We start from the raw sequence: 54763 nt of genomic DNA, 5'->3' as shown, positions 1-54763 counted from the left end.
GCCGATGCGCAGATCCGAGGTAAAAAATTCTCCGAAAAAGTAATTCCTGTACAAATCGGTCATTTCCATTCTATCATTTACGCCTTTCCTTGACGAGTATTGCGATTAAATCGACAATTCGTGATGGAAATACAGAACAAGCCTGCCCTTTACAGCCTGGCATCTTTAACCAAATACTTTCTTAAACTCGGCACATTTGGCTTTGGAGGCCCCGTTGCGCTGATCGGCTACATGCACCGCGATCTGGTGGAAGACAAAAAGTGGATTTCTGAGGATGAATATCGGGAAGGACTTGCGCTCGCACAGCTGGCGCCCGGTCCGCTCGCTGCCCAGCTCGGCATTTATCTTGGTTATGTGCATTATGGCGTCTCGGGTGCTACGTTGACAGGTCTGGCATTTGTGCTGCCCTCCTTTTTGATGGTTGTGCTGCTCGGCATGGCTTACAAATTATATGGCGGACTGCCTTGGATGCAATCTGTATTTTATGGAGTTGGCGCCGCTGTGATCGGCATTATCACATTGAGCTGTTATAAGCTTACGCTGAAATCAATCAGTAAAATTGAATGGCAGGCGATCAAAAGCAGGTGGATATTATGGCTGTTTTTCTTGTTAATGGCCATTGTAACCGCCATCACGCAAAGAGAAGAAGTGTGGCTTTTTATTTTGCTTGGGTTTATTTATATGGTCGTAAAAGCACCGCCGAAGTGGTTACAGAAACGGAACACATCATTATCTGTCTTACTTTTAACCGGAACGGGCTTTTGGCAATATGAGCCGGGAGAGCTTGTCAAACTAGGACTTTTTTTCACGGAGGCGGGTGCATTTGTATTCGGGAGCGGACTGGCGATCATTCCGTTTTTGCAGGCTGGTGTGGTTGGCGAAATGGGCTGGCTCAATGAGCAGCAATTCCTCGATTCTGTCGCTGTGGCCATGATTACGCCCGGACCTGTGGTGATTACAGTCGGCTTTATCGGGTTCCTGGTTTCCGGATTTGCGGGAGCGGCTGTGGCGGCGCTGGGCGTTTTTCTTCCCTGTTTTGTTTTTACGGTTTTGCCAGCGCCTTACTTCAAGAAAATCGCTAAAAACGCGAGCATTAAAGCATTTGTAGATGGCATTACGGCTGCGGTGATTGGCGCGCTCGTCGGGTCGGTTTTCGTCATTGCAACCCGCTCGATTGTCGACATTGCTTCTGCGCTCATTGCTGTAATCACGATCCTGTCATTGATTTACATTAAGAAACTGCAAGAGCCTTATATCATCCTGGCAGCCGCTATTGCAGGATTTTGTATCAAAAGTTTTTTGTAAAAACATTGCATTGATAAGCAAACGGCGATCTCAAAGGTCATCCGTAAAATGCCTTCGTGACTTTTCCTGATCAAATTTTCTTGCATTGTAATCGCCTGATTTGTTTTTTGGAATTGAAAGGCTTTGCCAATTTTCCTGCGCAGCCATCTTTTCCTGGTGCGCGAGCGTATGCTCCCTTATCATTTTGGCTACAAGATGCGCTGATTTTGCTACAATTCGCGGGGTTAATGATCGGAGATTTGTATCGGAAATTCAAATAACAAAAAAATGACTAAGACGATTTTTATAACCGGTGCTTCTGCGGGCATCGGCAAGGCAACTGCAAAACTGTTTGCGGAAAAAGGATGGCATGTTATCGCCACGATGCGTAAGCCAGAAAATGAAAAAGAACTGAACCTCCTGAACAATGTAACATTGCTGCCGCTGGACGTTAACAACCCTGCGCAAATTAAGGAAACGACCGAAAAAGCGCTTGCATTGGGCGAAATTGATGTCGTTTTCAACAACGCAGGTTACGCATTACTGGGCGTGCTGGAAGCGATGACGGACGAACAGCTCGTTGCACAAATGGACACCAATTTCTTCGGCGTGGTTCGTGTTACACAAGCTTTTATCCCCTATTTCAGAAAAAAAGGCTCGGGACTTTTCATTACCACAGGCTCCTCAGCCGGACTGATGGCATTCCCGGTCAGTTCCATGTATGATGCCAGCAAATGGGCTCTTGAAGGATGGAGCGAAAGTCTTTCCTATGAACTCAGTGAGGTGGGCATTCGCATTAAAACGATCGAACCGGGCTTGGTTGCCACCGAAATCGGCGACCGTTCTGTGATGGTTTCTCATCCGGATTATGAATCGTTAATGAATAAATTTGCGGCCCTTTTAACGCCTTCAGATAAAACGACAACCGCGGAACAGATTGCAGAAGTTGTGTATGAAGCCGCCACTGATGGCACCAATACATTGCGTTATGTGTGCGGGGAAGATGCAAAGGCGTGGTATGCGCAGCGCCTGGAAAATGGCGACGAAGCTTTCATGAATGGAATTAAGCAAATGCTTTCTGCTGTTTAATGCTCGAAGCAGCAATTACATTGCCGGTAAATATGTTCACCGTATTTACCGGCTTTAATGCGTAAAAAGTTAATTATGGATCAAAAAACAAAAATCCGGGTCTTTCAATCGATCGCGGATATGCAGCGTGTTTTCGGATTACCGCAGCCATTGCACCCGCTGATCAGCATGCTGGATTATAGTAAAGTAGAGATCACGGCCGAGATGCTGGCAGATCCGTTTGTAATGAATTTTTATAACATTACTTACAATGAATCAGCCGGTTGCAAAATGAAATACGGGCAAACGACCTACGACTTTCAGGCGGGCGGCATGTTTTTCACTTCACCCGGGCAGCCCTTAACAGGCATCCAGACGAGTGCATCAAGCGAAGGATTTACATTGCTGCTGCACCCTGATTTTTTACGGAATTACCCGCTCGACAGCCGGATGAAAAGTTATGGTTTCTTCGGTTATTCTGTAAATGAATCGCTTCATTTGTCCGTAAAAGAGCAAACGATCATCAGCACCATTGCAAAAAATATCGGCGACGAACTTGAAACGGCTATCGATGATGTGAGCCAGGATGTGCTCATTTCGCAGGTTGAGCTGCTGCTGAATTACAGCCACCGCTTTTATAAACGACAATTTATAACGCGCAAACCATTGAATAATGCATTGCTGGAAAAACTGGACGGCATACTGGACAACTATTTCAAGGACCAGACCGCATTGATAAAAGGTTTGCCGACGGTGCAGTTTCTTGCGGACCAGCTGAACATTTCACCCAAATATCTGGGCGATATGCTGCGGTCGTTAACGGGGCACAACACGCAACAGCATATCCATCTCAGAATGATCGAAAAAGCCAAAGAAGTGCTGACCATAAGCGACCTTACCGTGGGTGAAATCGCTTTTCAGCTGGGTTTCGAGCATCCGCAATCTTTCAGCAAATTTTTTAAATCAAAAACCAACTATTCTCCCCTCGAATTCAGAGCAAGCTATAACTGATGGTTTGGGTTTAATGTGAAGGAATTAAAAAACTATTTCGTCACGATCTCAATTTCACCGCCTGTTTTAAACAGCTCATGCGGGATGAAATAGCCTTTATTTTCATTTCCGTTCACTTTAATTGCAGATAATGTTCTCCCGCTGCCAGGCTTCTTAATGGTGAGCGTTTTCCCGTTGCTAGTGCGCCATTTTACTTCATCAAATAAGGGCGCTGTCACGAGATATTCTGGGTCCGTTGCCGAAAACGGATACAATCCGAGTGCCGTGAAAACATACCAGGCCGACATTTCGCCAGCATCATCCATGCCGCATAATGCGAGGCCATTGTCTCCGATTCCATACAGATTGTCGAGAATGTTATCAAGCTGTTTCTGCGATTTTTCAGGCTTATTGATAAAATAATAAGAAAACGGCGCTTCATGATCCGGCTGGTTTCCGTGGCAATATTGCCCGACCATTGTTTCAATGTTCCGGGCAATGTGGTTAGGGTTCCAGGGCACTGTAAATAAAGAATCAAGTTTGGATTCAAAACCTTTGGCGCCGCCATACAAAGCAATCAGCCCAGGCATATCGTGCGGTGCATAGAACGAAACCTGCCACGCGTTTGCCTCGCGATACATGTATTCATAATAAGGATATTGCGGGTCAAACGGCTTGATCCAATCACCATTGGCCAATCTTCCGCGCATAAATCTTGTCGTCGGGTCAAACATATTTTTGTAATTGCCTGACCGCTTCATGAGCAATTTGTAGTTCGCCGTGTCGCCCAGACTTTTCGCCATTTGTGCCAAAGAATAGTCGTCATAAGCATATTCCAATGTTTTGGAAACGCCCGCAGCCGCTTTGGTTTCTACTTCCGGATTTTTAATATCGGAATCCGGAATAAAGCCCAGCTCCTTATATTCCTTAATGTAAGGACGCGCCCCGCCTTCAACATTAGCGTTTTTCAGCAAGATCTGATAGGTGCCTTTTACATCAAAATCATCAATGCCGCGGAGGTAAGCTCCGGCAATCGACGACGCGCCATGATCGCCATGAAAGAATGTCGGAATAAAGCCTTTTTTGTCGCCCACATCTTTCATAGACTTTATCACATCGAGCGTCACCTGCGGCGAAATTAGCCCGAGCAGCACATCTTTGTTGCGGTAAGTGTCCCATAATGAAGGTTCTGTGTAATATGCAAAACCTGTTTTTGCGACTTGCTTCTTGGCATCTGTAAATTCTCCGTTCACGTCACTGCGCAATGCGGGCCATAGAAACGAGCGATACAAACACGAATAAAGCATTTGTTTTTGCTTGTCCGTTCCGCCTTTGACCTCCACCGAGGATAGCAGCGTTTCCCATTTTTCCGTTGCTTCTTTTCTGATCTGGTCAAAGGTTTTTGTGCCAATCTCCTTTTCAAGATTTTCCTTCGCATTCTCGGCGCTCACAAACGAAATGCCGATTTTTAGCTCCACAGGGCCTTTGCTATCCGCTAAATGAACGATTGCGTAACCGGATTTTGCGCCTTCCTCGTTTTCTTCCAGCTTTTCAATGTTGGTGTTCAGGCTTGCATAGAAGTAGATTTTCTCACCCGTTTGCTGAAAACCCTGCACAGCATTGTTACCGATCTTTTCAATGTTCCAGTTGGAGATATTATTGTTGGCTTTGGCAAGATCAAAAAGTATTTGTCTTTGCTTCGGATTTTTAAACTCATATTGGTGAAAACCAGCCCGCAATGTCGACGTCAGTTTAACATTAACCTGATAATCATCGAGATACACTTGATAAAATCCGGGCGCTGCGCTTTCGTTCTTATGACTGAAACGCGAACCGAACTTTGCGCCCGGATTAGACATCGGTAAAATTGGAATGTTACAGAGGTTCCAATGTCCCTTATTCGTGTGCGTGAAAGCCAATATCAGCGAATCTTCATACTCATAACCCGCTCCCGACCCGTATTCCGTCATCGGGCTGAGCTGGACCATTGCATTTGGAAGCGAACTCCCCGGAAATGTCAGTCCAGCCCATGAACGCCAGCCTTCCGGGAGCTTATAACCCAATATTTTCGGGTTGGTCAGCGGGGCGGTTCCGATGAAAGTGTTGACGTATTTTGTGTAAACAGGTTTGTTCTGCGCCTGAATGATGCTGGACGCAATCAGGGAAATAAGGGCAATGTTGACGATGCTTGTGATGTGCTTGCTTTTCATTGTGGACTAAAATTTGGCCGGGAAATATACCGGCCTTTTGTTTTCGATCAAAATTTCATCCGATCGCTTTTACCACAAATCGCACTGCCCCCTATCTCGCCCGACGACGCTGCGGCTTCTTTTCAGCCACAAGGACGTCAACCAATGTTTTCGAGCTGACCATCGGGACTCTCACCTTGCTTCTCGTAACGGTCAAAGTTTTCAGGATATCCTTCCTTTTGAGCCATCGCTTTTCGATCAGATTAATATCACCCGTAGCCAGCACATTTCTAACTGGTTTTGAGAAAATAAGGACATCGTAAACATACTTTTTGAAATAATCGAATGCTATGTAACGATAACCTTTGTCGCCCGCTTCCGGGCCCCCCGAATCACGAATGATGAAATAGCCGCCGCCCAAAACCTGCTTGTCAACCTTATAACCAACAATGGGCACCGTGTGCGCGTAATCCAGGGATTCAACATTGCTTTTTTCAGAGAATCGGCGCCGCCAGGCCTGGTAATTCTTTCATTGTGTAATCCGTGCTGCTTGCCCCGTATCCCACTGCAACGGGACTTTGCGCATCCAAAGTTGTCATGATCCGGCGGAACTGATCGTCCGATAATCCAGGTTTTCCAGCGGAATTGTTCGGGCCCAGCAGCACTTCCGATTCCAGCATTTTATTCTTTTTCCCTTTTTCCAGCAATGCCAATGTCGCGTCCGAATCGTCTTGTAACAATGCCGTATTAATGGGATTTACTGTCAGATAAGGCATATCCTTTTCATCCACGATCCCAAATTCCTCATAACCCATTGCCGCCTCGCTGAAAAAATAGTTATCGGCTTTGTCCGTAGAAGCGCGGCGGGCAGCAGCGGCCAGATATTCCTCAGAGAAGTCTGTGTTTTTCAGCCCTTTCGCACGCGCCGTCCAGAATTCAATTAAAAAGGTGGTGGCGAAAATGGTGCACGTCCCGCGCGGCGCCTGGTTCCTTACAGCCATGCCCATTTGGTCAATCTGCGGACGCAAATCAACAGATGCATTTTTGAGATACGAAAAGTCCTGCGCCTGCAAATGTGTGACAGAAAGCGCGGTGGCAGCCATTGTTGACATCAATACATTTTTCATGATCATTGGAGTTTTAAAATTGATATGATCAAATGTATGTTGCGGTTGCGCCAGCGATCATTTTAATCGATGAAGGGCATGCTAAAATCGATAAACGAATGTGCCTGGCGGGGACAAGTGATTAGTTTCGGTTAACAGCTGGCTTTCCTTGTCAAATGATTGAGTGAAGCGGGTAGCAAGGGTGATAAGCAATTAAACGTGGTTTCAACATTTAGCTAAAAACAATGAAAAAACTCATTACAATGTGTTTTTTGAGCATTCTGCTTTTTCCAAAACATGTTACAGGTCAGAAAAATGAGTCGGTAGTTTGGGAGATTTCGGGAAATGGTTTGCCTAAGAAATCCTACATGTTTGGTACGGTGCACATTGCTTCGGCCAATTTGCTGCAACGCTTTCCCAAGATCATGAACCTGGCAAAATCGGCTGATTTTGGGTTGTTTGAAAAAGGTGGAGATGCGATTGGGAATGTGGAGCAAGCGGATGTTTACTCGCCGCCGCTGGATTCGATTTTTACACCAAGCGAGTATGCCCTTGTAGACAGCTTTTTTACAGCGTCAACTTACGGAAGCATTAAACCGCATAATAACGATGCATCATTGCAGGCAATGGCGCAAGCAGTTATGATGATTAAGAATAAAGAGACGAATAAGCAGGATATGACATTCGATGATTTCCTGCATTTCGAAATGGAGCGCATGAACAAGCCGACTTTTCAACTCGACGAAACGGGTCAAATGGCGCGGCAGGCAACGAAGACTGATCATCGGCAGGTTGCACAGGCAATCGTTCTGTTAATTCAGCATGATCTTTAAGGAAGAAGAAATTACAACCCCGGATCTTTATGATCCGAAAAGCTTCCACGACTCGCTGCGAAATGATTTGATGCTAAATCAGGAAGCCAGCGCACATCTTAAAGATAATACGGTCGAAAGACACGGCTTATGGTTACCCAAAATCATAACCAAAATGAATGAAGGCTCATGCATGATCGTAGTCGGACTCGCACATTTGAAGTTCAAAACCGGCCTCATCCAGCTGCTTCGGGATAAAGGATTTGTTGTGCAGGAAGTCGCCGGTCTGGAAGAATGCAAATTAGCATGAGGGATCGATAAGCGTGAAAGGAAAACCATTCCTGCGACGCTATTCTGACCAAACTTTCAATTCTCTTGTTTGACTTGGTTCAAATCAGGACCAATGCGGGTGGATACATTCAGAAGCATTAGTTTTCAACGGTTATATAACTCCATTTTTGCAAAGAAATCATTGAACATCAACTGAATATCGAGACTGTCGTAAACACGGATATTGCGGCCGGCTGCATTGTATTGATATAATCCCTGATCCGTAATCACAGGCGCAGGAAGCAACGCATAACGGCTCGATGAAGGATCTGCTTCGAAAGACGATTGGAGCGCAGTCAGCAAAACAAGCGGGCTGTCACCCAGAATGTAAGTTTCGCCCACATTGACATATTTCACGATCCGCTCCATGAGCACTTCGAGCGATTTCGTCAGATATTCCCCCAATGCACCCTTTGTTTTCACTTTCACCAACAATTCCGAATAGGGCAAAAGCGCTTGCCGGTAGGCATTCCTGGGAACCTGCCAAACCGCGACTGTGGACTTATTGAACACAACTTTTGCGGCATGGATGTCGATGCCCAGATTGTATTCAAGCGGCGTGAAATGCGGCGGCGGCACAGCCAGCGTGGAATGCTCAGGTCCGCCAATCCATATCAATGTGAGTCGGGATGCAATCGCTGGCTCAGTTAGTAATGCACTTGCAATTTCGGTCAGTCCGGCGCCGCAGACCACATATAGCGGCAATTTTGTATCCGTGCGCATGGCCTCCCGGATGATGAATTCAACCGCCTTGCTTTTGACTGGTGTGCTGTCATTGACCATGCCTGTATTTGAGCCCGCTATGACCGGAATTTTCCCATCCATTTTCAAAACTTTGAGCAGCTCTATCACTTTTGCAGCAGCATTATCGGCCTGGGTTTTGGAGTTATCAAACCCATCGCCGGGTTTCAGATGTGAGCCTATAATGCCCCTTACCTCGGCAGAAGGCGAAAGCAGCTGATGCACAATTTGAAAAAGACCATCCGGATCGCCGCTGAAATCGTTATCAACGATGACCCGCATCCTCGGCTGCACGTAATTATTTTTGAAAACATTACTTTGCTGTGCCCGCAGCTGCACCGCTGCTGCACATAAGAAAAGGATTGCAAACGTCAGATGAGCAAGTGTAGATTTGGGCATATCTTGAATGTTTCTGTTCATTCCAAATGTCCGAAATCTCCCATGGCATTCCATACATTCGGCATTGTATTTCAACAAAAAAAGCCGGCTCTTGCGAACCGGCTTTCCTAAAAGATCGAAAAATCAATTATGCTTTCGAGATATCCCGAAGCGCTTTGATTTTATCATGAGCAGCATTGATATCACTTGCCTGGCTGCTAACGATTTGTTGCGCATCCAAAGTAAGTCCTTCGCTGGTCAAAGCATCTTTGTATGCTTTTTTGATTGCGTCCTCGCCGCGTTCTGCTTCTGACAAAATGCTCGCACGGTCACTTCCACCAAACAATGATTTTACGTCAATCCATGCACGGTGCAATGTTCCGCTTACGCTTTTATCGCCTTCCAAATGTGGTGCTGTTCCTGCGATTGCAGACAATTCCTGTACATTTTTACGGCTTTGCTGCGCATATCCTTCGAACAGCGCCTTCAAATCTATATTCTCATCATTAATGTCCTCGATAGCTTTTTCAAATCCAGCTACGCGGTCATTGTTAATTTCAATCAAATCATTAATTACATCTGTTGTGTTTTCGATAGTTGACATGTTGTTTTCAAGTTTGTTTGTTTCAAATGCTACGAATACCGTGCCATGACGTGTGGAATGGACGAAGACATTCTGAATTTTGTGTTTAATTTGTCGCTTCTTGTTTGAAATCAAATCGACTGCATGTCCATCAGCGCCACTATGCCAACAGCTCTAAAACTTCTGCTTACAGCGATTTTAATTACCCACCTTTTCAGCTGTAAAAGCCAGAAAGACAGCCCCAAATTCAATTTTGCCGATGGGATTTACCATACTAAACTGAAAGGGCAGAAGCAGCAGGTTTATGTTGAGAATTCAGAAGATTCCATTTCCATATATGCATTGCAGCGCGGCTGGCGCAATGCGGCGATCAAGCCATCTGAGCTGACCAGGAAAACTTTTGCCCAAAACAAATCGAACAAAGACCTGGAAAACAGTAAATACTGGCAAAATGGTTTTGACGTCGACATCCTCACGATTCCCATCAAGTTCCGGCCAAGTACGAAGTCGTTTCCAAGCCAGTATAGCAACCATTTGAACGGTGCGGTCTATCTTGGTTATAGGACGGACGTTTACAGAATGTCGTTTAAGAAGGACCCGATCGGTGGAATTCATGAAAAGGTGAAACATTACGGGATTTCCGGCGGCTTCATCACGGGTTTCGGCGTAACGCCAATGAATCCGTGGGTAACAAATAATGCGCTTGCCATTGAATATGACGGACTGGCGTGGTCCAAAGGAGCCGCCGTGGTCATGGGTGTTGAAAATTTTACTTTTGGATTAATTGCTGCGATAGACCATCTGCTGGACGGGAACCGGCGCTTATGGATTTATCAGGGCAAACCCTACTTTGGCGTGGCCGTAGGGCTTAACCTGAATTAGTATTGATTTATAAATCAAAATGTTACACGTTCTTTTCCCGGATATAATCAGCCATTGAAGACACCGATTTAAATGCTTTTCTGCTTTCTTCGGGTTCAAGCACTTCAATCCCGTAATGCTGCTCAAACATCACGATCAATTCCAGCGCGTCGATGGAATCCAGGCCGAGGCCGGAGCTGTGAAAAAGGGGCTTGTCGTCATCAATGTCGGCGGGAGAAACGTCTTCCAGGTTGAGTTGTTGAATAATGTGTTTTTTAAGATCTTCTTTAAGGCTGTCCGGCATCGCAGTAATAAGTTGAACTGAGTATATAGGTTAAAAGTGGCTTCTCATCACCCGGGAAGCCGTCGGCGAGTTGGTCATATAAAAATCATTCCGCTTACTGGGCAATAATATAAGGTGATGATTGCGAAAATGCGACGCCGCTGTTGGTGATCACATCCATCATTTTCAGGAGCAATTCTTCCTGAATTTCCAGAAACACATCCATCTCCGCCGTATCAATGTAAGCGAAAACCTCAATTTTAATTCCATTCAGCCCGACGCCGATCATCCTTACCCGGGCCGGGGCGGGATTTACCCGCGGGTGTGTCAGCAATACGTGGCGCAGATCGGGAATCAATTGCCGGATGCGATCAGGAGGTGTTTCCATGCTCAGCAAAAAGATCGGGTGATACCAGAAACGTTCGCGATGCGCATAGTTTTCAATTTTCAATGATGAAAGCTCGCCATTTGGAATTGTAACAACCGTGCGGTCATTTGTCCGGACTTGCGTGGCACGCATCCCGATGCGTTCAATCGTTCCGGTAATGTCGCCGACTTTGCAAAAATCACCAACCCGGATCGGCTGGTCGGCGATAATGGTGACGCTGCCGACAAAGTTTTCGACCGTTTTTTGCGTGCCGAGTGCCAAAGCAATCCCACCAATTCCTAATGCAGCAATCCCCGTCGTCACATCAAATCCGAGTGTATCCAGAATCATGATCGCGCCCACAACGACCAAAGCGATTTTCAAAACCCGCCGCAAAAACAGGATAGCAGAAACGGCTGACTGGTTTTGATAACGTTTCATGCGACGCTCCGTAACCCTGCCGATCACATCCAGCAATTGCCAGATGAGGAGGATTACCGCAACCATGCCCACAATTAATGTTAGATTACTGAACCGCTGCCGCACCACAAGCGAAATGCCGGCTTCACGACTAAAGAAGATAAAAAGCCAGATCGCCAGATATAGCTGAGCCGGAAGTGAAAATGCCTCAATTACGCCAAAGTAAGGGTCAGTGCCTGCTTTTTTATAAATTTTTGGAAAAATAAAAAGGAAAGAACGCGCAATGCCCAGCGCAAGCAAATACGACGCGATCAACAGCAAAACCGTGGCGATCCAATGTGCAATGGGCACGCCTCCCCACTTGTATTTGAGCATGAATGCAGGAGAAATATCGCTGATCAGCGTGCTTGCCGCAGCATCTTCCATACGAACCGGCAGACGTTCCAGGGTTTGGGTTGAAAACAGCCATATCGGATTGCCTTGCTTATCCTGAAAACTTTCCAGTATCAGGTCAAAGGATTCATTCTCAAAGGTTATGGCGCCAATACGGTCCAGATTAGGACCCAGATTATCGTCTGTTTTTCCTTCGGGCTCATTGCTGATCCAGGAATAAGGATAAATACGGCCGTTCACTTCTAGCAGTGCCTGCAAGCCCTTTGCCTGAGCGATGGTGCTTTGGCGTTTGCGCAGTGCCGGATCGTGCCGGATGTATAATGCTGCTTTGCGGTAATCGTTTTGGAAACTTGCTTTTAAAAAACCATCAATCGTGCCGCGGGGCGAACGCCGGCCCAGCGAATCGGGCGGATACACGGTTTTTGCCGGACGCGCAGAATCGGCGGGCATCATCGGAAGCTGCGCAAAGGCAATGGAAAAAGTGGTAATAAACAGCAGAAATGCAAATAGCAGACCTTTACGGGAGGCAATATTGACTTGTAATTTTAGCATCGTCGGGTAACATTGATATTACCAAGACGTAAATTTTGTGCCAAAGGTGCCTGCCGATCATTTAAACACATTAACCCGGAGAAAAACCTGTCCATTGAGCGCTTTGAGCGGATATGCATCCAGTTTGGAAACACTCGTGACGGGCATCAGCACATTTAGACCAACCTGGAAACGACCGGGCGTAAGAAGGAGTCCGGCTTTTATGGCGAACAAATTGGGATTGATATGATCATTCAATCCGGCTGACCTGGTTAAAGTGGCAAGCTCGCCGGGCAATATCTTTCCTTGGTAATTCTCAAATTCCTTCCTTACCAAAGCATTCGACCAAATGCTGTAAGATGCACCGGCGCTGAACGCGAAAATTTTGGTGGCCTGAAAGTGATAATACAGGCTAAAATTAAGCCCTGTTGCTTTTATAAGCCGTACATTATTGTAACTCGTCACCGAGTCGTTGCTTAATGTGGAATCTATGGCGTGCACCACCATTTTGCCATTGCCAAAATAATTATGACGCGGTGAGAAAGTAAATGACAACATATGCCGGTGCCATCTTTTCGAGACAAAGATGCCCGGTATGGCCAGCATTGCCGGTTTGTTCACGCTGTCTTTTCCGGCAAAAATATAATCCGTCTGCGCAAGTGAACTGCTTATCCCCCACTCCGGACCGATTTGCAGCCGTCCATTTTCCATACGTTCGCTTTGCTTTCTTGCCGGCTCGATCCGCTTACGCTCAAATGTTGGGATAGCGATGGAATGTCTTGTTGGATATTTAGAACTGATATTTTTGATTGAAGTCAAAAGTTTTAGCGGGGCAATGCTAATGCGCGGGCTTATACTTTTGGCAATAACTTCACTTTTATCAACACTTGTGGTTTTGCCAAAATCAGAATTAAACGGTTCTGTATCAACATTTTTCGAAAGATTTCCAGCTTTTTGCGTGATTCCTTTATTCTCAGTTTTAGCCCTACTAAATGGCTCATTACTTGTCCTATTTGGAGATGATTGCTTTTTTGAGACCAAGCTTTTTTCCCTGATTGGGCTAACCGGTTGCGCTGCTACACGCTTATTTTCAACTGATTTCTCTGATCTAGATTCCGGAATGTCACGCTTAACTTTCTCATTTGCCGAAGCGATCTTATTTTGATGCGCTATATAAAGGCTGGAATCTGCTTTTCCCGAAGGCACAGCTTGCAATTGCCCCGTGTCCGCAGATGCCGAAGATTTTGGAATGTCTTCTGACTTAATGTCTTTTTCAATGTTTAAAGGATCAGCCGAATCAATATTTTTTACATTAGGCGAAGTTATAACGGACTTTGAATCCAATGTTTTCACCAAAATAACAGCCAAAGCAACGGTCGCGGCACCGGCAGAAATCAGCGCCCATTTGTATTGCACCAGTTTCGCCATAATGCCAGGATCGCCGGCAGGCGGTGGCGTGATGCCGAGCAGACTGTCCATTTGCGTCCACGCGTCGTCTGCCGGAATTTCTGGATCCGGCAGCCGTTCGTGGCTATACTTGTTGATATGTTCGTTTTTCTTTTTCACATTCAACGAAGTGACTTTTCAAAAATGGATTTCAATCTGCTCCTGCTTTCACTCAAATGCCATTTAACGGTGCCTTCGCTAATTTCCAGCGCCTCGGCTATTTCCCTGATTGAGAATCCATCCAGATAAAATAATCCGCAGATCCTTCTTGTTGCCACGGGCAATTGCAGCAGATAAATGTGAATGTCTCCGGCAGTGAGCGCATCCAGCGGATTTTCACTGGAAACGAAACCCATTTCGTCATCAATTTCCTGGTAATCGAAATATTGGTTTTTTTGATCGCGCAGCAATGTCAGCGCTGCATTTCGCACCGTTGTGTACATCCAGTTGAAAAACGCACCGTTTTCGGGATTGTATTGATCGATGTTCTTAAATACTTTCAGCATTCCATTGTTCAATGCCGTGAGCACATCGTGTTTTTCTTCAAAAAAATTCTTGCATAAGGCAAACAGCGCAGGGTAAAATCGCCGGTACAGCTGTTCCTGACTCTGACGTTCCCTGCGCCGGCATCCGGCCAATATAGATTCGAGGCTCTCCAAATGTTTTTTATTAGAACCTTGCTAATGCGTTTAAGCTTATTGCGCGGATATGGAATGCTTTAAATAGACTTGGTCGTGAAAGTAACACCCTGATTATGTGGCCAGTCGAAGGTGTAACCCTTGCCATTTCGTTTGAAAGTGCCTTCGTAAGTCTTGCCTTTAAACTTAATGCTGAGCTTGCCCGACGCGCCATCCTTAATGTCCCGGTCGACCACCAAAACGCGCTTCGACGGAGCCTCGCCGGTTGTGCAATCCCAAATTACATTAACATTTGTAACTTCACACGCATAATTGTCACCGGTTTTCGCACCCGAAACGCCGAGCTCATTTTCAAGACATTTGTAAGCATTTCTGGTGGTCAGTTTCAAGTCCAGATAATTGGCAGAATCGGCAAAAGTGCGCGGCGTCACGATGAGCTCATCATCCGCCTGGATCTGCTGCGTGTAATCGGGCCTGATGTACATTTCATTGATCACTTCCACACTAATGTAAGCTGTGTCGGCACCGAGGCTGTCAATGGCAGCAATCGTATATTTCCCCGGCTCCTGGAAGTAAATTAATCCCTGCGTCCCATTTGTTTCAACGACTTGCTTGGGTGTAACGCGCCACATGACATTAGGTGTTTTCCCATCGACTTTGGTAAAAAGCGTTGGTTCCTTCAACTTGATCCCGGTCGTTTTGGCGGTTTCGATCCGCGACCCGCCATTCGCATCTCGCAACGACTTCTCGGTCACGGGAGCAGGCGATTCACGCTCCATTTTGCTCCGCTCGCAAGCAACAAGCTGCACAAAAAACAAGGCGATCAGCAACACAAATGTTTCTTTTTTCATGGCTATAAGATTAAAGTTTAAACAAATCGACCAGGTGAATCCCGTCAATAAAATAAACTGCAACAGGCATGCAGAAGGTTGGGTGGGTTTTGAAATTAATTTCTCTAATTAGCATCTATGAAAATCAAATACACCCTCCTCCTCGCCCTTCTTCCATTTCAAACCTTTGCGCAGCAGAAATTAGCCGTCGCTGAAAAATCTCCTGTGCAAGAGGTTGCAGCTAATGCAGCGGTGCAGGCGGATAGTTTGGATATTTTTATTTTGTCTTTAATGCAGAAAAGGCAGGTTCCTGGGTTGTCGCTGGGGGTTATTGAGGGTGGGAAGATTGTTAAGGCTAAGGGTTACGGATTTATTGACAAAACGGGCGCTGTGCCGGTGACCGAGTCGACATTGTTTCAGGCGGGCTCGATTAGTAAATCCGTTGCCGCTGCCGGGGCTTTGTATTTGGTTGAGCAAAATAAATTGTCCCTTGATGAAGACGTTAATGCTAAGCTGCGCACCTGGAAAGTGCCTGAAAATGAATTTACCAAAGACAAAAAAGTAACATTGCGCGGTTTGCTTAGCCACACGGCGGGACTGACGGTTCAAGGATTTCCGGGTTACAATGCGAGCGGTCCCATCCCTTCCGTTCCTCAGGTTCTTGACGGAATTACGCCTGCTAACACAGGTGCAGTTCGGGTCGATTTCGTTCCCGGAAGCCAATGGCGCTATTCGGGTGGCGGATACACGGTTATGCAGCAGCTTGTGATCGATGTAACTGGTAAAACATATCCGGACTATATGCAGGAGGCTGTATTGAGGCCATTAAACATGCGCGAAAGCACTTTTGAGCAACCACTTTCTACCGACAAGGCAAAGCTGACAGCGACTGCACATTCCAGCGATAAGAAACTGGTTAACGGCCGCTGGCACATTTATCCCGAAATGGCGGCAGCCGGATTGTGGACGACGCCTTCTGACCTCGCCAGGTTTGCAATCAGCATTCAAAACGGCTTCACAGGTAAGCCAGGTTCGGTCTTATCGCAATCCATGACGGAACAAATGTTGACAGACCAGAAGAATAATGACGGATTGGGACTGTTCCTCGAAGGCGAAGGTTCGACCAGGCGCTTTGGACATGGAGGCCGGGATGAAGGTTTTGATGCTTTGATGACGGCTGGTGTTGAAACCGGTCAGGGCGTTGTGATCATGATCAACACCAATGACAATGCCCGGATGCTGAACAAGATTTTTGAAGCCGTTGCCGTTCATTACCAATGGAAAGGTTTTGCTTCCCGCAAGCCGATCAACCGGATCGCTGCCAAGGTCAGCCCGGCGAAGCTTGCCGCTTTTGAAGGAAGATATGAGCTTGAAAACAACTGGATGCTGACCCTCCAATCCGAAAACAACCGCCTCTTTTCATTGGCTGACGGCTTGCCGGACGAAGAATTTGTGCCCGTATCGGCAACGCAGTTTGCTTCCACAGAACGTGATGCTTCCTTCACTTTTAGCCCGGATGCAAAGGGAAAAGTGACCGAATTTATCTGGAAAACAGGCAATGAGGAGCGGAAAGTGCCGCGCATAGGGCCGCTGTTTTCAAATGCAAAACCAGCCACAGATCCCGATCCGGCCCGCACAAAACGCATGGGACCAGCCCTGAACGCCTTAGCCAAAGGTGGTAAAATGTTAGAAAATGCTCCCGGGATCGCGAGCGGCACCCGCAGCGCTTTTGTACAAGGCACACGCGGCCTGAACGGCATTAAGTCCATCCGATTTGTTCACACTGAGCAAGTTGCCGGCAGAAAAATCCAGCGCCACGGCAGCGACATTGCCGAAATCACAACTTACCTCATCAGCGGAGACGACCCGGACCGGTTTGTGCTCGTTCACCTCACCGCAGAAGGGCTCATTGCCGATTGCGACGTGGTTAATAAGTAAAAAGTTTTTAACGCCAGGCAACCATTTGCCGGGTGAGATTCTTCTTACCAACAGAACATTCGCAAGCGACATTGATTACGCTATCCACCATTCACAAGGCTCAGCAAAAGGACGTCTGTTCGCAGCGGAAACTTTTCGATGCCTATGGTAAAATCCTGCACCGGATAGCGCGAAGATATTTGTCGGATAGGCAGAAAGTGGAAGATGCCGTTGCGAACTCCATTTTCATCATGCTGGAAAAAATCGGCCCTTGCAGCTTCGAGACTGTCGGCGCGTTTGAGAGCTGGATCAAAAGGCCAAATGGAAACCACCCGCACGCAGCTGGAAAAAGCAATCGATGAAGCCATTAAAGAGTTTCAGGCCAAGGCCGATATTTATCAAAAAACCGCCGGGCAAATGACTGAAATCATCCGCGCCGACAAGGAAAAAGAACTGGCCAACTTACAAACCCGGATCCAGGATATGCGGAACAAAGCACAGTTGTCGTTGCAAAACAAGCAGCAGCAGCTTATGGAGCCTATTTTCAACAAGGTTAACACCGCAATTCAGCAGGTGGGGAAAAAGAACGGTTATTTTTACATCTTCAACATGGATGGCGGCGAAGGCACAGTCCCATTTATTCTGTTTGCAGGCGCGGAAGAAAACAATGTAACCAATCTGATCCTGAAAGAGCTCGGTATTAATCCGGATCAACCCTCAGCACCTTCGAAATAAAAATCTGGCTGGCGATGCGCTGGAACAGTTTTACAGTGGTTTTTGGCAAAGCACTAAAATATGCACAATCCTGAAACTAGTCCGGAAAAACCGCCACTCGTTGCCACACTTATAATGGCTGCGCCGGCCCAGGAATATTTCAATGCGCTTCGAAAAAAGCATTTTCCGCCGGAGCGAAATTATTTAAATGCACATTTGACGCTTTTTCACGCATTGCCCGACGAGCCCTGGGTTGTGGCGGATCTGACGGAACTTGCCCAGGATCAAATGCAGTTTCAGGTTACTTGTCAAAATATCGTTTCCCTTGGCAGAGGCACGGCTCTTAAAATTGTGTCGCCGCAACTTCCGGCATTGCATGAAAAGTTGCGAAAACGCTGGTCTGAATCGCTCACTGCGCAAGACAGACAAAAGCGAAACTTTCATGTGACGATACAAAATAAAGTAGAGCCGCAATCCGCGAAAGAACTGCAAGCGGCGCTTGTGCAGCAATTCGAACCATTTGAGTTTGCCATAAGCGGAATTCAGTTATGGCGTTATCTCGGCGGTCCCTGGGAATACGTCCGCGACGTGCATTTTCCTCACTGATTCCTGGCAAGATTTTTATAATCCCGATGCGATTTTTAAATCCATCAAACAACTAAAACTATGTCAGATCAAAAATATGCCTTGATTACCGGCGCGACGAGCGGGATCGGGCTTGAACTTGCGCGGTGTTTTGCACAGGATAAATACAACCTCGTGATCGTGGCGCGCAGCCAGGAGGAGCTGGAACGCACGGCTTCCGAGTTTACACAGCAATATGGCATCGAAGTGGTGCCGATCGCGAGCGACCTTTTCAGGCGGGAAGCGCCATTTGAAGTGTATGAAGAAGTGACGCGGCGCGGAATTACGATCAATGCATTGGTGAATGATGCCGGCCAGGGTCAGTATGGCGAGTTTGTGGAAACAGACATTAACCGCGAGCTCGACATCATTCAGCTGAACATTGGGGCTTATGTGTCTTTTACCAAATGTTTTTTGAAAGAAATGGTTGCGCGGAATGAGGGAAAAATACTGAATGTGTCCTCCATCGGCGGCGAAATGCCCGGTCCGTTACAATCCGTTTACCACGCTACAAAAGCATTTGTGACTTCATTCACCGAGGCAATCCGAGACGAAGTGAAAGATACGAATGTTACCATAACCGCATTGCTCCCAGGCGTAACTGACACGGATTTCTTCCGGAAAGCCGACCAGGAAGATGCTAAAATGGTGAAAGAAGGCTCGCCCGCAGATCCTGCAAAAGTGGCCCGGGACGGTTACGAAGCATTAATGTCTGGTCAGGACAAGATCGTTTCGGGGCTCAAAAACAAAGCAATGGTTGCATCCAGCCACATAATGCCTGACACGGCGGTGGCAGCAAATATGCATAAGATGATGGAGCCTGTGAAAGATGAGGAGAAATAAGGTTTTGGGTGTCGAAAAAGCAAAAAACCGGACAGCAATGCCCGGTTTTTTGATATAATATTAAGATCAGATCAGCTTATCCGGCGTGATCGGCAGTTCCCGGATCCGCTTCCCGGTCGCATTAAAAATAGCATTCGCAATTGCAGGCGCGACGCCGATAATGGCAATTTCACCCAAACCTTTACTACCAACCGGATCGGCCAGCAAATCGGGTTTGTTTACGAAATATACATCAATGTCCGGCACATCGGCGTGAACCGGCACGTGGTAATCGGCCAGGTCTTTGGTCACATATCGGCCAAACCGGTGATCAATTACCGCATCTTCGGTTAATGCCATTCCAATGCCGCCCGTTGCGCCGCCGATCATTTGACTAGCCGCGGTTTTCGGACTTACAATGGTGCCCGCGTCCGCGCAGCAAACAATTTTCTTCACCCTAACCTGCCCTGTCGCCGGATGCACATGGACTTTGGCAAAGTGCATCGAGAATGCATTCATCGAATATTTATTCCGGTTTTCGTCGGGTTTGGATTCGTTGGTGGTCTCTATTTTTTCAATGTTATTTTGTTTGAATAAATCGGCAAGCGTCGTTTTAGCGGACTTACCACCGAGCTGTAAATCGTTTTTGTCAAACATTAAATCATCCGGTTTTGCAGAAGTAAAAGCCGTATTCCCTTTGGCAGCTGCCATGGTGATAAGCTGTTCTTTCAATGCATTGCAAGCCGCCAGCACCGCAGGGCCAACGCTATTCACGGTCGACGAGCCTCCCTGCAAACCTGCATTGGGAAACTCCGAGTTACCGAGGTGGAATGTGATTTTTTCAGTCGGGATACCCGTTGTGTTGGATGCAATCTGCACCATTGCCGTTCCAGTTCCGGGGCCAATGTCGGTGATCGCGCAATGCATCACGAGGTTACCATTCTTGTAGAGTTCTGCATGGACCGTTGCCGGACTGCGATTTGCACCGAATGTGCCCGTTCCCATTCCGTAACCCACCAGCCAATCGCCTTCCCGAGCTTCGCCTGGTTTCAGTTTCCGGTTGTCCCAGCCAATGCGCTTTTTGCCTTCTTCATAGCATTCCCGCATGTATTTGGTCGACCACGGCATATTCTTGTCTGGGTCGGATTCGGTGTAATTCGCAAGCCGGAAATCGATCGGATCCATGCCGATTGCATGCGCCATCTCGTCCATGGCTGATTCCAGTCCAAAAGCACCGGTTGCCTCACCCGGCCCGCGCATCCAGATCGGCGTGGCGACATTGAGCGGCAGAATCCGGTAACGCGTGCTCTACACTCGGCGACGCATACATCATCCGCGTTTGCTGCAATGTGGATTCGGTAAATTCTTCGTAGCTGGAAGTCTGTCCTATGGATTCGTGATTGATCGCCACCAATTTTCCATCTTTTGTCGCTCCCATTTGTATTCTCTGCCAGGTGCGTGGGCGGTAACCCACCATCGTGAACATTTGTTCGCGCGTCAAAACCAGCTTAACCGGTCGCTTAACCTGTTTTGCAGCAATAATAGCAGCCGTTTCGTGCGGCCAATTATGTAATCCATTTCCAAATGCGCCGCCTACAAATGTGGTAATGCACTTCACATTCTCCTCCGGCAAATTCCACTCCTTGGCAAAATTCTTCTGCGTCATTTTGGTGCCCTGCACCTTGTCGTAAACCGTCAGCTTATCGTCGGCTTCCCAATGCGCGATGATCGCCTGCAATTCCATCGGGTTATGCACCTCGGTCGGCAACACATATTCCGCCTCGATTTTCACGGGTGCAGTTTCAAATGCATCCTTCTGTCCGCGGTCGTAATCTGCTGTGGGTGATTTCGGGTTTTTCTTGGCAGCATTCGGAAGCTTTGCATTCTTCGCATTCGCTTCCAGGTCGGTCTGATGCTGCTCTTTGTTATACTGGATTTTTACCAAAGAAGCGCCATACTGCGCCTTTTCCAGACTCGTCGCCACGACTGCCACAATCGGCTGATCATTGGAAACGACTTTATTATCGAAAAACACGCGCAGCGGCTGACCATTCGTCGGCGGCTCCGAAGGGTGCTCGCCTTTCGGCTGGTAACCCGGCACTTTGATCGCATTCACATGCGAAATCACTGCCAGCACACCCGGCGCGCGTTCGGCGGCTTTGGAATCAATGCTTTTGATGGTGCCCTTCGCAATCCGGCTTCCCACCAGCACAGCGTAAGCCATGTTAGCCAACGGATATTCGGCCGAGTATTTGGCTGCGCCGGTTACTTTCAGGCGGCCGTCCACCCGGTCGAGCGGCTTGTAATCTTTTTTATCAAAAAATGCTTCGTTCATGATCTGTCAATTTCGGGGTTAGGATTACACCAGGCCAGCGGCATTTTTCAGGGCTTCCACAATCACATTCGGGCCGAGTTTCAGTTTGAATGCATTGTATTTGTAAGCCTTCGCACCTTGCATGGCGATCTCCGCAGCTTGTCTGAACGTTTCCTCCGTAGCCGGTTTGCCTACCAATGCTTTTTCCGCCTCTTTCAATCGCCACGGCTTGTGCGCCACGCCGCCCATCGCCAATCTCGCATCCTTGATCACTTTCCCGTCCATGTTCAAAGCCGCCGCCACCGATAGCAATGCAAATGCATAAGAAGCACGGTCGCGGATTTTCATATAATGGCTGTTTTTGCTGAATGCATTGTCCGGGATCTCCACCGAAATGATCATTTCATTGTTTTGGAGCGTGTTATCCTTGTCGGGTTGATTGCCCGGAAGCCGGTGAAATTCCTCAAACGGAATGCGTCTTTCACCTTTCGGGCCTGCTACCAAAACCGTCGCGTCCAATGCGACCAGCGCGATGCACATATCGCTCGGGTGCACAGCAATGCACTGCTCGCTTGTGCCGAACACGGCATGCATCCGGTTCAAACCTTCCAATGCGCCGCATCCGGAACCCGGTTCGCGTTTGTTGCAAGGCAAAGCCGTGTCGTAAAAATAGTGGCAACGCGTGCGCTGCATCATGTTTCCGCCAACTGTTGCCATGTTCCGGATCTGCGCCGACGCGCCTGCGTTCAATGCCTGGGAAAGCAGCGGATGTTTCTCAATGATCAGTTTGTGATCGGCTACCTGGCTGTTCAATGCCAATGCACCGATGACGGTTCTGCCGTTTTGCTGCTGAATGTCTTTGAGCGGGACTTTGTTAATGTCCACCAGTTTGGTGGGCGCGGTAATGTTCCGCTTCATTAAGTCGACCAGGTTGGTGCCGCCGGCGATGAACTTCGCATTGCTGCTATTTGCCAGACCGGTGATGGCCGCTTTCGTGGTCGTTGCGCGTTCGTATTGGAATTGTATCATGATTTCTGCCCCCCGTTTTTAACTTCCTGAATTGCCTTCACAATGTTGGGATAAGCTCCGCAACGGCAAATATTCCCGCTCATGAATTCCCTGATATCGTCCTCATTATTGGCATGACCTTCGTTAATGCAGGCAATACCGGACATGATCTGTCCGGGCGTGCAGTAACCGCATTGAAAACCGTCGTGTTTGATAAAAGCCTGCTGCATCGGATGCAGCTCTTCGCCTTTTGCCAGCCCTTCAATGGTCGTAATCTCCTCACCCTCATGCATAATGGCCAGGCTCAGGCAGGATAGCACGCGCTGCCCATTCACATGAACCGTACACGCGCCGCATTGACCATAATCACACCCTTTTTTGGTCCCGGTCAAATCCAGCTGCTCGCGGAGCACATCCAGAAGCGTCGAGCGCGGTTCGAGATTAAGCTGCTTTTTCACACCATTTACCGTCAGGTTTACGGGCGTGGTTTCGAATGCAGTATGGATCTTCTCCTCCACCTCCAACTGCGCTGCTTTCGAGACCGTCGCGGGCGCAACGGCAATGGCGGTTAAGATGGAAGTCGTTTTTAAGAAATCGCGCCTGGAATCGCTGCTATGCGGATTTTCAGGCTTATCGGGTGCGTGGTTTTTGTTCATGGTGAGTGTTGATTAGTGCAAATCCTTACTTCTTGATGGAAGCCAGATCGATCACGAAACGGTATTTTACATCGCCCTTGATCATCCGTTCGTAAGCCTCGTTGATCTCCTGAATGTCGATCATTTCAATGTCCGCGACAATGTTATGCTCGCCGCAGAAATCCAGCATTTCCTGTGTTTCCGCAATGCCGCCGATCATGGAACCTGCAAAACTTTTGCGTCCCTGGATCACGCTGAAAGCAGCAACCGGCAGCGGATTTTCAGGTGCGCCAACCAATGCCAGCGAACCATCCACGCGAAGCAAACTCAGGAATGCATTGATATCATGCTCCGCCGAAACAGCGTCGAGAATGAAGTTGAGCTTGCCCGTGTAAGCAGCCATTTGATCCTTATCTTTTGACAAAACCACCTCATCCGCACCTAATCGTTTTGCCTCACCAAATTTTGATTCCGAAGTCGTGAATGCAACCACGTGCGCGCCCATTGCTTTCGCGATCTTGATCCCCATGTGGCCCAAACCGCCGATTCCTACGATCCCTACCTTTTGACCCGGTCCTACATTCCAATGTCTCAATGGAGAATATGTGGTAATTCCAGCGCATAATAACGGAGCCGTAGCCGCCAGATCAAGGTTTTCAGGAATGCGTAAAACGTAATTTTCATCCACCACCACGCTTTCAGAATAACCGCCGAAAGTAGGCGTGTCCAGGTATTTGTCCGGCGAATTATAAGTCCCCGTCATGCCTGGCTCGCAATATTGTTCCAGACCTTCCTGGCAATACTGGCACTCGCGACATGAATCCACAATGCAACCCACACCCACCGTGTCGCCTACTTTGAACTTGGTTACATGATCACCGACGCGGATGATTTTTCCCACGATTTCATGACCCGGAACACAGGGATAGATCGTGCCGCGCCATTCGTTTTTAGCCGTGTGAATGTCGGAGTGGCAAACACCGCAATATTGAATTTCAATTTGAACGTCATGCGGAGTTGGCACTCTGCGGTTGATGTCCATTTCATTTAAAGGTGCGTCGGCTGCTGTTGTGCCGTAGGCTTTGATGTTTGTTGTTTCAGTCATTTTATTAGTTACTTATAGTTAAATCTGTTTTTACAACTTTTGCAGGAATGCCTGCCACAACCGTATTCGCAGGAACATCGCGGCTTACAACCGCACCTGCCGCCACAATGGCATTCTCGCCAATCGTCACGCCGGGCAGGATGGTTGCGCCAGCGCCTATCCATGCATTTTGTTTTATAATCACCGGTTTGGGAATTAATGTGGTGCGGTCGCCGGGATCAAGCGGATGATTTTCGGAGGTAATATTAACCCGCGGGCCGATCTGCACATGGTCTTCAATAATAATCCCGCCAATGTCTAGAAATGAGCAGGCGTGATTGATAAAAACGTTTTTACCCAAACTAATGGACTGGCCGAAATTGGTGTAGAACGGCGGAAAGATCGTAGTTGATGTGTCGATTTTCGTGCCAATAATTTCACTCAATTGTGCCCGCACCTGATCCAGCTCGGTGGCGTTCGCATTCATTTGCACACATAACCGGATCGTCCGGGCAACTACTTCCGCGAATTTCCCATATTCAGGATCATCCTTCCGAAGCAGTTCGCCAGCCTTTAACCGGGCGAAAATGTCTTTTTCTGTACTCATTAACCGTTATTTCAATTTTTTAAAGATTTCCAGCATGGTCTGTGAATCGATTGTATTCATATCTATCAATTTCAATGCCTTCACCATTTTCAAGGTCGTCGTTTTGTAATGCTGAAAATGCGGCGTCTTCAAATGCGACTGGTAAGCGGCGCTATCGGCATAGATCTCCACGATCCGAATCTGATTCGGCTGCTCTTTCATATACATTGGAAAAATAGTCACCACACCCGGCTCCTTCTCAACCGACGCCGACGATTCTTCCTTCAAAATCGCATTATATTCTTCCAAAAATTCAGGCACAATCTCAATCTCCGAAATCCGCACCATCATATCCTTTTCAATAACCGGTGCCAATGGTTTTGAAATGATCGTCCGCAATGTATTCGCCTGCGTTTTGCTGACGTGCTTTTCAACCAGGTCTGCAATCCCGGCGAGCTGGTTCTCAGTTACCCCTATATTCATTCCCATTTTCACATGCGCCTGCAACTGCGATGTGACGCCCGGCATAGCAGCCAATGCAGAAATGGTCACAATCTCGCGCTGCTGCATCGTGAGCACTTCGCTTTCAAAAATATCCGCAAACAAATGTTCTTTCAGAAAAGCATCAATGCGCGGTGCAAATTCACCAAAGCCGGGAGCAGGTTTGGTCTGGGTTGTTTTGGTTAAAGTTTCGAGCACTTTCCGGCCCTGCTCGTATTTATCCGACTGTTTTTTATTGGGGACAAAGACTTTTCCCTGTTTATCATTCTTCCCGCTCGCCTTCCGTTTTTCCACCACCTCCATTAATGCATTAATCGCATTCAAACTTCTTGGAAAACCGCAGTACGCGTAAAGCTGAACCAGTATTTCTTTGGTTTCCTCAACAGTTAATCCAGCGTCCAAACCAGCATTGAGCTGTGTGGTCAGTCCGTCCATATCGCCTGCTGCGGTCAATGCGGAAATGATGGAAATACTCTGTTCTTGCGGGTTTAGCGATTGCGTTTTACTTGTTTGCGCCTGCATGTTGGTAGCAATGAAAATAAGAAATAGGATAATTTTGTATGGGTTCATGCTGATCGTTGGCAATGTGCACCATCTGGGTTTTGGCGGCGTATCGTGCACTGGTGTCATGGTTATTATCATGTAAGTTATTGATTTATTGAGGCGTAACATTTTGTAACAATTGTATGCCATTGTGTAAGGCAAAGGTCGCCCAAGCTGGCTGCACCGGTTTTATACAGGTTACAGGTTTATTTACCACTTTTACTGATTGCGCCTTTCATATAAAATCAATCTTTCGGCCGGTGTTATATTTGGTCTTGCAAATTTCGAAATGATGGAACAGGTAGAAAGAATTGATACGGTAAAGCAGTATAACAACTGGATCGGTGCGGAAACGCTGCATCCGCTTGTGAGTGTGGTCAATTTCAATGAAATGCCTTCCGCGCAATATTTCCGGCGCTATATGGGGATTTATGCCGTTTTTTTCAAAAACATCAAGTGCGGCGACATGATCTACGGCTGCCAGCCTTACGATTACGAAGACGGAACATTGGTTTTTGTAGCTCCCGGACAGGTTTACGGCATTGATAGCAAAGGTGTTGTGACCAAGCCATCGGGTTATGCACTGGTTTTTCATCCCGATCTGATCGCTGGAACGCATTTGGGTCGTGTGATCAAGGATTATTCGTTCTTTTCTTATGAGGTAAATGAAGCATTGCATTTGTCCAAAAAAGAAAAGGAAACCATTGTCGATTGCCTGGAAAAGATCAATGCAGAGATTGATCAGAACATTGATAAGCACAGCAAGACGCTGATCGTTTCCAATATTGAGTTGTTTTTAAACTACTGCATGCGGTTTTACGACCGGCAGTTTATCACCCGCACCCATGTTAATAAGGACATTCTCGTGCGGTTTGAAGAATTGCTTAATGATTATTTCAAATCAGGAAAGTCACAGACCATTGGCTTGCCTAGCGTAGGTTACTGCGCTGAGAAGCTGAATTTGTCACCCAACTATTTCGGAGATTTAATTAAAAAAGAAACGGGACACACTGCATTGGATTTCATTCAAACGCGACTGATCGACGAAGCAAAAGTCAAGGTTTTCGAAGCCAATCATTCGCTCAGCGAAATTGCTTACCAGCTTGGATTTAAGTATCAGCAGCATTTTACAAGGCTTTTCAAACAAAAAACCGGCGTGACACCAAATGAATACCGGAATTTGAATTGATATTGTTTTGGCAAAATGTTAGGCATCCGCATCATTAAAAAAAGCAACCAGCATTGCGCTGATTGCTTTTTTTAATTGCCTTAATGCTCTGGAGGAGCCTCTGCGGCGGCGCTTTTAATCAATATTCTATTCTTGCGGGAATTTAATCGGGAGTTTATAATGGAAACCTACCGATCTGTTGGCTTGTTTGGCGGGGATCCAGGGGGGCATGTTTTTGAGGACGCGGATGACTTCGGCGGTTATTAGTTCATTGTCGGGCTTCACCACTTGCACATCGACCAGCGCACCTGTTTCAGTGACGATGAATTCGGTAAACACAGTTTTTTTTCGCAATTTATCCGGTGCCTTTTCCGGGAATTTGAGGTTTTCTGACAAATATTTTTCAATCGCTTCGTTCCCTCCCGGAAACTCGGGCGAATGCTCTGCCACGGTGAAGACTTTTTCCTTATATACCGGCGTGGGGGCGGTTGCGGTTCCCTGGGCTGAGGCTGCTACGGTGGAGATGAGCAGGCAGCTTGCCGAGCACCACAATGTCAGCGCTGATCTGGTTGGTTTTCTTAATGTTAACATGGCGTGTTAGTTTTTGTTTCTACAATTATAGATTTTTCCAAACGATTATCAACCCGTCAACACCATCTTCATATTAAGCGTAAAAGCACCTGTCCGGATATGATTATCAGCGCCATTTAAAATAGCAAAACCCGGCTCAATGAACCGGGTTTTATTATTTTGAAAAATCTTAAAGACTAGCGATCTGACTTTGGTTTCTGACTTTGCTGGGCGTCATTATTTCGGTAATTGCCCGTTTTCCCCGTCAGGTTTTTCGCGTTTCTCTGAACCTGATCCGCTTCCTTTTTTAACAACCGTATCTGCTTCTGTTAAATTTTTCTTACGTTCTGCCAACGCCTTTTTTGAATGCGTCATTGACTTTTCGTTGTCCGCGTCGGAATATCGGCCTACGTCATTCGCATTTTTGTTAGAAGCGCCGCCTGGGCGTGTGCTGCCATCATTTACTGTGCTTTTCTGCGCTTGTCTGCTGCGTGTATCCGTGGCTCCTTCTCCGCCGTTTGCCGTTGTGCCGCTAGGACTTTTTTGTGCGGTCTGAGCCTTGGTTTGCGTTTCTTTTGACGAATTGGCTGTTTCCTCGCGGGTCTTCGCAACGGATGATTTTTGTGCATATGTTGCCGTTGCAGCACCGCAGAGGATGGCAAAAGCTAATATTACTGACTTTTTCATATCGATGAATTTTAATGTAATCGTTTGTTGTATGAATGTGCCGCTAGCCGTCTAAAATTGTGCCAGATGGTTTCGTTAACCAGGAATAATCCGGCGAATGTATTGAAGGGTGAGCAAATAAATTGTAAATTGATGGTGACTTTCTATCCAGCATCAGCTCATGAAATATCTGTCGCTTTTCATCATTCTCCTGATTTTGCAAGGGCATTGCTTTGCGCAAAAAACTGCAATCATGTACGACAGCGAACGGCCGGTGACGGAAGATTCCGTTGGCATTGTCAAAAATCAATATAATCTGCCGGGCAGTGACCTGTACAAATGGCGTTACAGTGCTGACCTGAACGCGCCGTTGGTTATGACGAAGCGGAAGGCGAGAAAGTAGGCAGATTAGCAGGACGTGCGTATGGAAACTCAGCAATCTTTTCGAGCTTATAATAACTGTTAAGCCCGGAAATCCCGACATCATTTACCTTACTGAGATCAAGCTGGCCGTTTTCATCCATCGAATCGTCGGGAATGATGGCGTGCTCCACTTCGCCGATAACCAGCACAGTTCCGTTGACTTCAATGGGGATCAGTTGCAGAAACTTCATTCCGAGCTTCAATGTGCTTTCCTTTACAAATGGCGCTGAAAAATCGGCAATGTATTCTTCCGTCAATGCACATTTATCAAATTCCGATTCTTCCCTGGCAAACTTCGCTGACGTGTAATGCGCTTGTTCAATGAACGACTCGTGGATGTGGTTGATCGTGTAAAATCCTACTTCCTTAATGTTGTCAAAAGTATGCTGTCCGGCTTCGCGGTCTGGCCTGATAATGAAGCCGATCAGTGCCGGATTGCTGCCCAAATGGATCACAGAGCTAAAAATGGCCAGATTGGTTTTTCCATCGGGTGAAATTGTCCCAATCAAATTCGCAGGTTTTATTCCGGTAATTGAGTTGATGATATTTAAACGTTTGATACGTTCTGTATCTTGAATTGCCTGCTTATTAAGGTGCATGATTGCGGGTTAAGCGTTTAAAAAAGAAATTTTTGCATGTAAGAAATCATCAGTTTCCAGTCTTCGGGCAGCACGGTGTGGCCGCCTTCGTGCATGTAATATCCGAGATCTTTCATAAGTAATGAGGTGTCGCCGGCAGCTGGAAAAGCCACATTTTCAGGTGCGGTTTTATTAAAAAGCTTGTAAACAGGCGCTGCTGCCAGGGCGGACAAAAATTCACCTTTGGGATCAGACCAGTAATCGGTGCTGCCTGTTTGCAAGAGCAGCGGCCGTGGCGCCATTAATGCAACAAGTGCGTGTGCGTCGAACGGCATTTCCTGAACCTTATCTGCATAATCGTGATAATTGGTCGCAAATTGATATAAATAGCGGGACGGATCAGAAATATGGGCGATCGTTTCTCCGTAATTTCTTCTCGCCAATGCCGCACCGCCTTCACCGGAAATACTCGCAATCACCATTTTGAATCTTGGATCACGGATTCCAGCCCACAGCACGGTTTTTCCCAAACGCGAAGCACCTTGCAAAGCCACGCGTTTTGCGTCCACTTTCTCATCCGTTTCCAGATAATCCAATGCACGGCTCAGCCCCCACCCCCACGCCGCAATGGCGCCCCATTCGTCGGGTGCGGGCTTGTCGCCGGGTGATTTTAGATATTGCTGTCTGATTCCATACGGAAGACCATCTTTAAAATCGGGCTCAATGTCTCCGTAATAAACGGTTGCGAAACCCATTCCGGCATCGATAAATTGCGCCACATTCATTTTTCCAAACGGACTTGGCTGGTCTGCGCGGATCTTTTTCCCATCTTTCCAAATGTTGCCCACCAGCAAGCCTGTGTCATCAATAACCTGGTTATAAGCAGAGAATGAAATGTTTAAAAGCAGTGGAACCGCTTTTTTGGCGGATGCGGGCGTGTAAACCAGCAGATCCATATAATGATCAGCAGTGTCAGCGGTCAGATAAATTCGCACTTGCTTGCGCAATGCAGTGCCGTTCAATGCGCTGGTTTCTTTTTCCAGCATTTTGGTGCGAAGCTTTCCAGGCGCAGGCGGCATTTTGCCAAACTGGATTTCTTCAACCATTTTCAGAAGCTCAGGACGGCGCTTTTCTGTCCAGATCTTCGCGCTGGTGACAGCTTGGCCATCATTGCATTTCAAAAGATCCGGAAGCTGATAAGTTCCGGTTGAATCCTCGCTGTAATTGACCGGAATGCCAGCAACGACGGTGGGGCGGTTGGGTGCTTGCCGCACAGGCGGCGTGTTGGAAGACTGGGCGAATGTTGCGGCCGTTTTGCAAAGCAGCAGCGAAACGAGCATGGTGTAATGAAGGCGCATAAAGTCTATTTATAGGTCAGCTCAGCAAGCTGATCAATGAGCTCGTCGGTTTGATCGAGATAGGTTACTTCATCCAGCAACCCCTTTTGGTAAGATTGGTAAAGCACGTCGAGATTGGCCTTAATTTCGCTTTTACGTTTGCGTCTCGGCGGCTTTTGTTTGGCAGGAAATTGCGCTTCAAACCAGCAAACGATTTCACTCACGATGAAAACAAATGTCCCGACAAAAATGAAAAGAAGAAGTTCAAATAGCAGCACGGCAACAGATCATTTACTACTTTTTAACACGGAATAAGCAAGGTTATAAACTTAACGAAAACGATGTTAGGAGACAACAATCAGGAGGTGAAAAACTACTTCGCCTTAATAAGATCCCAATCCACAACGTTTACTCGATCAGCCCATTCAAGATATTGCTTTTCCAGCGCGCGGACTTTATCCGGAAATTGCGCAGCGACATTGTTTGTTTCCGTCCGGTCCGCTTGCAAATCGTACAATTCCCACGGCTGATGAATCTCCGCAACCAGCTTCCAACGTCCGCTACGCACGGCCCTGCTGCCCTCATGCTCCCAGAAAACCGTTCGGTCGGTTGCCGTTTGATTTTTTGTTAATGTTGGTTTAAGGCTTTTTCCGGGCAATGTTGTGAGCTTTTTGCCATTCAGCTCTGCCGGATATTGCACGCCCGCCCAGTCCAGGCAAGTCGGCAGTAAATCGATCAAATGTCCAACCTGATCGCTCGCAATGCCCGATTTGATCTGACCCGGAAACCATGCGATGAATGGTGAAGCAATGCCGCCTTCATGCGTATTTTTCTTAAAAAGGCTGAAAGGCGTGTTGCTTGCATTGCCCCACTCGGGATAATAACTGTCAATGGAGGCCACGGATCCTGCTGAGCCATTTTTCTGGGTCACATAATTCCAGTCTTTCACCGTATCGCCGCTGCCACCATTATCAGAAACAAAAACAATGAGCGTGTTTTTGTCCTTTTGAATGTCTTTCAGCTTGGCCAGAATTTCGCCGATGCCCAGATCCATCCGGTCGATCATTGCTGCGTATATAGCCATCCGCATATCCCAACTTTCCCGTTCCTGCGCATTAAGTTTTTCCCAGTCATTCCCACCATTGTAACGAGGCGACAATTGCCAGTTTTTATTGATTATTCCCAGCTCATTTTGGCGGGCAAAGCGTTGATCGCGGAGCGCATTCCAGCCTTTCATGTATTTGCCTTTATACTTTGCAATGTCTTCGGACAAAGCCTGGATAGGCCAATGCGGTGCGGTGTAGGCCACATATAAGAAGAAAGGTTTTGAACTGGCTTTTAACTCGTCCAATGACTTTACGGCGAAATCGGTGATCGCCTGTGTCAGGTAACGGGATGTGTCGCTGCGAGTTATCTTTTGCTCGTTCAGAAGAAATGTTACAGTTCGCCCATCATTATAAATGGGCTCGGAATTGAAATAACTGCTGCCATTGTTCAGCATGGTGAAAGATTTGTCAAAGCCCCGATTGTGCGCCAGCGCAGACGGCACCAGCCCAACATGCCATTTGCCGGAGACAATCGTATTATAGTCTTTCATTTTGAGCAATTGCGCAATTGTCGCGCTGTTTTCACTCAGGTAACCCTGGTAAGCCGGCGATCCTTTGTCTTGCACCATATCGCCAATCCCTGCCTGATGCGGATACAAACCGGTGAGCAATGCTGCGCGCGACGGACAGCAACGGCCGCTATTGTAAAATGAAGTGAGCTTAATTCCCTCGCTGGCAAGCCTGTCCAGATTAGGCGTCCGGATTTCCGATCCAAACGCACCAATGTCCGAAAAACCCAGGTCATCAGCCATAATGATGATGATGTTTGGCTTCGGTTGCTGCGCAAAAGCGTTAGAAATCCCGTGCAGCAATAGAAACATTTTTACAGGCCAGAACTTAAAAATCTTATGCATTATCAACTCGTATTTTTACAGAATGAAGAAATTTTTGAAGCCATCTTTATTTTTGGAACGGGTGTTCTAAAAATAAAAGTTAGAATAACCTGGCTCGTTTTAAAGTGGTGGTGGTTGCTCCGCAAAATTAGGCGAACTATTTAGTCTACAAAGTAGATAGGCTTATTTAATTCAGGAGATTGTAAATGTGTTGCAAAAATTATCTTCATATCTTGCCGAAAATAAGACTTTACGAATTAGCGCTATGAAAAAATTGATATGCTTTGCTGCAATGCTCCTTGTCTTTGGTTGTGATAAAAAAGACAAACCCGATCCGCAACCCACTGAGGAAGTGACACAACAAGCTCCATTTGGAAGCGGTGAGGTGGATGTTAAGATGAGTAAAGTACGATTCAATGGACTCTTAGAAGCAGAATACATTTACGAAGGCAATATTTTTACCGAGGAAAGGCGTTTTGTCGCTTCTCCTTTGCCGAAATTTTCACAGAAAGGTGTTTATAAAAGAGAAAACGGCGTGCCGCAGAAGTTTGAGGTTATGCTCCGCTCCCAGACTCCGGAAGGGCAAAATCCTGCTGACACGCTTCGCCCCTATTTTTCACTGACTTATGCGCCGGCTTCCAATGATTCGATCCGCGAGGTGACGCGCGAAGACGTGCAAACGGGCTCGAAAGTGCTCCGCGTTTTTGCTTTTGACAAAAGTGGCTACATTACCAGACAGGAGATATGGAACGACGCCAAGACGGACAAAGCAACGTACACTTACGCGCGTAATGAGCAGCATAATGTAACAAAGAGCACCACAAAAGCCCTGAATTCCACCGAAACAAGCGAAACACAATACACTTATGATGACCGCCCAAATCCTTTTTTGAAACTGGGATTGGATGCATACGGCGAGATTTCCATTCGCTCATTGAGCCCGAATAATCCAATCAAGGAAACGCATATGCGTAACAATGTGGTTATTTCAAACACCATTTACACCTACGAATATTTGCCAAACGGCTATCCCAAAAAGATTACAGTTCGTGTGGAAAGCACCAGTTTTCCACCTTATTCCTACACCATGGATTTCGATTATTGATGCTGTGCAGCAAGCTGGAATTGCGGATTAACCTGACAAAAATAGCCAGCCGCCTTCTCAGCCGTTTTCCTGTTCGAAGTCAGTTTTGACTCGTTGATGAAAAGCTGTGTCTGCCTGAAAAAGCTGTTGTCGTCACGCCAGTCCGACGGATTGGTGAGGAAGGGTTTCAAGGGCCTGAAAAAATACTCGTACACCACCCAATCCACGTAAACTTCGTTGTTGTAACGGATGTAGTATACCGGTTCAAACTTGTCCAGTTTGTCGAAAACGACCTGCGATGGAGTTTTGTTGGGCTTGTGATTTTTGCGTTGCTGCGGCAGAATGGGCTGCAAAGCGCGTGTTGCGAGCAGAAAATTGATATAATCGTTCAGATTATACCAAACTGTATCGCGGTGTACAATGTATTGAATCGGTTTCATAGTGAGCGTAATCGTGGAGATTTTAAAAGTCAAAAATATCGTAACGATCTCACTTCACCCACACCTGAGGCTAATTTAGAGTCTTTAAAAAGACGGGACTTTTGGCCAAAACATCCTCATAATCAATCAGTAGGGATTTTGTGTTTTTTGAAAACAGACGCATGCAATTTGAATAAAAAAATTCTATATTGTCAGTCGAACAAAACAACAAACTACTTATGAAACAGGTTAGACTAATTACTACGATGCTGCTCTTTTCGCTGGTGCTTGCTACAAGCTGTCAGGACAATCTTGAAAAAAGCAATGCTGTTAATCCGCAGGAAACTTCGCTTGCGGCACTACGGGAAAAGATCAGTAAAGTTCATGCTTCATTGCCAGTGGATGTTCGCAAAAACATGCGCCAGACAACTGAGCTGACGCTGAAAATGCACCCGGAGTATCGCAACATTGTCTTGAAAGCACTTGGCGCGATTGAGCCGACGCCTTGCGACGGTAACACGCCGATCAATGCCTGGCTCGATCAGGAACTGGCTGATTGGAACAACGAACTGATCGGATATGTGCTGGATTTTGCGATGCTTGACTTACCGACTTACGACGCGTTGGTGTTTGAAAACAGTTCTTCCAACCAATATTATGGCTCGGACGGACAGTTTACCCAGAAAATCACGAAGGCATTCAAGGATTTGAAACGGTTCTGGAATATTGATTCGGACGGGATCGTTCTTGCGGCAATGCATGGAAATATGCTGCTGAACCGTGACCGCATCATTCGGACTTATGTCGCGGTTTTCGGCCTTGATGAAGCCACGGCTGGCATTTTTGCCGACATTGTTGTCGAACTTGCTAATGAGGTTCCGCAATATGAAAAAGGGGATCATCCGATTTTTACATTCAATGCTTTCGCGCAATCAGGTTTCAATTTCCCTCCCTATGGCGTTATCCCGGACAAGATCATTATGGGGGACGGAATTATGGAAGGTTTTGCAGCCATCGGATATGGGGATGTTGCGCCCCAGGCAATTCTTGCGCATGAATTCGGACACCATATCCAGTTTCAATTAGACTTGTTCCCTGATGAGCAAACGCCGGAAGGCACGCGCAGAACGGAGTTAATGGCAGACGCATATGCTGCATATTATTTGTCGCACGCGAGAGGTGCTTCTATGCAATGGAAAAGGGTTAAGCAGTTTTTAAGCGTCTTTTTCAACATTGGCGACTGCTCATTTACCAGCGATGGCCATCACGGAACACCTACGCAAAGACTTGCTGCTGCGGAGTGGGCTTATAATCTCGCAAACAATGCGCAGAAACAAGGTCATATCCTTACGGTTGAACAGTTTACAGCCCTTTTTGAAGCGCAGCTGCCAGTTTTGATCACGAAATAATTTTGCTTTTTGGCAACAAAAAAATAGCGGATGAACCAATGTTCATCCGCTATTTTTTATTCCAAGTTTTGGTCAAATCATTATTTAACCAATGGGATAGCCCAGAAAAGGCTGGCTTGGATTACGCTGTTTTTGAAGTCAGGATCGATATTCTGACCTGAAAAGTCGCCTACTTTCGAAAGTCCGGCTACATATCTTACGCCAACTCCCAATCCGATCGGTGATTGGTAACCAATGCCTCCTGCTGCTGCAAGATCAAGGTTTTTAGCAAAGTTATTGATCGTTTGATCAGGAATATCAGTCGAAGTTCTGAAACCAACCTGCGGTCCGAATTCAACATAGAAACCACCGTTAGTTTTAAATTTCAACATTACCGGAACAGTCACATAACTAATCTTGAAATCAGATTTTGTGCCCGCGTTGTTCACCTTTGCACCCTGCGTTGAGAAAAGCACCTCTGGCTGGATCGAGAACACTTTCCCAAATCCGTAATTGATTATACCACCCAGGTGATAACCTACCAAAGCATCCGATTCGATATCACCGCCAGTATAGTTACTAAAATTGAGACCAGCTTTCGGTCCGATGCTAAACGATTGAGCAGAAGCCGATTGAACAGCGACAAAAAAGGCAATTACAAATAACAATTTTTTCATGATTGACATTAAAGTTTAAATGATTACAAATCCGTGCGGACAAGCCAACACGATTTGCCTTCGCAGCTCCGGCACCAACCGAAGCTCAACCGGTTACATCCAAATGTTGTGCCATGGTCTGTTTATCATGGAAAAATCCTGTTAAAGCCAAATTATTCCTGGTAAAAGATATAAAAACGACGCGTCTGGTTTGCGTCTTTCGGGCACGGAAAACCTTGCCAAACCGATCTTTAAAATTTGCCCTTGTATTTCCACACTTCCCTCGATGACAGCATAAAAAAAGGGTTGGCGAACGAATCCACCAACCCTTTGTCCGAAACAATGCCTTTATTACTTGATCGCAACAGGCACTTCTGTATTTTCCCAACGCAATGTGAAACCTTTCGGCGTAACCTCGTAAGCCATTACTTCCGTCATAGAAGCGCTTTTTGCTGGTTTCGCTTTCACGGTCAGCACGTCTTTGGAAGCGTCTTTGGAAGTCTCGCCGCCGCGCTTAATGCCCCATTGACCGGTTTGCGAATTGAAGATAAACGACCATTCATTTGCGCCCGGAAGTGCGTAAAGGCTATATTTCCCAGCCGGAAGTTTCTGGCCTTCCACCATAATGTCTTTATCCGTTTCAAAAATCGTTGCCTCATTGGCTCCTGCGCGCCACACTTTATCGAATGGAACCAGGTCACCGAAGATTTTCCGTCCCTTAACAGATGGCGCAGAATAACTGATTGTAATGTTAGCGCTGCCCGCTTTCCCAGTTGCCGTTTTAGCTGGACTCGGTTTCGCACCATCTTGTGCCTGGCTTACCGTAGCCGCCAAAACGCAGGCCAGCATCATGGCAAAGCCTTTCAAAATCAATGTCTTTTTCATGTAACTGCTTTTTTGATTAACGATATCATTAAAATTTTCACTCAATATCGTCAATTTGTACTAATAATTTCATTGTGGTAAATCGGCGCTGATATTTACCATTCAGCCGATCCTGCATTTCTTTTGCAAAGCTCCGAACAGTTCGCCCTATATCAGGTGAGGTCGAGACAAGAATATTTTCACAAAGCGGAATTTTCACCTTAAAATAATTGACAGCCACCGCTGGAAAGAGGGAGCCATATCGGATGCCAAAAGCTCCGTGTTGAAAAGTTAGTTTGCATTGCATTTCAACGACAAAGTTGAAAACGAGAGATATTAATGCAGATAACTAAACTTTGGCAACGTAAACTCGCATGTGATCTGCATCTCATTCCACATTGCCGAACACCCTATGACATATCCTTACAAATAGCTATGAAAAGTCCCATAACCGGAAATGAAGCGACGTTGCATCGTGAGTTGTCTGTCTTGACATTCAGGAAAGAACAATTCGAATTTTACTGGCATTACTATCGGTGCGAGGATTCGGGAGAAAAGTTTACAACGGATGAGCTGGACGATTTAGGCATTTCGCAAGTGTATAATCAATACAGAGAAAAATACAGAATTCCGTTTCCCGAGGAGATTAGGGAAATCAGGCAGAGGTATGATGTTTCGGCTAATAAGATGTCGGAAATTCTTGGCCTTGGCACGAATGCTTACCGGTTGTACGAATCGGGTGAGATTCCTTCTGTCTCCAATGGTCGGTTGATTTTATCGGTAAAGGATCCGGCGACTTTTATCAGGCAGGTGCAGGCCAGCTCCCATATTTTGAGCGCGAAAGATGTTGGTAAGCTCGTTGCCAAAGCTGAGCAGATTATGGCTGCTGATGCGCGGCGGGCCTGGACCTGGCATTTTTGGATCAGATTTTCGAAAATCAGGAGCCGTCGACGTTCAATGGTTATCGGAAGCCGGATATGGAGAAGATTTCGCAGATGATCGCCTATTTCGATTCCAAAATCAAGGGGCTTTATAAGACAAAATTAAATAAACTGCTTTTCTACGCTGATTTCACTTCGTATGCGCGAACTGGTTACGCGATTTCCGGGATTTCTTATCGCGCCATTCAGTTTGGCCCGGTGCCGTCGCAGTACCAGAAAATGTATGTCAAACTTTGTGATGACTCGAAACTATCGATTGACCAGGTGGAGGTTGGCAATGGGAATTATGGCGAAATGATATCTACGACAAAAACCTTTGACCCATCACAATTCACAGAAAACGAGTTGAAGACATTGAAAGATGTTTGCGAGGTTTACGGGAAAATGCAGACATCGGCATTGGTGAATGCAAGCCATCTAGAAAAAGGCTGGATTGATAATGAGCAGGCGAAAGCATTCATCAGCTTTCAGGATTCCGCATTTTATCTGCTCGGCAATATCTTGCCTGCAAGCGAGTGAGAAGGATCACATTGATCTGATTCATTTGGTACAATTATTGAAGTGCTCTTACCAGTGATTTCCACTGATAAGGGCACTTTCTTTTTTGCTCAAAATCAATAATATAACTGCATTTCCTAACACGAAAAATTCCATAATTTTTCCCAACATCACCATGAACGAAGAAGATCAGTCACCGCAGCTTACCGAGGATGAAAGGAAGCTGTTTGAAGACCTTATGCCCGAAGACCTCGCGGAAATTATGGACAATGGTGTAAACCGGCGGCACTTTCTGAAATTAATGTCCCTCACCGGCGGCGGCTTACTCGCCTGGCAATCTGCGGTTGCAGAGCAGGTGATTACGCGCCCGCTGGCAGCAGCAAAATCCAATCTGCTTTCGCCGGAAACAATTGAAAATGGTGTCGACGTTGCATTTAAAGTCAATGGCGCAGCTAAGAAAGTGGTTGTTGATTCGCGTATGACATTGCTGGATACGCTGCGGGAAAAACTCGATCTAACCGGCTCGAAAAAGGGTTGCGACCACGGACAATGCGGCGCTTGTACGGTGATTGTTGACGGACGGCGCGTTCTGAGCTGCCTTACACTGGCTGCGAGCTGCGAAGGAAAATCTGTAAAAACCATTGAAGGGATCGCACAGGGCAACACATTGCATCCGATTCAGGAGGCATTCATTAAACATGACGGTTTCCAATGCGGCTTCTGCACACCAGGCCAGATTTGTTCAGCTGTGGCATTATTAGACGAAGCCAAAAATGGCGACGCTAGTTATGTTACCGAAAATGTGCGCAAGAAAATTGCTCCTGTGAAGCTTTCAAATGAGGAAATCCGTGAACGGATGTCTGGTAACATTTGCCGCTGCGGAGCTTATCCGAACATTGTGGCGGCAATTCAGGAAGTGCATGGTGGACAGGCTGTTAAACAAAACTGGATGCTCGTATGAAACCATTTAAATTTACCAACGCCAAAGACGCGCCGGCTGCCATTCAAATCGTTTCCCAAAATCCAAACGCAAGATTCCTGGCGGGTGGCACCAATTTGCTGGATCTGATGAAGGAAAATGTGGAGCAGCCAGAGGAATTGACTGACATAACCCGGCTGAGCCTGACGCAGATCAAAACCACAAGCACCGGCATTTCCCTTGGTGCGCTTGGAAAAAATACCGATGCTGCGAATCATCCATTGATCCGGCAGCAACATCCGCTTTTGACACAGGCGATCCTTGCGGGTGCATCCGGACAGATCCGCAATATGGCGACCAATGGCGGCAATGTGCTGCAACGAACTCGCTGCGCCTATTTTTACGATGTGCATATGCCTTGCAACAAGCGCGAACCCGGCACGGGCTGCGGCGCAATGGAAGGAATCAATCGAATGCACGCGATTTTTGGCTGGTCGGAAAAGTGTGTTGCAGTGTTCCCTTCTGATATGGCGGTGGCTTTGGCTGCGCTTGACGCTGTTGTTAAAATCATGGATAAGAATGGTCAGGAACGGGCTGTTTCTTTCGTAGACTTTCACCGTTTGCCCGGCGACACACCTGAGAAAGACACCAATCTTGCCCACGGCGAGCTTATTACTGCAATTGAAATTCCTAAAAATAATCTGGCTGAGCACGCTTATTATCTCAAAGTGCGTGACAGGGCTTCCTATGCTTTTGCACTGGTGTCCGTGGCAGCGGCTCTGGAAATGAACGGTAAAGTCATTAAGCAAGCCAGAATAGCAATGGGTGGCGTAGCACATAAGCCGTGGCGCGCTACGAAAGCGGAGCAAATGCTGATTGGAAAAGAAGCAACTGAGGCTAATTTCAAGTTGGCGGCAGATGCAGAAATGGCGGATGCAAAGCCATTGGAACATAATAAGTTTAAAGTAGAGCTTGGAAATCGCAGCATTGTGCGAGCCTTGCAAATGGCGCTGAACAGTGGCAAATCCTAACCCAAGATCTCATGCAAGATAAAAATATAGCGATCGGTAAACCGGTTAACCGGATCGATGGAATCCTCAAAGTGACGGGAAAAGCAGATTATTCAACAGATCACCCTGTCGAAAACGCTGCTTATGCGGTCATTTTCAAAAGCACGATTGCAGCAGGAAAGATCAAAAGCATTGACAGCATTGATGCTGAAAAATCTCCGGGCGTTCTGGCTGTGATCACACACATGAATGCACCCAAACTGAATCCCAAGGGCGGCATCCGCGGCGGTGCAATGTTGCAGAATGCGGATGTGCTGTTTTACGGACAGCATATCGGCGTGGTTGTCGCAGAAACATTTGAGCAAGCCAGACATGCCGCGGAATTGGTAAAAGTAGCATATGATCAAAAAGAAGCCCGGACGGATTTTGAAAAACTGTATCGCGAAGGTGTAAAACCGAAGGATAAGGAGGACGAGAAACGTGGAGACGTTCAAGCAGCGATGCAAAGTGCGGAATTCAAAGTGGAAGAAACCTATGCAACGCCCATTTACCACCACCATCCGCTTGAACCACACGCCACAATTGCAGAATGGCGGGGAGAAAATCTGACACTTTACAACAGTTCGCAAATCATCAATGGCGCGCAAAGTGCAGCTGCATCAACATTCAACCTTAAACCGGAGAATGTCCGCATTGTGTCGCCCTACATTGGTGGCGGATTTGGTTCAAAAGGCGGACAATGGGGCAATTTAATTCTGGCTGCAATTGCTGCAGAAATGGTAAACCGGCCCGTTAAGCTGGCACTTACGCGGCAGCAAATGTTCAATTCTGTTGGATTTCGTCAGCGGAATTACCAGAAAATAAGCTTAGCTGCAACCAAAGATGGCAAACTCACAGCATTAGCTCATGAGACGAGTACGCACGCGGCCATTCAGGATGAGTTTGTAGAACCTTGCGGCGATTGCTCAAAAATCATGTACGACACGCCCAATTCGCTGATTTCTTATCGTGTGACGCCTATGAATCTTATCCTGCCGACTTATACGCGCGGTCCGGGAAAGTCTACGGGAAGTTTTGCATTGGAATCGGCGATGGACGAACTGGCCTATAAGTTAAAAATGGATCCGGTCGAATTGCGCCTCAAAAATGAGCCCGAAAAAGACCCGTCAAATGGGAAGCCGTGGTCTTCCAGAAAGGTGGTGGAATGTTTGAAAGTGGGTGCAAAAGCATTTGGCTGGGAAAAGCGAAAAATGGAACCCCGGCAGTCTGTTCAGGGCAATTATTTGATTGGTTATGGCGTGGCCTGCGGAACTTATCCAGCGCACCAGCGCGATAGTTCGGGCTATTGTAAAGCTGAAACGCGAAGGCGGCAATGTTACCGCAACCGTTGAGCTGGCCGCTGCGGATTTAGGCACCGGCACTTACACCATTCTTGCGCAAACAGCGGCGGATGCACTGGGTTTGCCTATGAGCAAGATCACAGTAAAAATCGGTGATTCAGATTTTCCGCCTGCCGCCGGCTCTGTTGGATCTGTGGGTGCGACAAGTTATGCAAATGTAGTAAATGATGCCTGTATCAAAGTGACCGACGAGCTGATCGCCCGATCCGGAAAGCAATTTTTCCAACGCCCGACGGCGTCACAACTGATGGTTTCGGAGAAGATTGACAACATTCAGGCGCGCGCCGATTCCAAGCCTTTGGAAACAGCAGAGCAATATTCGTCACACAGTTTCAATGCCAATTTCGCAGAGGTTTGGGTGAATCAATCCACTGGAATGGTGCGCGTCGAACGCTTTTTGGCTGTCACCGGGGCTGGGAAAATTCTGAATCCAAAGACAGCGCGGTCACAAATCATTGGTGGAAATGTCTGGGGAATTGGCATGGCGCTGACAGAAGAATCCGTGATCGATCCACGTTACGGACATTTCATTACACGGTCACTGGCCGATTATCACGTGCCGTCAAACCTCGACATTGGCGATCTCGATGCTATTTTTATCAAAGAAGAAGATACGCTGGCTAATAAAATGGGCATTAAGGGCCTTGGCGAAGTTGGGATTGTGGGCGTGTCTGCGGCCGTTGCCAATGCAGTTTTTAATGCGACGGGAAAGCGTATCCGGGAATTGCCGATATTGCCTGACAAATTGCTCTGAAACCAACCACGCTGAATCAATTTTATGAAGAAAAAACTGCTGCTCATTGCGCTCGCTTTCGCATTATCGATACCCGAAACCGTGTCGGCCCAGGACAAATTAATGGGTTCAACGGAACGCATTAAGGTCCACGGGAAATCGCTGGAAGGAAATCTGGAAGGCAACACGGCTGATCCGGACGTCTCGATTTACCTGCCGCCGAGTTATAAAAAAGACTCAAAACGTCGCTATCCGGTCATTTATTTGCTGCATGGCTTCACCGACAATGATGCGCAATGGTATGGTTTGGTAAAGCACTGGATTAATATGCCAGTGATCGTTGACAAAGCATTTGTCGCGGGTAAGCTAAATGAGATGATTATCGTTACCCCTAATGCTTATACGCGCAGTGGAGGCAGTTTTTATTCCAATTCGGTTACTGCGGGCAATTGGGAAGATTTCGTTGCCAAAGAATTGGTTTCATACATCGATCAGCATTACAGAACCATTCCTAAAGCAACCAGCCGCGGACTGGCCGGACATTCAATGGGTGGTTACGGAACCATGCGCATCGGCGAAAAATTTCCTGATGTATTTTCTAGTATTTACGCGCTGAGCCCTTGTTGTATGGCACCGGGCGGCAATCGTTCACCTGAATCGTTGGCAAAAATTGAGGCCATTAAAGACCCGGCTGAGTTTGCCAAAGCAGATTTTGGCACAAAAGCAGCAATCGCTTCTGCCGCTGCATGGTCGCCTAACCCGACCAACCCGCCGTTTTTCACAGATCAGATTGTTAAAAACGGAGAAGTTCGAAAAAACGGTTGAGCTCAAATGGGCGGCCAACTCGGGCATGGCCACGATTGACCAGTATATTACCAATCTGAAAAAGATGAAGGGCATTGCTTTCGATGCGGGAAATAAGGATCAGCCCATTGCTGCCAACATTAAAATTCTGCACGAATTGCTTGACAATTACAAAATTGAGCATACTTACGAAGAATATGAAGGCGATCACCTGAACCGCATCGGCGAGCGGATCGAGCAGAAAATGCTGCCGTTCTTTTCAGAGAGATTGCTTACAAACTAGTGGGTTTGCTTCGCTAGCACGATGTTTTTGATCGCCTTGCCAGCGTGCTGCAAATGCAGCGCCAGTGTGCAAAAATGGAAGATAGCGAATCAACATTATACTCAGGCACCAGCGGACTTGTTCTGCCGGTGCCTAACAAGCAATTTTATCCCGAAGAATTCAAGGACAAAAGCCGGCTGACTTACTACGCGTCCCTGTTCAATAGCATTGAGATCAATAGTTCATTTTACAAAGTTCCACTTGCGTCAACGGTAAGGAATTGGTCGGCGCAGGTGCCGGATAACTTTGTGTTTACATTCAAACTCTGGCGTGACATTACGCATAACAAAGGCCTTATTTTCAATCCGGATGATGTGAGCCGGTTCATGCAAATTATTGATCACATCGGCCCAAAGAAAGGTTGTCTGCTTGTCCAGTTTCCGCCGAGCCTGAAAATGATCATGCTGCCGCAACTCGAAAAACTGCTAAGTTCCATCGCAAACGCCGATCCCGACAGGCAATGGAAAGTTGCATTGGAGTTCCGACATAACTCGTGGTATGACGATGATGCTTTTGAACTGATCGAACATTACAGGTTTGAGATCGTCATTCACGACAAGCCTGGCTCCGCTCCCGGCCTGCTGGAATCCGATAACAACTTCAGATACGTGCGCTTTCACGGCCCGAAAGGCGATTATCGCGGACAATATGAAGATGCGTTTTTGTACGAATATGCAGAGCGCATTCAGGATTGGATTTCTGAGGGCAAGACTGTTTTCGCTTATTTCAACAACACCATGGGCGAAGCCATTAAGAACCTCAATTTGCTTAATTCGGCCATTTCGTATGATTTATAGCGAATCAAGCCCATTAATTTGCATCCAGCCCGACAATTTCAGTTTTATATTTCGCTGGCAAAATAAGATTTCTCATGATGTGATGAATGCCCAGAACCCGTGAAAACTTGTAAGCAGGCAGGATGAATGTGAGCGCAGAAACCTTCCGTAATGAAAGCAACTGGTGCACTCTTTGCGGCACAATCTGGGTTTGAACTTCTTTAAGAAGCAGATATCTGGGCAGCCCGAGATGTTTCTCATATTGCTTGTACAAATCAATTGAGAATTCACTTTTTACCAAATTATCATTCAAATGCTGGCTGCGCATTTCTTCCCAGGCACCAAGCGTCTGAGGCAAACCTGAGATGCCCATACGCGCACCCACTTGCTGAAATGTTTCGAATATATCCGCCTTTTCAGCAACTGTGAGCTTTCTTTCCAACAATTCAAAAGACCTTATGGAGTAATCAATGAGCATGAAAAGCACATCCCTGTATGCCCAATCCGGGATCTTCGCGCCACGCCGGGCCTCCACATCATTGTGGATGGCCGTTATCTGATCAATGGCTTTCATGGCAGCGTCGTATTCTGAAAACACGATCTTGCGTGCGTAGGCAACCGTTGAAAACAGTCTTCCCAAAGGATCAGCCGGAAGCTTGCCCGTGAAATAAAGCCAGTCGACCGACTTATTCACAGCAAATTCTGCCGATGCTCCCGCAAAAATAAAAAGGATCGTATCCGCTTTTCCCCAAATCTCCCGCACAATTGAACCTTCTTTCGCAAACCATTTCATAAAACAAGAACACTTTAAAACTGCTATTTGATCACAAGCATTAGTTCAAAAATAACAAAAGTACTTTGAAGCACAAAGTGAATACTGCAAAATGTATATTCTTTTGTCAAGAAGAATAACGTCTACAATTAATGATTACTTACCTCCAAAGAAACGGGAAAGGATGGTTTTGGCAATGTCGAGAAGCGCTTTGAATGTGTTTGGCTTGACAATAAAATCATCCGCACCAGCGTCAAGCGCGCGTTTTTTAAGCTCGGGGTTGTTGGAAGTTGACATCATTACCGCGGGCAATTCTGCAAGTTCCGGCTCAGATCTGATTTCCTTGATCGCTTCAATGCCGTTCATTTTCGGCATATTCATGTCTATCAGCACAACTGTCTTCGATAAATCGTCTGACTCTTTGACATTGGCAATTAATTCCTTGCCGTCCTCTGCTTCAATCACCGTCACATTGGGATTAGCTTCCTCCAACGCGTCTTTAATCAGCATTCTGTCGTCTTCATCGTCATCCGCAAGGTGCACTGTCTGTCCTTCTGCCATATTCTTAAAAGCTTGAAAACAAAAATATCAAATATTTTGCGTTAATCAGAATGTGTTAACAAGCGACTCAAATTCATTAACAAAATAAAGCATTTTTGCCTGATTTTCAGATCGCACCGGATTATTGTGCTGAATGTCTCGTTAACCCCCTTCGATTGTCCTTTTCAGGGTCAATGCATGGCCTAATTGGTTGCTACTTTTGATTCATCAAATTCACATTCAAACCATTTAACTAATTTCCACGCCATGCCCAAGTTAAACACCTACCTCAACTTTGACGGAAAATCGGAAGAGGCATTCAATTTGTATAAATCCGTTTTCGGCGGCGAGTTCCTGCTCGTCCAACGCATGTCCGAAATGCCTGGCGCTGAGCAGCTTCCAGAAAATGAAAGAGGTCGGTTAATGCACATTTCACTTCCGATCGGGAATGGTGATGTGCTCATGGGATCTGACACGGTTCCTTCCATGGGCCACCAGCTTCGGTTAGGAAATCACGCTTACATTTCCGTTTTCACAGATAGCCGGGAGGAAGCCGATCGCCTTTTTGCAGGTCTATCCGTTGGCGGTGAAATCGAAATGCCGATGGAGGATGCCTTCTGGGGCGACTATTTCGGCAGTTTTCATGACCAATACGGCATAGGCTGGATGATCAACTTCCCTAAGCAGCACAGTTAAGCTACTGCTTTTTCTGCGCAAAGAGCCAATCCATCAGGTGCGGCTCTTCCTTTACATTATTCCAAATGTCGTGACCGGATTGCTTGTATTCCGTGTATTTCGGTTTGCCGCCTGCTTTTTCAATCGCATCCACAATGTCACGCGTTCCACTTACGGGCACGAGACGGTCTTTTACGCCGTGAAACGCCCAGATTGGCATGTCAGTCAATGTTTTGCCAAATTTCGGATCACCCGCACCGCATATGGGAATGGCGGCTGCGAACATTTCGGGATGTGTGCTGATAAAGTGCCACGAACCGTAACCGCCTCCCGAAATTCCCATCACATAAAGCCGTTTTGAATCGACGGGATACGTCTTTTTAAGCACATTAATTGCATCAATTACGAGTGTGTCAATGTTGTTATAATTGGCAATTCCCCCGAAACCCTCCCCTTCCGGGCAATGCGGCATGAAAATGAACGCCGGATATTTCTTCCTGTTTTCATCATTAAAAAGAAATGGCGCAGGATCTGCAGCGAGCTGACGCATATTGTCTTTCCCGTGCGCGCCCCCGTGATGCAGGCAAACGACCATTGGATATTGTTTTGTAGAATCGTAGTCCAGTGGCAGCATAAGCCGATAGCGCAATGTATCGCCCGCATCGTTTACGTAATTTCTTGGCGGAAATGCTTTCGACAATTTGCTAATTTCAGGAGTTGGCACAAACGGCTTGCCTGACCTCGATTGCACACTTTCGGTCACAAAACTCATCCCGAAAAACAAAATACCTAAAACAGCGATCACCTTCAACAGCTCCCGCCAGACAACCGGCGGCTTTTTAACATTGTCAAAAACCTCTGATTTGAACTCCCTCCAAATGTTGAGCAGCAACAAAGCCGGCGAGAGAATGCTCACAACGGCTGTCAACCGATGAATTTTTTCGAGAAGCAACTTCAATTGCACGTCGCTGCTATTATGAAACCACAGCATTGTCACAAGGAGAATGGAGCCGGAAATAATAGAAATAATTCCCGACCACATGAGCAAAGGACGCTCTCTGGTTTTTGAAAATGTTAACACAAAACCAAAAATAATCCCGACCGACAATGTTGTCGCGCTATAATTAATATAAAAGCTTTGCAGCTCGCGCATCCTTATTATGTTATAAATCAGCGCATATTGACCAACATTAACGATAATGTTGATGATTCCCGCCGCAAAAGCTGCTGTATAATCTTTGTATCGGAAATAGCGTTGCAGCGCCACAGAGCCGACGGTGAAAATGAAACCGGAAAGCAGCAACCACGGGTAAAACGAGTTGAAAGTGATCACTTTGGCACCCAGTTGTAAGCTTACAATGCCTTGCACCGAAATGGTGACAATGAAGAGCGCCAGGAAAAGGATTGTAAATGAATAAAAATCACGGGATAATGAGTGGTTTCGCATGATCGATGGTTTTTGAGTTACAACCAGCGGACGGTTTTGACGTCTGCATTTATTTAAATAACTAAAAACCAGGACTATGCGAAACTACTTGACCAGATTATGCCGGTTACATAACTGGCAAAATGGTGATTTGAATGGCAATGTGTTCTTTGAAAGACGTCGCTTCAAACAGCTTGCTAAAAGGAAATTTCTGTTCTGATTTCCCTGCCTTCAATGATGTCAAGAATGGTTTGCGCAATGGTCCCGGTGCTGGTCCATTTTGAAAAATCAGCATCCGGCATGACGCTGCGATTTAATGCTGTATCAATGGTCTCAGGCAACAAAATATGCGCAGAAATTCCATGCGCGTTCTCCGTTTCATTGATCATTTGACAGAAATTGTAAAGCATTTGTTTCGAAAGCGCATATGCCAGGTTCTCACCTGCTGCTTTGAAGTCCATAGCCGCCTTTGACCCGATAAATATGAGTTTCCCGCCGCCACTTTGTTTGTAATGGGCAATTAAACTTTTAGCCGTTGTAAATGCGGTTTCAAAATTCAGTTTGACCATATCGGCAATGTCACTCAATGCTGTTTTTTCCAAATTTCCCGTCGTGAAGCCTCCGGCAAGAAAAATGCCCGTATGTATGCTTTCCTGCGTTGCAAGAATTGACTCAACAAAATTTTCAGATTGCTCACTATCAGCCAGATCCGCTTGGTAGTAAGTGATTTGAGATGCATCCGACTGTTCTTTCTTTCTGACCGCAAGATGCAATTGACAGTCATGATCAGCTAACGTCTGAACGACGGTTTTACCCAGGTTTCCGGTGCCCCCGGTGATGAGAATGTTTTTCATATAACAAATCTACGATCCTGCACCTAACATCAAAGTCGGCACCGAAAAGTTACGGTGTGCCTGCTGGCTCAGTTTTTGTACCACCAGTTAAAAAATCACAAACTAAAATGGCAACTAAAGAACAAGGCGCGCTTGATGAGAATGAAAACCTTTCAGACCAGGATCAAGAAATAAAAGGGTCAAATGCAGTGAAAGATCCCGACGAATGGACTACGGGCGACGAGCCGATGACAGGAGCCCAGGAATCGTATCTGAAAACCTTGTCTGACGAAGCAGGCGTAGAATTCGACACCACGCTGAGCAAAGCCGAGGCCTCAAAAAGGATCGATGAATTGCAGCATAAGACAGGGCGCGGTTTGAAATAACCCGCCTTAATTTTTCAAAAAATTACACTTCTATGGAAACTGAACAAAAAAATCAATTTGAACTAAGTCAGGATTTTTCGGCGGATGTAGCGTCGCTTTACAAAGCGTGGACGGATGCTGAACAATTGAAACAATGGTGGCACCCGAACGGCAACTCGCTCGAAAATGTCATCAATGAATTGCAGGAAGGCGGCAAAGTTGAATATCATTTCAAAGAGGCCGGACTAAGGGTTTCTGGCGACTATAAGGAGGTTGTGCCGAACGAAAAGCTCGTTTATTCCTGGAACTGGGAACTGGACGATCCGGCAACGCAACGAACTGATTATGTATTAACGATCAAATTCGAAGCCAAAGACAACGGCAGCTCGCTACACGTTTTACAGGAAGGTTTCACGAAACAAGAGGAAATCATCCCGCATCAGGAAGGCTGGGAAAAAGGACTTCAAAGTTTGAATGAATTTTTGCAGCAGGGAAGTGCTTCTGGTGAAGCGCGTCAGGGAAATGACGTATCTCAGAGCAATGAAGCATCCCAGGGTAACGCTTCTGGTGAAGTGCATCAGGGCGATCTTGATAACGCTCCCGGAATGGAAGACCGTTCAGGCGGTTACAACGAATTGCCCGAGCAGGCGAAAGTTGGCGGAGGTTAAAAAGTTTTGGATGACTCTTGGTCTTGTTTACCACGGGCATTTATTGGTAAAATAACGGAAAAAGCGGTGCCTTTGCCGGGTTCTGATTCAGCTGCAATGCTCCCGCCATGATTGCGGACAATTTTGCGGCAGTAAACGAGCCCGCTTCCATCGCTTTTTTCCTTTATATCCATCGAATGCTGCGGAAACAAATCGAAAATGCGCTCTAATTCGTGTTTTGAATAACCCTTCCCGTTGTCTTGCAGCGTAATTTCTACCAATTCAGAATCATTTTGCAACGGCAATTCCGGTGTATTTCTGGTCGTTAACTCGGTCGCGTCAATCTTGATTTCCAATGTTTGATCCGTTGTCGAATGTTGCAAAGAATTGGTGATCAGGTTATAGAAAAGCTGCTTCATCTGTTTCGGATTAGCATTAATGACTGGCAGCTGATCAATTTTAATTGCCACATTTTTGTTGTTCAGCTCACCATTCAATTCCCCGCAAACTTCCTCTACAACTTGATTCAGGTTAACTGACTGAAAATCCGTGTCGTTATATAACTCCGAGAATTCAGATAATTCCTTCACAATGTTTGAAAAGGTTCTGGCGCAAGCGTCAATTTTGCCGGCTAATGTCCGCACCTGATCCAGATTTTCCGTTGTGCTGGCTGACAAAAGCATGCTGCTGAAAACGCGCATCTTACGCAGCGGCTCCTGCAAATTGTGATTTGAGATATAGCGAAACTGTCGATTTTCAATCACCGAATCCACCAATTTGTGATTGAGCTCATTTAATGCTGTTCTGGTTTGCTCTACAACGTCCACACTTTGCAGATGAAAAGCGATCAAATCTGCAAACAGCGTGAACATTCCAATGGTTTTGGCATCATTAAGAATCGCGGGTTTTGGATCAATGGCGCATAATGTGCCAAAGAAGTCACCGTTTTTCAGAATGATGGGAATCGAAATATAACTTTGGAAACCGTAAATTTTCGGCGTGTGGTGATGAACAAATGTCTCGTCCTCATCCACGTGATTGATAATTACAGGTTTTTGACTATCGCGGATTTCATTGCAAATCGTGGTTTCAATCTGCAATTCGCTTCCTGGCACCAGTCCGAACGCAATTTCATCGCGTACACTGCAAGCGATCCATTTGTCCTGCGTAACCCGGGCAATTGCGGCGAAGCCCATTCCGGTCGACTTACAGATCACTTCAAGCATGGTTGGCACGATCGGAATCTGGCTTATCCGTTCAATGTCTGCAAGTAACTGGGCCTCGGAATATTTCATTTTATAGCTGTCTTATCTCAAAGTTATCAATTTGGTTCTACGCGCAATCCGCCAGCGTGATCTTTTTATCAGATTTTTATTTTTAAATTGACCCTCCTTAACCTTTTATCCAATTATGAAAAGTCTACTTAAAGCCTGTTTTTTATCCCTGGCATTCATTCCTGCCGCTTTTTCAAATTCCAACAATACAATTCCTGTCACCGCACCGGCAGCCGCTCCCATAGAAGGACGCTGGGACATCACGGTTGACATGGGCGGCAAAATGGCTCCGTCCTGGCTTGAAGTACGTCACTCGGGCAACCACACGCTGATCGGACAGTTCACCAGTGTTTCCGGCAGTGCAAGACCGATTTCCGAAGTGCATTTCAAAGACGGAAAGTTCAATTTTGAAATTCCGCCGCAATGGGAAAAGGGCGACAAGAACTTTACATTGGAAGGCACGCTGACGGGTGAAAAAATCGCTGGATCGGTCAACACGCCGGATGGCAAAACATTCACATTCACAGGCGTGCGCGCCCCTGCATTGCGCAGAACTGCGGCTCCGGTTTGGGGAACGCCGATTAAGCTGACTGGTGGAAATGAGATCAAAGGATGGCATGCAGCCGGTGAAAACCAATGGGTTGCTGAAAATGGGATCTTGCGCAGCCCTAAGTCAGGCGCAAACCTGATTACGGACCAAAAGTTCAATGATTTCAAACTGCATGTTGAGTTCCGAATTCCGAAAGGCAGCAATAGCGGCGTTTATTTGAGAGGCCGTTATGAAGTGCAGGTTACAGACAGCAAAGGCATGGAACCGTCTCTGGATCAGCTTGGTGCGGTGTATGGCTTTCTAGTTCCCAGCGAAATGATGGCGAAAGATCCGGGCGAATGGCAATCATTTGACATCACATTGGTGGGCCGCATGCTGACGCTTGTCTCAAATGGAAAAACTGTGATCACAAACCAGGAAATTCCAGGCATTACGGGCGGCGCGCTGGACAGCAATGAAGGCGAGCCGGGACCATTGTATATCCAAGGCGATCACGGTCCGGTTGAATATCGCAACATTGTGATCACACCTGCGAAATAACAGGAGTCAAAATCTCCAATTCCCACAAAAAAAATATCTTCCCTGAAAATCAGGGAAGATATCTGCATTATTTACTCAACGTTCCTCTATTACTTAACCTTTAAACTTGCTCGTCAGATCGAAGAAATCTGACGATTGCCTAAGCCTTGGTTCAGAATATTAATCAAATATGGCATGTTGGCACCGATCACGCCAAATGCGATGATTGTCCGGTTACTCTCATTGAATTTACGGAAAATTATGCCCTTTGATAGCAATAATTCTGTACGGGTTGTTATATTTAAAGGTTAATTTTAATTAATCCTTTCCGACTTAAATCCTTATATAATGAACCGTAGAGAAGCTGTTCAAAAAATAACTTTCCTCCTTGGAGGCACGCTCTCAGCTCCTTTGATGGCGGGCATCATGGGCGAAAAGCTGAATTTCGGCCCGTCTCTGGATATTTCCGCAGAACAAGAGGCGCTTTTAGCAGATGTGGCGGACGTAATTATACCTGCAACAGGAACGCCGGGCGCTAAGGCGGCAGGTGCAGACAAGTTTATCACCAGAATTGTACGCGATTGCTACGAGATGGACGATCAGAAGAAATTCTATTCCGGACTTGCAAAAGTGGATGCACAAAGCAAAGAGGTGTATGGAAAAGGGTTCTCAGCCCTTGACGCGACGCAGAAGAATGATATCATTAAACGCACAACTGTTTCTGACAAGCCATTTTTTATGCAAATGAAGGGCTTAACGGTTACGGGATATTTCACATCTGAAATCGGAGCTACGCAAGCACTCGATTATCTGCCTATTCCAGGAAGATTTGACGGAAGCTGGCCTATACCGAAAGGACAGAAAAGCTGGGCACTTTAATCAACTATCCCTGACCAAAATCTTAAATATTATCCTTTAAAATGGCGAATTTAAATATTGACGCAATAAAAGAAGTCACTTACGACGCAATCGTGATCGGTTCAGGCGTATCGGGCGGATGGGCAGCGAAGGAGCTGACAGAGAAGGGCTTAAAAGTGTTGATGCTCGAAAAAGGTAAAAATCTTGAACACGTTACCGGCTACGACTACGCACTGAAAGCACCCTGGGAAACACAATACAACGGCCGCCTGACCGTAAAACAGAAAGAAACACATCCATTCCTGTCCCGCGATTATCCGTATAATGAAATGACGGAAAAATACTGGATGAACGACATGGATTCTCCATACGAAGAGAAAAAGCGATTTGACTGGTTCCGCCCGAACATTGTCGGTGGAAAGTCGATCATGTGGGGCCGCCAGTCGTACAGGCTGAGCGACATTGATTTTGAAGCGAATTTGAAAGACGGGATTGCCGTTGACTGGCCTATCCGTTATAAAGACATTGCTCCGTGGTACTCTTATGTTGAAAAACATGTGGGGATCTCCGGTGAAAAATTAGGCCTTCCGCAACTTCCCGACAGCGATTTCATTCCGCCGATGGACATGTATTTCGTGGAAAAAGAAGTTAGAAAAAGACTGGAAAAGCAGTTCCCAGGTCGTAATATGACCATTGGACGCGTAGCTAACCTTTCGCAGGCTACGAAAATCCAGCTGGAAGGCGGCCGTTCTCCATGCCAATATCGCAACAGATGCTCATTAGGCTGTCCTTATGGCGCTTATTTCAGCACGCAGTCAAGCACATTGCCGCCAGCTGTGAAAACGGGCTTGCTTACACTTCGTCCGGATTCTGTGGTGCGTGAAATTATTTATGATGGCAAATCTGGTGCAAATGGTGCGGGCAAAGCAACCGGTGTTCGTGTTGTGGATGCGGTAACATTGCAGGAAAAAGAATATTTCGCAGGATTGATCTTCGTTTGTGCAAGTGCATTGGCGTCAACTGCCTTGCTGCTTAACTCAACTTCCGACCGCTTCCCGAACGGAATGGGTAACGACTCAGGTGAATTGGGACACAATTTGATGGATCACCATTTCAGAACAGGCGCCAGCGGCGTTTGGGAAGGTGATTTGGATAAATATTATTTCGGACGCCGTGCAAACGGAATCTATATTCCACGTTACCGCAACATTGGTCCCGACAAACGCGATTATCTGCGTGGCTTTGGTTACCAGGGCGGCGGTGGCCGTCAGGGATGGCAGCGGAATGTGGCTGAACTTTCGTTCGGAGCCGATTTTAAAGAAGAATTGACAACGCCGGGCAACTGGACAATGGGTTTTGGTGGATTTGGTGAAACTTTGCCTTACCACGAAAACTACATGTATCTGAATAAAGACAACAAAGACAAATTCGGCATGCCGGCTGTTGTTTTCGACGCTGAACTTCGTGAAAACGAAAAGAAAATGCGTGTGGATATGATGAACGATGCTGCCGAAATGCTTGAAAAATCAGGTTTGAAAAACGTGAAAACGTATGACAACGGATCATATCTTGGTATGGCAATCCACGAAATGGGAACTGCCAGAATGGGCCGCGATCCGAAAACTTCGGTTTTGAATGGAAATAACCAGTTGCATGCTGTTAAAAACGTGTTCGTAACGGATGGTGCAGCAATGACCTCTGCTTCATGCGTGAATCCATCGCTTACTTATATGGCATTAACGGCCCGCGCGGTTGATTTTGCTGTGAAAGAATCGAAAAAGAAGAATATCTGATACAAGCTCACATGAGCA

General features: G+C 46.6%; 62 protein-coding genes and 1 pseudogene (1 of these 63 running past the window's edge). 31 read left to right on the top strand and 32 right to left on the bottom strand.

Going from position 1 to position 54763, the window contains the following annotated elements; genetic code table 11:
* Positions 1-43, top strand: the end of a protein-coding gene (locus tag AC0IYG_RS08425) for a DUF4174 domain-containing protein (protein WP_471710652.1). 326 nt of this gene lie to the left of the window's left edge; the window shows 43 of its 369 coding nt (coding positions 327-369); its start codon lies beyond the left edge, outside the window; it ends in the stop codon at positions 41-43.
* A gap of 80 nt (positions 44-123) precedes the next feature.
* Positions 124-1305, top strand: coding sequence for a chromate transporter (locus AC0IYG_RS08420; RefSeq protein WP_471710883.1), 1182 nt, complete (start codon positions 124-126; stop codon positions 1303-1305).
* Between the two features lie 30 nt (positions 1306-1335).
* Here AC0IYG_RS08420 and AC0IYG_RS08415 read toward each other — a convergent pair whose 3' ends face one another.
* Entirely contained in the window at positions 1336-1488 is a 153-nt protein-coding gene (locus tag AC0IYG_RS08415; RefSeq protein WP_471710651.1) for a hypothetical protein, read from the bottom strand.
* A gap of 84 nt (positions 1489-1572) precedes the next feature.
* Between AC0IYG_RS08415 and AC0IYG_RS08410 the strand changes: the two genes are divergently transcribed.
* A complete protein-coding gene (locus tag AC0IYG_RS08410; protein WP_471710650.1) occupies positions 1573-2373 on the top strand; it encodes an SDR family oxidoreductase in 801 nt (266 codons plus the stop codon).
* A 75-nt stretch (positions 2374-2448) separates the two neighbouring features.
* Complete coding sequence (locus AC0IYG_RS08405; protein ID WP_471710649.1) at positions 2449-3363, top strand: helix-turn-helix domain-containing protein; 915 nt, start codon at positions 2449-2451, stop codon at positions 3361-3363.
* Between the two features lie 32 nt (positions 3364-3395).
* Here AC0IYG_RS08405 and AC0IYG_RS08400 read toward each other — a convergent pair whose 3' ends face one another.
* The 3 genes and pseudogenes from AC0IYG_RS08400 to AC0IYG_RS08390 form a co-directional block, all read right to left on the bottom strand.
* The gene (locus AC0IYG_RS08400; RefSeq protein ID WP_471710648.1) at positions 3396-5552 is read right to left on the bottom strand and encodes a GH92 family glycosyl hydrolase; all 2157 of its coding nucleotides are present in this window, start codon (positions 5550-5552) and stop codon (positions 3396-3398) included.
* A 91-nt stretch (positions 5553-5643) separates the two neighbouring features.
* Positions 5644-6015, bottom strand: a pseudogene (locus tag AC0IYG_RS08395) (hypothetical protein); the annotation flags it as partial.
* A 10-nt stretch (positions 6016-6025) separates the two neighbouring features.
* The gene (locus AC0IYG_RS08390) at positions 6026-6658 is read right to left on the bottom strand and encodes a C1 family peptidase (RefSeq protein WP_471710647.1); all 633 of its coding nucleotides are present in this window, start codon (positions 6656-6658) and stop codon (positions 6026-6028) included.
* Positions 6659-6882: 224 nt separating this feature from the next.
* Between AC0IYG_RS08390 and AC0IYG_RS08385 the strand changes: the two genes are divergently transcribed.
* Together AC0IYG_RS08385 and AC0IYG_RS08380 are read left to right on the top strand one after the other, a co-directional pair.
* A complete protein-coding gene (locus AC0IYG_RS08385; RefSeq protein ID WP_471710646.1) occupies positions 6883-7470 on the top strand; it encodes a TraB/GumN family protein in 588 nt (195 codons plus the stop codon).
* Positions 7460-7759, top strand: a complete 300-nt coding sequence (locus AC0IYG_RS08380; RefSeq protein ID WP_471710645.1) for a TraB/GumN family protein — start codon at positions 7460-7462, stop codon at positions 7757-7759. Before AC0IYG_RS08385 ends, AC0IYG_RS08380 begins: the two co-directional genes overlap by 11 nt.
* A 125-nt stretch (positions 7760-7884) precedes the next feature.
* Here the strand turns inward: AC0IYG_RS08380 and AC0IYG_RS08375 are convergent, their stop codons facing one another.
* Together AC0IYG_RS08375 and AC0IYG_RS08370 are read right to left on the bottom strand one after the other, a co-directional pair.
* Positions 7885-8919 carry a nucleoside hydrolase gene (locus AC0IYG_RS08375; RefSeq protein WP_471710644.1) on the bottom strand — a complete coding sequence of 345 codons (1035 nt, stop codon included), beginning with the start codon at positions 8917-8919 and terminating at the stop codon, positions 7885-7887.
* A gap of 127 nt (positions 8920-9046) precedes the next feature.
* Positions 9047-9502 carry a ferritin-like domain-containing protein gene (locus AC0IYG_RS08370; protein ID WP_471710643.1) on the bottom strand — a complete coding sequence of 152 codons (456 nt, stop codon included), beginning with the start codon at positions 9500-9502 and terminating at the stop codon, positions 9047-9049.
* A 141-nt stretch (positions 9503-9643) separates the two neighbouring features.
* Between AC0IYG_RS08370 and AC0IYG_RS08365 the strand changes: the two genes are divergently transcribed.
* Positions 9644-10363, top strand: coding sequence for a hypothetical protein (locus AC0IYG_RS08365; RefSeq protein WP_471710642.1), 720 nt, complete (start codon positions 9644-9646; stop codon positions 10361-10363).
* Between the two features lie 22 nt (positions 10364-10385).
* Here AC0IYG_RS08365 and AC0IYG_RS08360 read toward each other — a convergent pair whose 3' ends face one another.
* The 5 genes from AC0IYG_RS08360 to AC0IYG_RS08340 form a co-directional block, all read right to left on the bottom strand.
* Positions 10386-10646 (bottom strand): phosphopantetheine-binding protein, encoded by a 261-nt coding sequence (locus AC0IYG_RS08360; protein ID WP_471710641.1) that lies wholly within the window; start codon positions 10644-10646, stop codon positions 10386-10388.
* A 94-nt stretch (positions 10647-10740) separates the two neighbouring features.
* Positions 10741-12357 carry a mechanosensitive ion channel family protein gene (locus AC0IYG_RS08355; RefSeq protein WP_471710640.1) on the bottom strand — a complete coding sequence of 539 codons (1617 nt, stop codon included), beginning with the start codon at positions 12355-12357 and terminating at the stop codon, positions 10741-10743.
* Between the two features lie 57 nt (positions 12358-12414).
* The gene (locus AC0IYG_RS08350; RefSeq protein ID WP_471710639.1) at positions 12415-13902 is read right to left on the bottom strand and encodes a hypothetical protein; all 1488 of its coding nucleotides are present in this window, start codon (positions 13900-13902) and stop codon (positions 12415-12417) included.
* 2 nt (positions 13903-13904) lie between these two features.
* Positions 13905-14441, bottom strand: coding sequence for an RNA polymerase sigma factor (locus AC0IYG_RS08345; protein ID WP_471710638.1), 537 nt, complete (start codon positions 14439-14441; stop codon positions 13905-13907).
* Between the two features lie 59 nt (positions 14442-14500).
* Positions 14501-15271, bottom strand: a complete 771-nt coding sequence (locus tag AC0IYG_RS08340; RefSeq protein ID WP_471710637.1) for a hypothetical protein — start codon at positions 15269-15271, stop codon at positions 14501-14503.
* 117 nt (positions 15272-15388) lie between these two features.
* On the opposite strand from AC0IYG_RS08340, the gene AC0IYG_RS08335 reads away from it, so the two are divergent.
* The 5 genes from AC0IYG_RS08335 to AC0IYG_RS08315 are packed head-to-tail and all read left to right on the top strand — an operon-like array spanning position 15389 to position 19348.
* Positions 15389-17188 carry a serine hydrolase gene (locus AC0IYG_RS08335; RefSeq protein ID WP_471710636.1) on the top strand — a complete coding sequence of 600 codons (1800 nt, stop codon included), beginning with the start codon at positions 15389-15391 and terminating at the stop codon, positions 17186-17188.
* 32 nt (positions 17189-17220) lie between these two features.
* Positions 17221-17529 carry an RNA polymerase sigma factor gene (locus AC0IYG_RS08330; RefSeq protein ID WP_471710635.1) on the top strand — a complete coding sequence of 103 codons (309 nt, stop codon included), beginning with the start codon at positions 17221-17223 and terminating at the stop codon, positions 17527-17529.
* Positions 17489-17902: an OmpH/Skp family outer membrane protein gene (locus AC0IYG_RS08325; RefSeq protein WP_471710634.1), complete on the top strand. Its 414-nt coding sequence runs from the start codon at positions 17489-17491 to the stop codon at positions 17900-17902. Before AC0IYG_RS08330 ends, AC0IYG_RS08325 begins: the two co-directional genes overlap by 41 nt.
* A gap of 60 nt (positions 17903-17962) precedes the next feature.
* Complete coding sequence (locus tag AC0IYG_RS08320) at positions 17963-18487, top strand: 2'-5' RNA ligase family protein (protein WP_471710632.1); 525 nt, start codon at positions 17963-17965, stop codon at positions 18485-18487.
* Between the two features lie 60 nt (positions 18488-18547).
* Entirely contained in the window at positions 18548-19348 is an 801-nt protein-coding gene (locus tag AC0IYG_RS08315; RefSeq protein ID WP_471710631.1) for an SDR family NAD(P)-dependent oxidoreductase, read from the top strand.
* Positions 19349-19414: 66 nt separating this feature from the next.
* Here AC0IYG_RS08315 and AC0IYG_RS08310 read toward each other — a convergent pair whose 3' ends face one another.
* The 7 genes from AC0IYG_RS08310 to AC0IYG_RS08280 are packed head-to-tail and all read right to left on the bottom strand — an operon-like array spanning position 19415 to position 26085.
* On the bottom strand, positions 19415-20587 hold the full coding sequence (locus AC0IYG_RS08310; RefSeq protein WP_471710630.1) for a xanthine dehydrogenase family protein molybdopterin-binding subunit: 1173 nt from the start codon (positions 20585-20587) through the stop codon (positions 19415-19417).
* Entirely contained in the window at positions 20571-21662 is a 1092-nt protein-coding gene (locus AC0IYG_RS08305) for a xanthine dehydrogenase family protein molybdopterin-binding subunit (RefSeq protein ID WP_471710629.1), read from the bottom strand. Before AC0IYG_RS08305 ends, AC0IYG_RS08310 begins: the two co-directional genes overlap by 17 nt.
* A 24-nt stretch (positions 21663-21686) precedes the next feature.
* Complete coding sequence (locus AC0IYG_RS08300) at positions 21687-22670, bottom strand: FAD binding domain-containing protein (RefSeq protein ID WP_471710628.1); 984 nt, start codon at positions 22668-22670, stop codon at positions 21687-21689.
* A complete protein-coding gene (locus AC0IYG_RS08295; protein ID WP_471710627.1) occupies positions 22667-23305 on the bottom strand; it encodes a (2Fe-2S)-binding protein in 639 nt (212 codons plus the stop codon). The genes AC0IYG_RS08300 and AC0IYG_RS08295 overlap by 4 nt, the downstream gene beginning before the upstream one ends.
* A 25-nt stretch (positions 23306-23330) precedes the next feature.
* Complete coding sequence (locus AC0IYG_RS08290) at positions 23331-24389, bottom strand: NAD(P)-dependent alcohol dehydrogenase (RefSeq protein ID WP_471710626.1); 1059 nt, start codon at positions 24387-24389, stop codon at positions 23331-23333.
* A 4-nt stretch (positions 24390-24393) separates the two neighbouring features.
* A complete protein-coding gene (locus tag AC0IYG_RS08285; protein ID WP_471710625.1) occupies positions 24394-24975 on the bottom strand; it encodes a sugar O-acetyltransferase in 582 nt (193 codons plus the stop codon).
* A gap of 6 nt (positions 24976-24981) precedes the next feature.
* Positions 24982-26085 carry a carboxymuconolactone decarboxylase family protein gene (locus tag AC0IYG_RS08280; protein WP_471710624.1) on the bottom strand — a complete coding sequence of 368 codons (1104 nt, stop codon included), beginning with the start codon at positions 26083-26085 and terminating at the stop codon, positions 24982-24984.
* A 202-nt stretch (positions 26086-26287) separates the two neighbouring features.
* Here AC0IYG_RS08280 and AC0IYG_RS08275 point away from each other — a divergent pair, with 202 nt between their 5' ends.
* A complete protein-coding gene (locus AC0IYG_RS08275; protein WP_471710623.1) occupies positions 26288-27187 on the top strand; it encodes a helix-turn-helix domain-containing protein in 900 nt (299 codons plus the stop codon).
* A gap of 126 nt (positions 27188-27313) precedes the next feature.
* Here AC0IYG_RS08275 and AC0IYG_RS08270 read toward each other — a convergent pair whose 3' ends face one another.
* The gene (locus AC0IYG_RS08270; protein ID WP_471710622.1) at positions 27314-27757 is read right to left on the bottom strand and encodes an energy transducer TonB; all 444 of its coding nucleotides are present in this window, start codon (positions 27755-27757) and stop codon (positions 27314-27316) included.
* A gap of 216 nt (positions 27758-27973) precedes the next feature.
* The gene (locus tag AC0IYG_RS08265) at positions 27974-28423 is read right to left on the bottom strand and encodes a hypothetical protein (protein ID WP_471710621.1); all 450 of its coding nucleotides are present in this window, start codon (positions 28421-28423) and stop codon (positions 27974-27976) included.
* A 160-nt stretch (positions 28424-28583) separates the two neighbouring features.
* Between AC0IYG_RS08265 and AC0IYG_RS08260 the strand changes: the two genes are divergently transcribed.
* The gene (locus AC0IYG_RS08260) at positions 28584-28805 is read left to right on the top strand and encodes a hypothetical protein (RefSeq protein ID WP_471710620.1); all 222 of its coding nucleotides are present in this window, start codon (positions 28584-28586) and stop codon (positions 28803-28805) included.
* On the opposite strand, the gene AC0IYG_RS08255 is transcribed toward AC0IYG_RS08260, so the two are convergent.
* The 4 genes from AC0IYG_RS08255 to AC0IYG_RS08240 all read right to left on the bottom strand — a co-directional run bounded on the left by AC0IYG_RS08255 (position 28777) and on the right by AC0IYG_RS08240 (position 32700).
* Positions 28777-29334 (bottom strand): flavin reductase family protein, encoded by a 558-nt coding sequence (locus AC0IYG_RS08255; RefSeq protein WP_471710619.1) that lies wholly within the window; start codon positions 29332-29334, stop codon positions 28777-28779. The genes AC0IYG_RS08260 and AC0IYG_RS08255 overlap by 29 nt on opposite strands.
* 107 nt (positions 29335-29441) lie before the next feature.
* Positions 29442-30761, bottom strand: a complete 1320-nt coding sequence (locus AC0IYG_RS08250) for an alpha/beta hydrolase family protein (protein WP_471710618.1) — start codon at positions 30759-30761, stop codon at positions 29442-29444.
* A gap of 5 nt (positions 30762-30766) precedes the next feature.
* On the bottom strand, positions 30767-31018 hold the full coding sequence (locus tag AC0IYG_RS08245; protein ID WP_471710617.1) for a hypothetical protein: 252 nt from the start codon (positions 31016-31018) through the stop codon (positions 30767-30769).
* A gap of 95 nt (positions 31019-31113) precedes the next feature.
* Positions 31114-32700, bottom strand: coding sequence for an arylsulfatase (locus AC0IYG_RS08240; protein ID WP_471710616.1), 1587 nt, complete (start codon positions 32698-32700; stop codon positions 31114-31116).
* Positions 32701-32944: 244 nt separating this feature from the next.
* On the opposite strand from AC0IYG_RS08240, the gene AC0IYG_RS08235 reads away from it, so the two are divergent.
* Positions 32945-33784 carry a hypothetical protein gene (locus AC0IYG_RS08235; protein ID WP_471710615.1) on the top strand — a complete coding sequence of 280 codons (840 nt, stop codon included), beginning with the start codon at positions 32945-32947 and terminating at the stop codon, positions 33782-33784.
* Here AC0IYG_RS08235 and AC0IYG_RS08230 read toward each other — a convergent pair.
* The gene (locus AC0IYG_RS08230) at positions 33778-34203 is read right to left on the bottom strand and encodes a hypothetical protein (protein ID WP_471710614.1); all 426 of its coding nucleotides are present in this window, start codon (positions 34201-34203) and stop codon (positions 33778-33780) included. The two genes, AC0IYG_RS08235 and AC0IYG_RS08230, sit on opposite strands and share 7 nt — an antisense overlap.
* 218 nt (positions 34204-34421) lie before the next feature.
* Between AC0IYG_RS08230 and AC0IYG_RS08225 the strand changes: the two genes are divergently transcribed.
* Positions 34422-35591, top strand: a complete 1170-nt coding sequence (locus tag AC0IYG_RS08225) for a hypothetical protein (RefSeq protein WP_471710613.1) — start codon at positions 34422-34424, stop codon at positions 35589-35591.
* 80 nt (positions 35592-35671) lie between these two features.
* Here AC0IYG_RS08225 and AC0IYG_RS08220 read toward each other — a convergent pair whose 3' ends face one another.
* Both AC0IYG_RS08220 and AC0IYG_RS08215 read right to left on the bottom strand, forming a co-directional pair.
* Positions 35672-36247, bottom strand: coding sequence for a porin family protein (locus tag AC0IYG_RS08220; protein ID WP_471710612.1), 576 nt, complete (start codon positions 36245-36247; stop codon positions 35672-35674).
* A 330-nt stretch (positions 36248-36577) separates the two neighbouring features.
* The gene (locus AC0IYG_RS08215) at positions 36578-37111 is read right to left on the bottom strand and encodes a DUF2911 domain-containing protein (RefSeq protein ID WP_471710611.1); all 534 of its coding nucleotides are present in this window, start codon (positions 37109-37111) and stop codon (positions 36578-36580) included.
* Positions 37112-37525: 414 nt separating this feature from the next.
* On the opposite strand from AC0IYG_RS08215, the gene AC0IYG_RS08210 reads away from it, so the two are divergent.
* The 9 genes from AC0IYG_RS08210 to AC0IYG_RS08170 all read left to right on the top strand — a co-directional run bounded on the left by AC0IYG_RS08210 (position 37526) and on the right by AC0IYG_RS08170 (position 44514).
* On the top strand, positions 37526-38089 hold the full coding sequence (locus AC0IYG_RS08210) for a hypothetical protein (RefSeq protein WP_471710610.1): 564 nt from the start codon (positions 37526-37528) through the stop codon (positions 38087-38089).
* The gene (locus AC0IYG_RS08205; RefSeq protein WP_471710609.1) at positions 38068-38550 is read left to right on the top strand and encodes a Panacea domain-containing protein; all 483 of its coding nucleotides are present in this window, start codon (positions 38068-38070) and stop codon (positions 38548-38550) included. The genes AC0IYG_RS08210 and AC0IYG_RS08205 overlap by 22 nt, the downstream gene beginning before the upstream one ends.
* A gap of 154 nt (positions 38551-38704) precedes the next feature.
* Positions 38705-39490, top strand: a complete 786-nt coding sequence (locus AC0IYG_RS08200) for a 2Fe-2S iron-sulfur cluster-binding protein (protein ID WP_471710608.1) — start codon at positions 38705-38707, stop codon at positions 39488-39490.
* Complete coding sequence (locus AC0IYG_RS08195; protein WP_471710607.1) at positions 39487-40479, top strand: FAD binding domain-containing protein; 993 nt, start codon at positions 39487-39489, stop codon at positions 40477-40479. Before AC0IYG_RS08200 ends, AC0IYG_RS08195 begins: the two co-directional genes overlap by 4 nt.
* 11 nt (positions 40480-40490) lie before the next feature.
* Positions 40491-41849, top strand: coding sequence for a xanthine dehydrogenase family protein molybdopterin-binding subunit (locus AC0IYG_RS08190; protein WP_471710606.1), 1359 nt, complete (start codon positions 40491-40493; stop codon positions 41847-41849).
* Complete coding sequence (locus tag AC0IYG_RS08185) at positions 41752-42612, top strand: xanthine dehydrogenase family protein molybdopterin-binding subunit (protein WP_471710605.1); 861 nt, start codon at positions 41752-41754, stop codon at positions 42610-42612. The genes AC0IYG_RS08190 and AC0IYG_RS08185 overlap by 98 nt, the downstream gene beginning before the upstream one ends.
* Before the next feature lie 24 nt (positions 42613-42636).
* The gene (locus tag AC0IYG_RS08180) at positions 42637-43416 is read left to right on the top strand and encodes an alpha/beta hydrolase (RefSeq protein WP_471710604.1); all 780 of its coding nucleotides are present in this window, start codon (positions 42637-42639) and stop codon (positions 43414-43416) included.
* Positions 43382-43678 (top strand): hypothetical protein, encoded by a 297-nt coding sequence (locus tag AC0IYG_RS08175; RefSeq protein ID WP_471710603.1) that lies wholly within the window; start codon positions 43382-43384, stop codon positions 43676-43678. The genes AC0IYG_RS08180 and AC0IYG_RS08175 overlap by 35 nt, the downstream gene beginning before the upstream one ends.
* A gap of 53 nt (positions 43679-43731) precedes the next feature.
* Positions 43732-44514, top strand: a complete 783-nt coding sequence (locus tag AC0IYG_RS08170) for a DUF72 domain-containing protein (RefSeq protein WP_471710602.1) — start codon at positions 43732-43734, stop codon at positions 44512-44514.
* Positions 44515-44527: 13 nt separating this feature from the next.
* On the opposite strand, the gene AC0IYG_RS08165 is transcribed toward AC0IYG_RS08170, so the two are convergent.
* Together AC0IYG_RS08165 and AC0IYG_RS08160 are read right to left on the bottom strand one after the other, a co-directional pair.
* The gene (locus AC0IYG_RS08165; RefSeq protein WP_471710601.1) at positions 44528-45286 is read right to left on the bottom strand and encodes an oxygenase MpaB family protein; all 759 of its coding nucleotides are present in this window, start codon (positions 45284-45286) and stop codon (positions 44528-44530) included.
* A gap of 135 nt (positions 45287-45421) precedes the next feature.
* Positions 45422-45826 (bottom strand): response regulator, encoded by a 405-nt coding sequence (locus tag AC0IYG_RS08160; protein ID WP_471710600.1) that lies wholly within the window; start codon positions 45824-45826, stop codon positions 45422-45424.
* 246 nt (positions 45827-46072) lie between these two features.
* Here AC0IYG_RS08160 and AC0IYG_RS08155 point away from each other — a divergent pair, with 246 nt between their 5' ends.
* The gene (locus AC0IYG_RS08155; protein WP_471710599.1) at positions 46073-46501 is read left to right on the top strand and encodes a VOC family protein; all 429 of its coding nucleotides are present in this window, start codon (positions 46073-46075) and stop codon (positions 46499-46501) included.
* Position 46502: 1 nt separating this feature from the next.
* On the opposite strand, the gene AC0IYG_RS08150 is transcribed toward AC0IYG_RS08155, so the two are convergent.
* Positions 46503-47927, bottom strand: coding sequence for a carboxylesterase family protein (locus AC0IYG_RS08150; RefSeq protein WP_471710598.1), 1425 nt, complete (start codon positions 47925-47927; stop codon positions 46503-46505).
* Between the two features lie 176 nt (positions 47928-48103).
* The gene (locus AC0IYG_RS08145; RefSeq protein WP_471710597.1) at positions 48104-48760 is read right to left on the bottom strand and encodes an SDR family NAD(P)-dependent oxidoreductase; all 657 of its coding nucleotides are present in this window, start codon (positions 48758-48760) and stop codon (positions 48104-48106) included.
* Between the two features lie 107 nt (positions 48761-48867).
* Here AC0IYG_RS08145 and AC0IYG_RS08140 point away from each other — a divergent pair, with 107 nt between their 5' ends.
* Both AC0IYG_RS08140 and AC0IYG_RS08135 read left to right on the top strand, forming a co-directional pair.
* Positions 48868-49125 carry a DUF3072 domain-containing protein gene (locus tag AC0IYG_RS08140; RefSeq protein WP_471710596.1) on the top strand — a complete coding sequence of 86 codons (258 nt, stop codon included), beginning with the start codon at positions 48868-48870 and terminating at the stop codon, positions 49123-49125.
* 32 nt (positions 49126-49157) lie between these two features.
* Positions 49158-49772 (top strand): SRPBCC family protein, encoded by a 615-nt coding sequence (locus AC0IYG_RS08135; protein ID WP_471710595.1) that lies wholly within the window; start codon positions 49158-49160, stop codon positions 49770-49772.
* On the opposite strand, the gene AC0IYG_RS08130 is transcribed toward AC0IYG_RS08135, so the two are convergent.
* Entirely contained in the window at positions 49769-51046 is a 1278-nt protein-coding gene (locus AC0IYG_RS08130) for a GAF domain-containing sensor histidine kinase (protein ID WP_471710594.1), read from the bottom strand. The genes AC0IYG_RS08135 and AC0IYG_RS08130 overlap by 4 nt on opposite strands.
* Positions 51047-51161: 115 nt before the next feature.
* Between AC0IYG_RS08130 and AC0IYG_RS08125 the strand changes: the two genes are divergently transcribed.
* The 3 genes from AC0IYG_RS08125 to AC0IYG_RS08115 all read left to right on the top strand — a co-directional run bounded on the left by AC0IYG_RS08125 (position 51162) and on the right by AC0IYG_RS08115 (position 54745).
* A complete protein-coding gene (locus AC0IYG_RS08125) occupies positions 51162-52115 on the top strand; it encodes a 3-keto-disaccharide hydrolase (protein WP_471710593.1) in 954 nt (317 codons plus the stop codon).
* A gap of 327 nt (positions 52116-52442) precedes the next feature.
* Positions 52443-52973, top strand: a complete 531-nt coding sequence (locus AC0IYG_RS08120; protein WP_471710592.1) for a gluconate 2-dehydrogenase subunit 3 family protein — start codon at positions 52443-52445, stop codon at positions 52971-52973.
* Between the two features lie 41 nt (positions 52974-53014).
* Complete coding sequence (locus AC0IYG_RS08115) at positions 53015-54745, top strand: GMC oxidoreductase (RefSeq protein ID WP_471710591.1); 1731 nt, start codon at positions 53015-53017, stop codon at positions 54743-54745.
* The last annotated feature ends 18 nt before the right edge of the window (positions 54746-54763 follow it).

The organism is Dyadobacter sp. AC419, from assembly GCF_979253085.1.
Note: the sequence above shows the minus strand (reverse complement) of the source record. Positions and strands in the feature narration are given on the sequence as shown.

What these genes read in the sequence shown, in the direction of transcription:
- AC0IYG_RS08420 (WP_471710883.1), top strand. Translation starts at nt 124, where the DNA reads ATGGAAATACAGAACAAGCCTGCCCTTTACAGCCTGGCATCTTTAACC.
- AC0IYG_RS08415 (WP_471710651.1), bottom strand. Translation starts at nt 1,488, where the DNA reads ATGATAAGGGAGCATACGCTCGCGCACCAGGAAAAGATGGCTGCGCAG.
- AC0IYG_RS08410 (WP_471710650.1), top strand. Translation starts at nt 1,573, where the DNA reads ATGACTAAGACGATTTTTATAACCGGTGCTTCTGCGGGCATCGGCAAG.
- AC0IYG_RS08405 (WP_471710649.1), top strand. Translation starts at nt 2,449, where the DNA reads ATGGATCAAAAAACAAAAATCCGGGTCTTTCAATCGATCGCGGATATG.
- AC0IYG_RS08400 (WP_471710648.1), bottom strand. Translation starts at nt 5,552, where the DNA reads ATGAAAAGCAAGCACATCACAAGCATCGTCAACATTGCCCTTATTTCC.
- AC0IYG_RS08390 (WP_471710647.1), bottom strand. Translation starts at nt 6,658, where the DNA reads ATGAAAAATGTATTGATGTCAACAATGGCTGCCACCGCGCTTTCTGTC.
- AC0IYG_RS08385 (WP_471710646.1), top strand. Translation starts at nt 6,883, where the DNA reads ATGAAAAAACTCATTACAATGTGTTTTTTGAGCATTCTGCTTTTTCCA.
- AC0IYG_RS08380 (WP_471710645.1), top strand. Translation starts at nt 7,460, where the DNA reads ATGATCTTTAAGGAAGAAGAAATTACAACCCCGGATCTTTATGATCCG.
- AC0IYG_RS08375 (WP_471710644.1), bottom strand. Translation starts at nt 8,919, where the DNA reads ATGCCCAAATCTACACTTGCTCATCTGACGTTTGCAATCCTTTTCTTA.
- AC0IYG_RS08370 (WP_471710643.1), bottom strand. Translation starts at nt 9,502, where the DNA reads ATGTCAACTATCGAAAACACAACAGATGTAATTAATGATTTGATTGAA.
- AC0IYG_RS08365 (WP_471710642.1), top strand. Translation starts at nt 9,644, where the DNA reads ATGCCAACAGCTCTAAAACTTCTGCTTACAGCGATTTTAATTACCCAC.
- AC0IYG_RS08360 (WP_471710641.1), bottom strand. Translation starts at nt 10,646, where the DNA reads ATGCCGGACAGCCTTAAAGAAGATCTTAAAAAACACATTATTCAACAA.
- AC0IYG_RS08355 (WP_471710640.1), bottom strand. Translation starts at nt 12,357, where the DNA reads ATGCTAAAATTACAAGTCAATATTGCCTCCCGTAAAGGTCTGCTATTT.
- AC0IYG_RS08340 (WP_471710637.1), bottom strand. Translation starts at nt 15,271, where the DNA reads ATGAAAAAAGAAACATTTGTGTTGCTGATCGCCTTGTTTTTTGTGCAG.
- AC0IYG_RS08335 (WP_471710636.1), top strand. Translation starts at nt 15,389, where the DNA reads ATGAAAATCAAATACACCCTCCTCCTCGCCCTTCTTCCATTTCAAACC.
- AC0IYG_RS08325 (WP_471710634.1), top strand. Translation starts at nt 17,489, where the DNA reads ATGGAAACCACCCGCACGCAGCTGGAAAAAGCAATCGATGAAGCCATT.
- AC0IYG_RS08320 (WP_471710632.1), top strand. Translation starts at nt 17,963, where the DNA reads ATGCACAATCCTGAAACTAGTCCGGAAAAACCGCCACTCGTTGCCACA.
- AC0IYG_RS08315 (WP_471710631.1), top strand. Translation starts at nt 18,548, where the DNA reads ATGTCAGATCAAAAATATGCCTTGATTACCGGCGCGACGAGCGGGATC.
- AC0IYG_RS08310 (WP_471710630.1), bottom strand. Translation starts at nt 20,587, where the DNA reads ATGCGCGGGCCGGGTGAGGCAACCGGTGCTTTTGGACTGGAATCAGCC.
- AC0IYG_RS08305 (WP_471710629.1), bottom strand. Translation starts at nt 21,662, where the DNA reads ATGAACGAAGCATTTTTTGATAAAAAAGATTACAAGCCGCTCGACCGG.
- AC0IYG_RS08300 (WP_471710628.1), bottom strand. Translation starts at nt 22,670, where the DNA reads ATGATACAATTCCAATACGAACGCGCAACGACCACGAAAGCGGCCATC.
- AC0IYG_RS08295 (WP_471710627.1), bottom strand. Translation starts at nt 23,305, where the DNA reads ATGAACAAAAACCACGCACCCGATAAGCCTGAAAATCCGCATAGCAGC.
- AC0IYG_RS08290 (WP_471710626.1), bottom strand. Translation starts at nt 24,389, where the DNA reads ATGACTGAAACAACAAACATCAAAGCCTACGGCACAACAGCAGCCGAC.
- AC0IYG_RS08285 (WP_471710625.1), bottom strand. Translation starts at nt 24,975, where the DNA reads ATGAGTACAGAAAAAGACATTTTCGCCCGGTTAAAGGCTGGCGAACTG.
- AC0IYG_RS08280 (WP_471710624.1), bottom strand. Translation starts at nt 26,085, where the DNA reads ATGACACCAGTGCACGATACGCCGCCAAAACCCAGATGGTGCACATTG.
- AC0IYG_RS08275 (WP_471710623.1), top strand. Translation starts at nt 26,288, where the DNA reads ATGATGGAACAGGTAGAAAGAATTGATACGGTAAAGCAGTATAACAAC.
- AC0IYG_RS08270 (WP_471710622.1), bottom strand. Translation starts at nt 27,757, where the DNA reads ATGTTAACATTAAGAAAACCAACCAGATCAGCGCTGACATTGTGGTGC.
- AC0IYG_RS08265 (WP_471710621.1), bottom strand. Translation starts at nt 28,423, where the DNA reads ATGAAAAAGTCAGTAATATTAGCTTTTGCCATCCTCTGCGGTGCTGCA.
- AC0IYG_RS08260 (WP_471710620.1), top strand. Translation starts at nt 28,584, where the DNA reads ATGAAATATCTGTCGCTTTTCATCATTCTCCTGATTTTGCAAGGGCAT.
- AC0IYG_RS08250 (WP_471710618.1), bottom strand. Translation starts at nt 30,761, where the DNA reads ATGCGCCTTCATTACACCATGCTCGTTTCGCTGCTGCTTTGCAAAACG.
- AC0IYG_RS08240 (WP_471710616.1), bottom strand. Translation starts at nt 32,700, where the DNA reads ATGCATAAGATTTTTAAGTTCTGGCCTGTAAAAATGTTTCTATTGCTG.
- AC0IYG_RS08235 (WP_471710615.1), top strand. Translation starts at nt 32,945, where the DNA reads ATGAAAAAATTGATATGCTTTGCTGCAATGCTCCTTGTCTTTGGTTGT.
- AC0IYG_RS08230 (WP_471710614.1), bottom strand. Translation starts at nt 34,203, where the DNA reads ATGAAACCGATTCAATACATTGTACACCGCGATACAGTTTGGTATAAT.
- AC0IYG_RS08225 (WP_471710613.1), top strand. Translation starts at nt 34,422, where the DNA reads ATGAAACAGGTTAGACTAATTACTACGATGCTGCTCTTTTCGCTGGTG.
- AC0IYG_RS08220 (WP_471710612.1), bottom strand. Translation starts at nt 36,247, where the DNA reads ATGAAAAAATTGTTATTTGTAATTGCCTTTTTTGTCGCTGTTCAATCG.
- AC0IYG_RS08215 (WP_471710611.1), bottom strand. Translation starts at nt 37,111, where the DNA reads ATGAAAAAGACATTGATTTTGAAAGGCTTTGCCATGATGCTGGCCTGC.
- AC0IYG_RS08210 (WP_471710610.1), top strand. Translation starts at nt 37,526, where the DNA reads ATGAAAAGTCCCATAACCGGAAATGAAGCGACGTTGCATCGTGAGTTG.
- AC0IYG_RS08205 (WP_471710609.1), top strand. Translation starts at nt 38,068, where the DNA reads ATGGAGAAGATTTCGCAGATGATCGCCTATTTCGATTCCAAAATCAAG.
- AC0IYG_RS08200 (WP_471710608.1), top strand. Translation starts at nt 38,705, where the DNA reads ATGAACGAAGAAGATCAGTCACCGCAGCTTACCGAGGATGAAAGGAAG.
- AC0IYG_RS08195 (WP_471710607.1), top strand. Translation starts at nt 39,487, where the DNA reads ATGAAACCATTTAAATTTACCAACGCCAAAGACGCGCCGGCTGCCATT.
- AC0IYG_RS08190 (WP_471710606.1), top strand. Translation starts at nt 40,491, where the DNA reads ATGCAAGATAAAAATATAGCGATCGGTAAACCGGTTAACCGGATCGAT.
- AC0IYG_RS08185 (WP_471710605.1), top strand. Translation starts at nt 41,752, where the DNA reads ATGGCGTGGCCTGCGGAACTTATCCAGCGCACCAGCGCGATAGTTCGG.
- AC0IYG_RS08180 (WP_471710604.1), top strand. Translation starts at nt 42,637, where the DNA reads ATGAAGAAAAAACTGCTGCTCATTGCGCTCGCTTTCGCATTATCGATA.
- AC0IYG_RS08170 (WP_471710602.1), top strand. Translation starts at nt 43,732, where the DNA reads ATGCAGCGCCAGTGTGCAAAAATGGAAGATAGCGAATCAACATTATAC.
- AC0IYG_RS08165 (WP_471710601.1), bottom strand. Translation starts at nt 45,286, where the DNA reads ATGAAATGGTTTGCGAAAGAAGGTTCAATTGTGCGGGAGATTTGGGGA.
- AC0IYG_RS08160 (WP_471710600.1), bottom strand. Translation starts at nt 45,826, where the DNA reads ATGGCAGAAGGACAGACAGTGCACCTTGCGGATGACGATGAAGACGAC.
- AC0IYG_RS08155 (WP_471710599.1), top strand. Translation starts at nt 46,073, where the DNA reads ATGCCCAAGTTAAACACCTACCTCAACTTTGACGGAAAATCGGAAGAG.
- AC0IYG_RS08150 (WP_471710598.1), bottom strand. Translation starts at nt 47,927, where the DNA reads ATGCGAAACCACTCATTATCCCGTGATTTTTATTCATTTACAATCCTT.
- AC0IYG_RS08145 (WP_471710597.1), bottom strand. Translation starts at nt 48,760, where the DNA reads ATGAAAAACATTCTCATCACCGGGGGCACCGGAAACCTGGGTAAAACC.
- AC0IYG_RS08140 (WP_471710596.1), top strand. Translation starts at nt 48,868, where the DNA reads ATGGCAACTAAAGAACAAGGCGCGCTTGATGAGAATGAAAACCTTTCA.
- AC0IYG_RS08135 (WP_471710595.1), top strand. Translation starts at nt 49,158, where the DNA reads ATGGAAACTGAACAAAAAAATCAATTTGAACTAAGTCAGGATTTTTCG.
- AC0IYG_RS08130 (WP_471710594.1), bottom strand. Translation starts at nt 51,046, where the DNA reads ATGAAATATTCCGAGGCCCAGTTACTTGCAGACATTGAACGGATAAGC.
- AC0IYG_RS08125 (WP_471710593.1), top strand. Translation starts at nt 51,162, where the DNA reads ATGAAAAGTCTACTTAAAGCCTGTTTTTTATCCCTGGCATTCATTCCT.
- AC0IYG_RS08120 (WP_471710592.1), top strand. Translation starts at nt 52,443, where the DNA reads ATGAACCGTAGAGAAGCTGTTCAAAAAATAACTTTCCTCCTTGGAGGC.
- AC0IYG_RS08115 (WP_471710591.1), top strand. Translation starts at nt 53,015, where the DNA reads ATGGCGAATTTAAATATTGACGCAATAAAAGAAGTCACTTACGACGCA.